Origin of the sequence: Kitasatospora sp. NPDC093550, assembly GCF_044764985.1 — a bacterium.
Taxonomy (GTDB): domain Bacteria; phylum Actinomycetota; class Actinomycetes; order Streptomycetales; family Streptomycetaceae; genus Kitasatospora.
In genome coordinates this window covers 1-57,076 of sequence record NZ_JBIWJF010000022.1, presented here as the reverse complement: position 1 = coordinate 57,076, position 57,076 = coordinate 1, and the positions used below count along the sequence as shown (strand labels likewise).

The 57,076-nt window shown below is 73.1% G+C and carries 46 protein-coding genes, 2 tRNA genes, 2 pseudogenes and 1 riboswitch; of the genes and pseudogenes, 35 read left to right on the top strand and 15 right to left on the bottom strand.

Annotated elements, in window-relative coordinates; genetic code table 11:
- Positions 1-23: 23 nt before the first annotated feature.
- From ACIRD3_RS29415 to ACIRD3_RS29380, 8 genes are all read left to right on the top strand, one after another.
- Positions 24-94, top strand: a tRNA-Gln gene (locus tag ACIRD3_RS29415).
- Between the two features lie 143 nt (positions 95-237).
- A complete protein-coding gene (gene glmU / locus ACIRD3_RS29410; protein WP_402222682.1) occupies positions 238-1,692 on the top strand; it encodes a bifunctional UDP-N-acetylglucosamine diphosphorylase/glucosamine-1-phosphate N-acetyltransferase GlmU in 1,455 nt (484 codons plus the stop codon).
- Between the two features lie 203 nt (positions 1,693-1,895).
- On the top strand, positions 1,896-2,873 hold the full coding sequence (locus ACIRD3_RS29405) for a ribose-phosphate diphosphokinase (RefSeq protein ID WP_402222680.1): 978 nt from the start codon (positions 1,896-1,898) through the stop codon (positions 2,871-2,873).
- A 281-nt stretch (positions 2,874-3,154) separates the two neighbouring features.
- Entirely contained in the window at positions 3,155-3,742 is a 588-nt protein-coding gene (locus ACIRD3_RS29400; protein WP_402222677.1) for a 50S ribosomal protein L25/general stress protein Ctc, read from the top strand.
- 134 nt (positions 3,743-3,876) lie between these two features.
- Positions 3,877-4,455, top strand: a complete 579-nt coding sequence (pth, locus tag ACIRD3_RS29395; protein WP_402222675.1) for an aminoacyl-tRNA hydrolase — start codon at positions 3,877-3,879, stop codon at positions 4,453-4,455.
- Between the two features lie 134 nt (positions 4,456-4,589).
- Positions 4,590-4,913, top strand: coding sequence for a hypothetical protein (locus ACIRD3_RS29390; protein ID WP_402222672.1), 324 nt, complete (start codon positions 4,590-4,592; stop codon positions 4,911-4,913).
- A gap of 124 nt (positions 4,914-5,037) precedes the next feature.
- Positions 5,038-5,559, top strand: coding sequence for a SigE family RNA polymerase sigma factor (locus ACIRD3_RS29385; RefSeq protein ID WP_402222669.1), 522 nt, complete (start codon positions 5,038-5,040; stop codon positions 5,557-5,559).
- Complete coding sequence (locus tag ACIRD3_RS29380) at positions 5,549-6,508, top strand: hypothetical protein (protein WP_402222667.1); 960 nt, start codon at positions 5,549-5,551, stop codon at positions 6,506-6,508. Before ACIRD3_RS29385 ends, ACIRD3_RS29380 begins: the two co-directional genes overlap by 11 nt.
- Positions 6,509-6,563: 55 nt before the next feature.
- Here ACIRD3_RS29380 and ppc read toward each other — a convergent pair whose 3' ends face one another.
- Complete coding sequence (ppc, locus tag ACIRD3_RS29375; RefSeq protein WP_402222664.1) at positions 6,564-9,371, bottom strand: phosphoenolpyruvate carboxylase; 2,808 nt, start codon at positions 9,369-9,371, stop codon at positions 6,564-6,566.
- A gap of 259 nt (positions 9,372-9,630) precedes the next feature.
- On the opposite strand from ppc, the gene ACIRD3_RS29370 reads away from it, so the two are divergent.
- Positions 9,631-10,899, top strand: coding sequence for a sensor histidine kinase (locus ACIRD3_RS29370; protein ID WP_402222661.1), 1,269 nt, complete (start codon positions 9,631-9,633; stop codon positions 10,897-10,899).
- A gap of 35 nt (positions 10,900-10,934) precedes the next feature.
- Here ACIRD3_RS29370 and ACIRD3_RS29365 read toward each other — a convergent pair whose 3' ends face one another.
- Positions 10,935-11,345, bottom strand: coding sequence for an SUKH-3 domain-containing protein (locus ACIRD3_RS29365; protein WP_402222804.1), 411 nt, complete (start codon positions 11,343-11,345; stop codon positions 10,935-10,937).
- A 216-nt stretch (positions 11,346-11,561) separates the two neighbouring features.
- A complete protein-coding gene (locus ACIRD3_RS29360; RefSeq protein WP_402222658.1) occupies positions 11,562-12,023 on the bottom strand; it encodes a YwqJ-related putative deaminase in 462 nt (153 codons plus the stop codon).
- A gap of 438 nt (positions 12,024-12,461) precedes the next feature.
- Between ACIRD3_RS29360 and ACIRD3_RS29355 the strand changes: the two genes are divergently transcribed.
- From ACIRD3_RS29355 to ACIRD3_RS29335, 5 genes are all read left to right on the top strand, one after another.
- Positions 12,462-13,463, top strand: coding sequence for an SMI1/KNR4 family protein (locus ACIRD3_RS29355; RefSeq protein WP_402222656.1), 1,002 nt, complete (start codon positions 12,462-12,464; stop codon positions 13,461-13,463).
- Between the two features lie 103 nt (positions 13,464-13,566).
- A complete protein-coding gene (locus tag ACIRD3_RS29350; RefSeq protein ID WP_402222653.1) occupies positions 13,567-16,344 on the top strand; it encodes an SUKH-4 family immunity protein in 2,778 nt (925 codons plus the stop codon).
- A gap of 266 nt (positions 16,345-16,610) precedes the next feature.
- A complete protein-coding gene (locus tag ACIRD3_RS29345; protein WP_402222651.1) occupies positions 16,611-18,044 on the top strand; it encodes a hypothetical protein in 1,434 nt (477 codons plus the stop codon).
- A 745-nt stretch (positions 18,045-18,789) separates the two neighbouring features.
- A complete protein-coding gene (gene mfd / locus ACIRD3_RS29340) occupies positions 18,790-22,419 on the top strand; it encodes a transcription-repair coupling factor (RefSeq protein ID WP_402222648.1) in 3,630 nt (1,209 codons plus the stop codon).
- Between the two features lie 266 nt (positions 22,420-22,685).
- Positions 22,686-23,732: a MazG family protein gene (locus ACIRD3_RS29335; RefSeq protein ID WP_402222645.1), complete on the top strand. Its 1,047-nt coding sequence runs from the start codon at positions 22,686-22,688 to the stop codon at positions 23,730-23,732.
- Positions 23,733-23,819: 87 nt separating this feature from the next.
- Here the strand turns inward: ACIRD3_RS29335 and ACIRD3_RS29330 are convergent, their stop codons facing one another.
- The gene (locus tag ACIRD3_RS29330) at positions 23,820-24,245 is read right to left on the bottom strand and encodes an SDR family NAD(P)-dependent oxidoreductase (protein WP_402222643.1); all 426 of its coding nucleotides are present in this window, start codon (positions 24,243-24,245) and stop codon (positions 23,820-23,822) included.
- Positions 24,246-24,522: 277 nt separating this feature from the next.
- Here ACIRD3_RS29330 and ACIRD3_RS29325 point away from each other — a divergent pair, with 277 nt between their 5' ends.
- The 7 genes and pseudogenes from ACIRD3_RS29325 (at position 24,523) to ACIRD3_RS29295 (ending at position 32,677) form a co-directional block, all read left to right on the top strand.
- Complete coding sequence (locus tag ACIRD3_RS29325) at positions 24,523-25,872, top strand: cytochrome P450 (RefSeq protein WP_402222640.1); 1,350 nt, start codon at positions 24,523-24,525, stop codon at positions 25,870-25,872.
- A gap of 251 nt (positions 25,873-26,123) precedes the next feature.
- Positions 26,124-26,290: riboswitch (cyclic di-AMP (ydaO/yuaA leader) on the top strand.
- Between the two features lie 5 nt (positions 26,291-26,295).
- The gene (locus ACIRD3_RS29320) at positions 26,296-27,087 is read left to right on the top strand and encodes a transglycosylase family protein (protein ID WP_402222638.1); all 792 of its coding nucleotides are present in this window, start codon (positions 26,296-26,298) and stop codon (positions 27,085-27,087) included.
- 250 nt (positions 27,088-27,337) lie between these two features.
- The gene (gene eno / locus ACIRD3_RS29315; protein ID WP_402222635.1) at positions 27,338-28,624 is read left to right on the top strand and encodes a phosphopyruvate hydratase; all 1,287 of its coding nucleotides are present in this window, start codon (positions 27,338-27,340) and stop codon (positions 28,622-28,624) included.
- Between the two features lie 169 nt (positions 28,625-28,793).
- Positions 28,794-29,276: a septum formation initiator family protein gene (locus ACIRD3_RS29310; protein WP_402222632.1), complete on the top strand. Its 483-nt coding sequence runs from the start codon at positions 28,794-28,796 to the stop codon at positions 29,274-29,276.
- Positions 29,248-29,787: pseudogene (locus ACIRD3_RS29305) on the top strand (DUF501 domain-containing protein); the annotation flags it as partial. The gene ACIRD3_RS29310 and the pseudogene ACIRD3_RS29305, both read left to right, overlap by 29 nt.
- Before the next feature lie 158 nt (positions 29,788-29,945).
- A complete protein-coding gene (locus tag ACIRD3_RS29300) occupies positions 29,946-30,881 on the top strand; it encodes an exopolyphosphatase (protein WP_402222803.1) in 936 nt (311 codons plus the stop codon).
- A gap of 428 nt (positions 30,882-31,309) precedes the next feature.
- Positions 31,310-32,677, top strand: a complete 1,368-nt coding sequence (locus ACIRD3_RS29295) for an NAD(P)/FAD-dependent oxidoreductase (protein WP_402222629.1) — start codon at positions 31,310-31,312, stop codon at positions 32,675-32,677.
- 313 nt (positions 32,678-32,990) lie between these two features.
- Here the strand turns inward: ACIRD3_RS29295 and ACIRD3_RS29290 are convergent, their stop codons facing one another.
- Together ACIRD3_RS29290 and ACIRD3_RS29285 are read right to left on the bottom strand one after the other, a co-directional pair.
- Complete coding sequence (locus tag ACIRD3_RS29290; protein WP_402222626.1) at positions 32,991-35,549, bottom strand: ABC transporter permease; 2,559 nt, start codon at positions 35,547-35,549, stop codon at positions 32,991-32,993.
- Positions 35,550-35,612: 63 nt separating this feature from the next.
- Positions 35,613-36,422 (bottom strand): ABC transporter ATP-binding protein, encoded by an 810-nt coding sequence (locus ACIRD3_RS29285; protein WP_402222625.1) that lies wholly within the window; start codon positions 36,420-36,422, stop codon positions 35,613-35,615.
- A gap of 267 nt (positions 36,423-36,689) precedes the next feature.
- Between ACIRD3_RS29285 and ACIRD3_RS29280 the strand changes: the two genes are divergently transcribed.
- From ACIRD3_RS29280 to ACIRD3_RS29270, 3 genes are all read left to right on the top strand, one after another.
- Positions 36,690-36,771, top strand: a tRNA-Leu gene (locus ACIRD3_RS29280).
- A 143-nt stretch (positions 36,772-36,914) separates the two neighbouring features.
- Complete coding sequence (locus ACIRD3_RS29275; protein WP_402222623.1) at positions 36,915-37,787, top strand: Bax inhibitor-1/YccA family protein; 873 nt, start codon at positions 36,915-36,917, stop codon at positions 37,785-37,787.
- 85 nt (positions 37,788-37,872) lie between these two features.
- Positions 37,873-38,241: a hypothetical protein gene (locus tag ACIRD3_RS29270; RefSeq protein ID WP_402222620.1), complete on the top strand. Its 369-nt coding sequence runs from the start codon at positions 37,873-37,875 to the stop codon at positions 38,239-38,241.
- A 153-nt stretch (positions 38,242-38,394) separates the two neighbouring features.
- Here the strand turns inward: ACIRD3_RS29270 and ACIRD3_RS29265 are convergent, their stop codons facing one another.
- The 3 genes from ACIRD3_RS29265 to ACIRD3_RS29255 all read right to left on the bottom strand — a co-directional run bounded on the left by ACIRD3_RS29265 (position 38,395) and on the right by ACIRD3_RS29255 (position 41,997).
- Positions 38,395-39,336 carry a hypothetical protein gene (locus ACIRD3_RS29265; protein WP_402222618.1) on the bottom strand — a complete coding sequence of 314 codons (942 nt, stop codon included), beginning with the start codon at positions 39,334-39,336 and terminating at the stop codon, positions 38,395-38,397.
- Between the two features lie 288 nt (positions 39,337-39,624).
- Positions 39,625-40,845 carry an acetyl-CoA C-acetyltransferase gene (locus ACIRD3_RS29260; protein ID WP_402222616.1) on the bottom strand — a complete coding sequence of 407 codons (1,221 nt, stop codon included), beginning with the start codon at positions 40,843-40,845 and terminating at the stop codon, positions 39,625-39,627.
- A 63-nt stretch (positions 40,846-40,908) separates the two neighbouring features.
- Positions 40,909-41,997, bottom strand: a complete 1,089-nt coding sequence (locus tag ACIRD3_RS29255) for an SGNH/GDSL hydrolase family protein (protein WP_402222613.1) — start codon at positions 41,995-41,997, stop codon at positions 40,909-40,911.
- Between the two features lie 265 nt (positions 41,998-42,262).
- Here ACIRD3_RS29255 and ACIRD3_RS29250 point away from each other — a divergent pair, with 265 nt between their 5' ends.
- The 3 genes from ACIRD3_RS29250 to ACIRD3_RS29240 all read left to right on the top strand — a co-directional run bounded on the left by ACIRD3_RS29250 (position 42,263) and on the right by ACIRD3_RS29240 (position 45,980).
- A complete protein-coding gene (locus ACIRD3_RS29250; RefSeq protein WP_402222611.1) occupies positions 42,263-43,663 on the top strand; it encodes a cystathionine beta-synthase in 1,401 nt (466 codons plus the stop codon).
- A 522-nt stretch (positions 43,664-44,185) separates the two neighbouring features.
- Entirely contained in the window at positions 44,186-44,524 is a 339-nt protein-coding gene (locus ACIRD3_RS29245) for a hypothetical protein (RefSeq protein WP_402222608.1), read from the top strand.
- 184 nt (positions 44,525-44,708) lie between these two features.
- Positions 44,709-45,980 carry an Ig-like domain-containing protein gene (locus tag ACIRD3_RS29240; protein ID WP_402222606.1) on the top strand — a complete coding sequence of 424 codons (1,272 nt, stop codon included), beginning with the start codon at positions 44,709-44,711 and terminating at the stop codon, positions 45,978-45,980.
- A gap of 87 nt (positions 45,981-46,067) precedes the next feature.
- Here ACIRD3_RS29240 and ACIRD3_RS29235 read toward each other — a convergent pair whose 3' ends face one another.
- Both ACIRD3_RS29235 and msrA read right to left on the bottom strand, forming a co-directional pair.
- Positions 46,068-46,430, bottom strand: coding sequence for a cupin domain-containing protein (locus tag ACIRD3_RS29235; protein ID WP_402222604.1), 363 nt, complete (start codon positions 46,428-46,430; stop codon positions 46,068-46,070).
- A 135-nt stretch (positions 46,431-46,565) separates the two neighbouring features.
- Entirely contained in the window at positions 46,566-47,231 is a 666-nt protein-coding gene (gene msrA, locus ACIRD3_RS29230; protein WP_402222601.1) for a peptide-methionine (S)-S-oxide reductase MsrA, read from the bottom strand.
- Positions 47,232-47,413: 182 nt separating this feature from the next.
- Between msrA and ACIRD3_RS29225 the strand changes: the two genes are divergently transcribed.
- Positions 47,414-48,568, top strand: a complete 1,155-nt coding sequence (locus ACIRD3_RS29225) for a cystathionine gamma-synthase (RefSeq protein WP_402222598.1) — start codon at positions 47,414-47,416, stop codon at positions 48,566-48,568.
- Positions 48,569-48,575: 7 nt separating this feature from the next.
- On the opposite strand, the gene ACIRD3_RS29220 is transcribed toward ACIRD3_RS29225, so the two are convergent.
- On the bottom strand, positions 48,576-49,058 hold the full coding sequence (locus ACIRD3_RS29220) for a MarR family winged helix-turn-helix transcriptional regulator (RefSeq protein WP_402222595.1): 483 nt from the start codon (positions 49,056-49,058) through the stop codon (positions 48,576-48,578).
- Positions 49,059-49,181: 123 nt separating this feature from the next.
- On the opposite strand from ACIRD3_RS29220, the gene ilvA reads away from it, so the two are divergent.
- The 3 genes from ilvA to ACIRD3_RS29205 all read left to right on the top strand — a co-directional run bounded on the left by ilvA (position 49,182) and on the right by ACIRD3_RS29205 (position 52,586).
- Positions 49,182-50,393: a threonine ammonia-lyase gene (ilvA, locus tag ACIRD3_RS29215; RefSeq protein ID WP_402222593.1), complete on the top strand. Its 1,212-nt coding sequence runs from the start codon at positions 49,182-49,184 to the stop codon at positions 50,391-50,393.
- Positions 50,394-50,671: 278 nt separating this feature from the next.
- Positions 50,672-51,727: an ATP-binding cassette domain-containing protein gene (locus ACIRD3_RS29210; RefSeq protein WP_402222592.1), complete on the top strand. Its 1,056-nt coding sequence runs from the start codon at positions 50,672-50,674 to the stop codon at positions 51,725-51,727.
- A 1-nt stretch (position 51,728) separates the two neighbouring features.
- Positions 51,729-52,586 (top strand): ABC transporter permease, encoded by an 858-nt coding sequence (locus tag ACIRD3_RS29205; protein WP_402222589.1) that lies wholly within the window; start codon positions 51,729-51,731, stop codon positions 52,584-52,586.
- Positions 52,587-52,682: 96 nt separating this feature from the next.
- Here ACIRD3_RS29205 and greA read toward each other — a convergent pair whose 3' ends face one another.
- Positions 52,683-53,183, bottom strand: coding sequence for a transcription elongation factor GreA (gene greA / locus ACIRD3_RS29200; RefSeq protein ID WP_402222588.1), 501 nt, complete (start codon positions 53,181-53,183; stop codon positions 52,683-52,685).
- A gap of 256 nt (positions 53,184-53,439) precedes the next feature.
- Positions 53,440-53,853 (bottom strand): DUF4307 domain-containing protein, encoded by a 414-nt coding sequence (locus ACIRD3_RS29195; protein ID WP_402222585.1) that lies wholly within the window; start codon positions 53,851-53,853, stop codon positions 53,440-53,442.
- Positions 53,854-54,114: 261 nt separating this feature from the next.
- Here ACIRD3_RS29195 and mca point away from each other — a divergent pair, with 261 nt between their 5' ends.
- From mca to ACIRD3_RS29175, 4 genes and pseudogenes are all read left to right on the top strand, one after another.
- Positions 54,115-55,020: a mycothiol conjugate amidase Mca gene (mca, locus tag ACIRD3_RS29190; protein ID WP_402222582.1), complete on the top strand. Its 906-nt coding sequence runs from the start codon at positions 54,115-54,117 to the stop codon at positions 55,018-55,020.
- Positions 55,021-55,069: 49 nt separating this feature from the next.
- Positions 55,070-55,261, top strand: coding sequence for a hypothetical protein (locus ACIRD3_RS29185; protein ID WP_402222579.1), 192 nt, complete (start codon positions 55,070-55,072; stop codon positions 55,259-55,261).
- A 42-nt stretch (positions 55,262-55,303) separates the two neighbouring features.
- Positions 55,304-55,462: pseudogene (locus ACIRD3_RS29180) on the top strand (DUF255 domain-containing protein); the annotation flags it as partial.
- A gap of 57 nt (positions 55,463-55,519) precedes the next feature.
- The gene (locus ACIRD3_RS29175; RefSeq protein ID WP_402222576.1) at positions 55,520-55,669 is read left to right on the top strand and encodes a hypothetical protein; all 150 of its coding nucleotides are present in this window, start codon (positions 55,520-55,522) and stop codon (positions 55,667-55,669) included.
- Between the two features lie 72 nt (positions 55,670-55,741).
- On the opposite strand, the gene ACIRD3_RS29170 is transcribed toward ACIRD3_RS29175, so the two are convergent.
- On the bottom strand, positions 55,742-57,076 hold a 1,335-nt coding region (locus ACIRD3_RS29170; protein ID WP_402222573.1), incomplete at its 5' end, for an NAD(P)-binding domain-containing protein.

Genomic DNA, 57,076 nt, shown 5'->3' with positions numbered 1-57,076 from the left:
TCGGGTAGGGTCTGACACGACTGTCCGCCGTGGTGTAATGGCAGCACAGGGCCCTTTGGAGGCCTTTGTCTGGGTTCGAATCCTAGCGGCGGAGCCTCTGCACGCCTCCGGTTCGGGCGTCTTCCACCGCGCCGGTATTGTCGGTGCTGCTCGGCGGACTGTGCGTGTGGCGACCGGCCTGGGTCCCGGCCGGGTCCGCTCTGCCCTCTCTGTGAACCTACCGAGGAGCCTCCCCGCATGGGTGCCAATTCGCTTGCCGCCGTTGTCGTGCTCGCCGCCGGTGGCGGGACCCGGATGAAGTCGAACAAGCTGCCCAAGGTGCTGCACGAGGTGTGCGGGCGATCGCTGGTGGGTCACGCGGTCGCGGCGGCCGGGGAGCTGACGCCGGAGCAGCTCGTGGTGGTCGTCGGGCACCAGCGCGAGCAGGTGCAGGCGCACCTGGCGGAGCACTACCCGGCGGTGCGGACGGCCGTGCAGGAGCAGCAGAACGGCACCGGGCACGCGGTGCGGACGGCGCTGGAGGCGCTGGCCGCGGACGGCGTGCTGCTGGACGGCACGGTGATCGTCACCGCCGGCGACTCGCCGCTGCTGACCGGGGCGACCCTGCGCCGGCTGGCCGACTCGCACGAGGCCCAGCAGAACGGGGTCACCGTGCTGACCGCCGTCGTGCCGGAGCCCTTCGGCTACGGCCGGATCCTGCGCGACGAGGACGGCACCGTCGCCTCGATCGTCGAGGAGCGGGACGCCAGCGACACCCAGCGCGCGATCGCCGAGATCAACTCGGGCGTCTTCGCCTTCGACGCCAAGCTGCTGGTCGAGGCGCTGGCCGAGCTCACCACGGACAACTCGCAGGGCGAGGAGTACCTGACCGACACCCTGGAGATCCTGCGCAAGGCCGGCCACCGGGTCGGCGCCGTGGTCGCCGAGGACCACCGGGACATCCTCGGCATCAACGACCGGGTCCAGCTGGCGCAGGCCCGGCGGCTGCTGAACGACCGCCTGCTGGAGCGGGCGATGCGGGCCGGCGTCACCGTGGTGGACCCGGCGACCACCTGGTTCGACGTGCAGGTGACCTACGAGCCGGACGCCGTGGTGCTCCCCAACACCCAGCTGCAGGGCGCCACCCACCTGGCCGAGGGCTGCGAGGTGGGCCCGAACTCGACCCTGAAGGACACCCTGATCGGCGCCGGCGCCCGTGTGAGCAACACCACGGCCGACCGCGCCGAGGTGGGCGAGCTGGCCACCGCCGGCCCGTACGCCTACCTGCGGCCGGGCGCGAAGCTGGCCCGCAAGGCGAAGGTCGGCACCTACGTCGAGGTGAAGAACTCCGAGCTGGGCGAGGGCGCCAAGGTGCCGCACCTGTCGTACATCGGCGACGCCACGATCGGCGAGGGCACCAACGTCGGCGCGGCCTCGGTCACCGTGAACTACGACGGCGTCAACAAGCACCGCACGGTCATCGGCGCGCACTGCCGGACCGGTTCGGACAACATGTTCATCGCCCCGGTGACCGTCGGCGACGGCGCCTACACCGCCGCGGGCTCGGTGATCACCTCCGACGTCCCGCCCGGCGCACTCGGCGTGAGCCGCGCGCACCAGCGCAACATCGAGGGCTGGGTGGAGCGCAAGCGCCCCGGGACCGCCTCGGCGCAGGCGGCGAAGGCGGCGACGGACGGGGCCCAGGAAGGCTGACGCGGCGGGCGGCGGTCCGAGGGGCGGTCCCGGGGCGGACGGTTTCTGCGCGGGCGCGTAACCTTGGGGACATACGTGCGCCACTGGGCTTACCGCCCGTGTCCAGGCGTACCGACATTTCCCCGACCCCGTACCGCGCGTGGGCCTCGCCTGCCCGCAACGGGTGAGGGGTTCAGCGTCCGCAAACGCGAGGAGACGGTGCAGTGAGCGGGATCACGACGTCGGGTGAGAAGAAACTGAAGCTCTTCTCCGGCCGTGCCCACCCGGAACTGGCGAAGGAGGTGGCCGCGGCGCTCGGGACCGAGCTGGTCCCCACCAAGGCCCTGGACTTCGCCAACGGTGAGATCTACGTCCGCTTCCTGGAGTCGGCCCGCGGCGCGGACTGCTTCGTGATGCAGAGCCACACGGCTCCCATCAACCAGTGGATCATGGAGCAGCTGATCATGATCGATGCTCTGAAGCGGGCCTCCGCCAAGAGCATCACCGCGATCCTGCCGTTCTACGGCTACGCCCGCCAGGACAAGAAGCACCTCGGCCGCGAGCCCATCTCGGCCCGCCTGGTCGCCGACCTGCTGCGCCAGGCCGGCGCCGACCGCCTGATGGCCGTGGACCTGCACACCGCGCAGATCCAGGGCTTCTTCGACGGCCCGGTGGACCACCTCTTCGCGCTGCCGATGCTGGCCGACTACATCGGCGAGAAGGTGGACCGCTCGAAGCTGACCGTCGTCTCCCCGGACGCCGGCCGGGTGAAGGTGGCCGACCAGTGGTGCGACCGCCTGGACGCCCCGCTGGCGATCATCCACAAGCGCCGCGACATGAGCCAGGCCAACACCATCCTGTCGGCCGAGGTCGTCGGTGACGTCGAGGGCCGGGTCTGCGTCCTGGTCGACGACATGATCGACACTGCCGGGACCATCTGCGCCGCGGCCGACGCGCTGTTCGAGAACGGCGCCTCGGACGTCCTGGTGGCGGCCACCCACGGTGTGCTCTCCGGCCCGGCCGCGGACCGCCTGAAGAACTCCCGGGTCAGCGAGTTCGTGTTCACCAACACGCTGCCCACCCCGGCGCAGCTCCAGCTGGACAAGATCACCACGCTGTCCATCGCCCCGTCGATCGCGGCCGCGATCCGCGAGGTGTTCGAGGAGGGTTCGGTCACGAGCCTCTTCGAGGGCGTGCACTGACGAAGCCCGCGCAGGCGGCCCCGGTCCCCCAGCGGGCCGGGGCCGCCGCCGATTTCGCGGCAGGCGGGGAGTGCGGTTAGACTCGTGAGACTGCTCGGCGAGGGATGCCGTGCGCCTGCTTGCCGGGTGCCCGCTCCGTGATCGACGCGCTGCCGGTGCCGGATTCCCGTCCGCCGGCAGGCCGTTGCCGCCGAGTGACCCCCGAACGTACTGAGGGTGTGGTCCCGGCGGTTTTTCGCGTTGCCTGCACCCCCGCGCCATCTTCCACGAGGAGTGCAGTCGTGTCCGAGATCCGTCTTGCCGCTGAGACCCGTACCGAGTTCGGCAAGGGTGCCGCCCGTCGCGCCCGCCGCGCCGGCTTCGTCCCCGGTGTCGTCTACGGCCACGGCCACGCCCCGGTTCACCTGAACCTGCCCGGCCACGACCTGATGATGGCCCTGAAGACCCCGAACGCCCTGCTGGTCGTGCCGATCGACGGCAAGGACGAGTACGTGCTGCCGAAGGCCGTCCAGCGCGAGGCCATCAAGCGTTCCATCGAGCACGTCGACCTGCTGCTGGTCAAGCGTGGCGAGAAGGTCACCGTCGAGGTCCCGGTCCACACCGAGGGCGAGCTGGCCCCCGGCGGCAACCTGCTGGAGCACGTCCTGCAGGCCCTGCCGATCGAGGCCGAGGCCACCCACCTGCCCGAGGCCGTCACCGTCTCGGTCGAGGGCCTGGAGGCCGGCGCCTCGATCCACGCCAAGGACATCGCCCTGCCGGCCGGCGTCGCGCTGGCCGTCGAGGCCGACGCCGTCGTGCTGCAGGTCATCGCCGCCCAGGCCGCCCCGGCCGAGGAGGAGGCCGCCGAGGCCGAGGGCGCCGAGGCCTGAGCCTCGTCGTACTGATCCGATCAGGGCCGCTGCCCCGGTCGCTCCCGCTGGAGCGGCCGGGGCAGCGGTGCGTCCGGGACGCGGCGTCCGCGGGGATGATGGCGTCGAGCACGAAGGCGAGGAGTGGGAGCACGATGGCGGACGAGTACGAGGGCCCCTGGCTGGTGGTCGGGCTGGGCAACCCGGGGGAGCAGTACGCCCGGAACCGGCACAACATCGGGTTCATGGTGGTGGACCTGCTGGCGCAGCGGATGGGCGCCAAGTTCAAGGCCCACAAGAGCCGGGCGCAGGTGGCCGAGGGACGGCTCGCGGGCAAGCGGGTGGTGCTGGCCAAGCCGATGACCTTCATGAACCTCTCCGGCGGCCCGGTGACGGCGCTGCGGGACTTCTACAAGGTGCCGGCCGCCGCGCTGATCGCCGTCCACGACGAGCTGGACGTCGACTACGCCGCGCTGCGGCTGAAGCTCGGCGGCGGGGACAACGGCCACAACGGGCTGAAGTCGATCACCAAGTCGCTGGGCCCGGACTACCACCGGGTGCGCTGCGGGATCGGCCGCCCGCCGGGCCGGATGGAGGTCGCGGACTTCGTGCTGAAGGACTTCTCCTCGACCGAGCGCAAGGAACTCGACTGGTTCGTGGACCGCTCGGCGGACGCGGTGGAGGCGCTGCTCTCCGAGGGACTGGAACGGGCCCAGGGGACGTACAACTCCTGAACGCCCGTCAACCGTCGCGCCGGGTACGCAACAGTCGTACAACGCTTGCCCGGCCGGACCGGAATCCGTGTGAGAACCCCGGACGGGATCGGATACCGTCGGGCCGGTACGCGAGCGAGTCCTGGGGGTTCTCGATGCGGAGTTTGCGTCCGGTCCGCCGACTGCGGCGGAACCGGGTGGTCCGGCTGAAGCAGCTCGGACGGAAGGTCGGTACGGCCGGTGCGCTGGGGGCGGCCGGAGTGCTGCTGTCCGGCGGTGCGGTCGCGCACGCGGACCCGGTGGCGGAGCCGGACCCGGCGGTCGCCCCGGAGCCGGCGGCGGCCCAGTTCGCGCCGGTGCTCGGCGAGTCGATGGGCCCCGACGCGGGGCTGCTGGCGGTCGGCGGCGGCCTGGTGGTCGCGGCCGGCGGCGCGGCGCTGTGGTTGAAGCGCAGGCGCGCGGGCGATTCCGCGGAGTAGGCGCGCGGCAGTTGACGAGTCCTCAGGGGCCGGAGTCCACGACGGTGGGCGACGGCCCCTTCGTCGTCCCCTTCCGTGCCCGTCCGTTGTCATCCGTTTCCGCCCGGCGGGGCGTCCTGAGGGTATGAAGCGCGAATCGATGCGCCCGGGGGGTTCCGGAGCAGACCCGTTCGACGAGTTCGTCGTGGCGCGGTACCAGGCCCTGCTGCGGGGGGCGTACCTGATCACCGGGGACGTCCACGACGCCCGGGACCTGCTGCACGACGCCCTGGCGCGGGTGTACCCGAAACGGTCGACGATCCGGGAGCCCGGGGCGGCCGAGGGGTACGTCCGCAGGACGATGGTCCGCACCCACGTCTCGCGGTGGCGGCGGACCAGGCGCGAGGTGCTCACGCCCGCCCCGCCGGACGGACCGGCGGTCCAGGAGGCCGAGCGGGACGGGCAGTTGGCGGCGGCACTGGCCGGGCTGCCCCGGCGGCAGCGGGCGGCGGTGGTGCTGCGGTACTACCTGGACCTCCCGGTGGCCCAGGTGGCGGTGGAGCTGGGGTGTTCGGCGGCCACGGCGAAGACCCACCTCGCGCGCGGGATCAAGGCGCTTCGACAGGAACTGGAACCGGCGAGGGAGATGGTGGGGCATGGCGGCTGAGCGGCCGGACGGGTTCGAGGAGGAACTGGTCGTCCGGCTCGGCGCGCGGGCCCGGGCGGTGGCCGGCAGCCCGCCGCTGGCGGCGCTGCGGGAGGCCGGGCGGCGGCGGGCGCGGTCCAGGCTGGTGGCGCGGTCGGTGGCGGGGGCGGCGGTGCTCGCGCTGGGCGTGGGCGCGCTGGCCGGGTGGGGCGGGGGCACGAGCGGGGCCGTACGGGGGTCGGCCCAGGTCGTGGGCGGGGGGTCGTTGTCACCGTCGCCCGGGACGGGGACCCGGCCGCCCGCCCCGGGGACGTCGCCGGGTTCGGTCACGTCGTCGTCGGCGGCGGACACGGCGGGTCCGCTGCTGGTCTGCCCGACCGGGCCGGCCTCGCTGCGGCTGCCGACCTGGGAGCAGGTGGCGTCGGCGACGACGTCCTCGCGACCGCCGTCCGGCCCGCCGTCGGGGCTGCCGTCGGGGCCGCCGTCGGGGCCGCCGCCGGTGTCGTCGACGACGCCTCCGCACCCGCCCTCCGCGGTGACCGGCACGAGCGGCGGGCCGGACGGTCGCGATCCGGTCACGGTGGCCGCCGACATCAGGAGGCTGGGCGCCGAGAAGTACCCCGACCACTACTTCGGGGTCTGCGAGGGGCTGCTGGACGACCGGGTGTACGTGATGCGGGTGCCGGGGTCCGACCTCGACGCCGTGGTGCTGGGCGCCGTGAGCCATTCCGGGGTCACGATCACCTTCGTGGACGTCCCGGGCTCACGCCGGCACTACCTGGCGCTGGCGCGGCGGATCACGGTCGAGGACGGCGGCTACTGGGCGGAGCGGGGGGTGAGCATCGCCGGGGTGACGGTCTCCGAGGACGGCGCCGGGGTGCTCGTGCACACCCCGCAGTACGCGACCGCCAAGGCCGACGTCCTGGCCCGCTACGGCCCGGAGGTGATCGAGGTGCGGCCGCGCGGCTGACCGGAACGCGCGGGGGCGGACGGCACGGGCCGTCCGCCCCCCGCGCGTTCCCGGATCAGCCGGTGTTGCGCAGGCCGGCGGCGATGCCGTTGACGGTGAGCAGCAGCGCGCGGGCGCGCAGCGGGTCGTCGGGGCGGCCGGCCTCGGTCTCCTCGCGCTGGCGGCGCAGCAGCGCGACCTGGAGGTAGGAGATCGGGTCGAGGTAGGCGTCGCGGACGGCGAAGGTCTGCTTCAGCACCGGGTTGTGCTCCAGCAGTTCGCTCTCGCCGGTGAGCCGGAGCACCTCGCGCAGGGTGAGCGCGTGCTCGTCCTTGATCTGGTCGAAGACGTGGCGCAGTTCGCCGGGCACCAGCTGCTCGACGTAGTGGCGGGCGATCCGCAGGTCGGTCTTGGCCAGCGTCATGGCGACGTTGGACAGGAAGTTGCGGAAGAAGTGCCACTCGCCGTACATCTCGTCCAGCACGTCGCCGAGGCCGGCCGCGCGGGCGGCGGCGAGGCCGGAGCCGACGCCGTACCAGCCGGGGACGATCTGACGGGACTGGGTCCAGCCGAACACCCACGGGATGGCCCGCAGGCCGTCCAGACCCGCACCGGAGTCGGGGCGGCGGGACGGGCGGGAGCCCAGGTGCAGCGAGGCGAGCTGGTCGACCGGGGTGGAGGCGAAGAAGTACTTCGGCAGGTCCTCCTGCTCGACCAGGCCGCGGTAGGCGGTGTGGGCGGCCTCGGAGACCCGGTCCATCGCGGCGTCCCAGCGGGCCAGCGACTCGGGGGCCTGGCGCGGGGCGGTGTGCAGCGCGGAGGCGGAGAGGGTGGCGGAGAGGGTCAGCTCCAGGTTCTCCCGGGCGAGGGAGGGGAGCAGGTACTTGTCGGAGATGACCTCGCCCTGCTCGGTGACCTTGATCTCGCCCTCCAGGGTGCCCCAGGGCTGGGCCAGGATGGCCTCGTGCGAGGGGCCGCCGCCGCGGCCGACGGTGCCGCCGCGGCCGTGGAAGAGGCGCAGCCGGATGCCGTAGCGGTGGGCCACGTCGCGCAGCCGGCGCTGGGCGCGGTGGATCTCCCACTGGGAGGTGGTGATGCCGCCGAACTTGGAGGAGTCGGAGTAGCCGAGCATGACCTCCTGGACGTCGCCGCGCAGCGAGACGAGCAGCCGGTAGGAGGGGTCGGAGAGCATCTCGTCGAGGATGCGGTCGGCCTGCTGGAGCTCGTCGGTGGTCTCCAGCAGCGGCACGATGCCGATCTTGGCGATCCCGGCGTGCAGGTCGATCAGGCCGGCCTCGCGGGCCAGGACGGTGGCGGCGAAGACGTCGTCGGCGCCCTGGCACATCGAGATGATGTAGCTCTCGACGATCTCGTCGCCGAAGCGCTCGAAGCCCTCGCGGATGGTGTTGAAGACGCCGAGGGTCTTGGTGCCGGCCTCGTCCAGCGGGGCCGGGGTGGGCGCGAGCGGGCGGCGCGAGCGGAGCTCCTTGGCGAGCAGCTTCTGCCGGTACTCGCGGGGCATGTCGGCGTAGCGCCAGGCCTCCTCGCCGAGGCGGTCGAAGAGCTGGCCGAGGGCGTGGTGGTGCGCCTCGGCGTGCTCGCGCACGTCCATGGTGGCGAGCTGGAGGCCGAAGGCCTCGACGGTGCGGATGGCGCGGGCGAGCCGGCCGTCGGCGATCAGCTCGCCGCGGTGGGCGCGCAGGGAGTCCTGGATGAGCCGCAGGTCGGCGATGAGTTCGCGGGTGCCGAGGTAGTCGCGGCCCGGGACGTGCGGGGTGCCGCCGGCCAGGCGCTCGCGGGTGTTCTCCAGCTTGAGCCGGATGCAGGTGGCCTTGAGGCGGTAGGGCTCCTCGGCGTTCATCCGCTTGTAGCGCGGGCTGAGTTCGGGGAGCAGGTGCAGGTCGGTGTTGAGCGAGGCGAGCAGCTCGACCGAGGCGCCGGCCAGCCGCTCGGAGGTGGAGAGGGTGTTGCGCAGGTCGTCGATGGCGGCCAGCGCGTCCTTGATGCCGTACTCGTGCTGGAGGTTGAGGACGTCCCAGGTGACCTGCGGGGTGACGTTGGGGTTGCCGTCGCGGTCGCCGCCGATCCAGGTGCCGAAGGTGAGCGGGCGGACGCCGTCGGGCAGGGTGAGGCCGACCCGGGCGAGTTCCTCGTGCAGCTCTTCGAGGACCTCGGGGACGGCCTCGCGGTAGAGCTCGTCCAGGTAGTAGACGGCGTTGCGGGCCTCGTCCGTGGGCTCGGGACGGGCGATGCGCAGTTCGTCGGTCTGCCAGAGCAGGTCGATGACCTCGGCGAGGCGGCGGTCGGCGGAGCGCTTGGCGCTGCTGGTGCGGGCCGGGCCGGCGGCGACGAGTCCGGAGGCGAGCTCCTCGCGGTGGATGCGGTCGAGGAGTTCGCCGATCCGGCGCAGCTTGTTGAGGACGCTGCGGCGGGCGGCCTCGGTGGGGTGCGCGGTGAAGACCGGACGGACCGCGAGGTGGGCCAGGGTGTCCTCGAGGTTCTTGGGGTCGGCCTCGGCGAGCTGGTCGGCGGTCTGCGCGAGCAGCGAGCCCTCGCGGGCGCGGCGGGTGGCGAACTCGCGGCCGCGGTGCACCTGCTCGGTGACGTTGGCGAGGTGGAAGTAGGTGGAGAAGGCCCGGACCAGCTTGGCGGCGGTGTCCAGGTCGATGTCGGAGAGGAGTTCGGCGGTGGCCTCGCCGTCGGTGCGGCTGAGCAGGCGGACCTGTTCGACCAGGCCCAGCAGCTGCGGGCCCTCCTGGCGGACCAGCGTCTCGCCGAGCAGGTCGCCGAGGCGGCGGATGTCCGCGCGCAGGGCGGTGTTGTCGGCGATCGCGCCGGCTGCGACGCCGGGGCTGTCCGCCGGGGTGGGGACCGGAGCGGTCACGGCTGGCTCCCTGTGGTGGTGGGGTTCGGCAACGGCTCATCGTCACAGGTCCGCCCGCGTGTGGCGGTTGTGGCGCGTGCGGACCGCGCTGTCCGACGCGATCAGCATAGGCGTCGCGACGGTCACTGTCCGAGACGTGGCCGGATGGCGGACAGAGCTGCCGAGCGGCCCATGTGGTCTGGACCACTTGGCGGACCGGGAAGGTGTGCCGGACAATCCCGGTGGGGAGGGGTGGGGGTTGCCGCATAGTCTGTCGGGCATGAGCAAGTCGCCTGGGGAGCGCGCGCAGGACCGGTCGTTCTGGTGGTGGGAGCGGCCGCGCAGCGCCCTCCTGGACATCGGGCTGGCCCTGCTCGCCGCGCTGGAGTGCTCGGTCAGCACGATCGCCTTCCTGTCGGCGCGGATCGACCTGGGCGTGGCGGGCGAGACCGGGATCGCGGTGCTCGGCACGCTGGCCGGCGGCTCGCTGGTGCTGCGCCGTCGCTGGCCGGCCGTCCCGGTGCTGGTCACCCTGCTCGTGATGCCCGGGATGCTCGGCGTGCTGCTGCTGGTGGTGGCGCTGTACACGCTGGCGGAGACCTGGGAGTGGCCCTCGCGGCGGCTGCGGGTGGTGGCGCTGTCCGCGCTGGCCTTCGCCGAGGCGGTCGCCGTGATGATGGTGTCGATGCTGACCCCCGACGATCCGACGGTGGAGCAACCGCCGTTGTGGGGGCAGGTGCTGATCGCGGTCCTGGTGGCGGTCGGGCTGACCGTCCCCCCGGTGGTGACCGGCCTGTACGTGGGCGCGCGGCGGCGCCTGATCGAGTCGCTCAAGGACCGCGCGCACGGCCTGGAGACCGAGCTGGACCTGCTCGCCGAGCAGGCGCAGGAGCGCGCCCGCCGGGCCCGGCTGGAGGAGCGCACCCGGATCGCCCGGGAGATGCACGACGTGGTCGCGCACCGGGTGTCGCTGATGGTGGTGCACGCCGGCGCGCTGGAGCGGATCGCCGTCAAGGACCCGGAGAAGGCCGCGCAGAGCGCCAAGTTGATGGGCGAGGTGGGCCGGCAGGCGCTGAACGAGCTGCGCGAGATCCTCGGCGTGCTGCGGATGGACGACGAGCGGCCGCCGGAGCCGGACTCGCTGGCCGGGCTGCCGCGGCTGGTGGACCAGTCCCGGGCGGCCGGGATGGCGGTGACGCTGACGGTCAGCGGCAGCCGGCAGGAGTTCACCGGCGAGGCCGAGCAGACCGCCTACCGGGTCGTCCAGGAGGGGCTGACCAACGCGCACAAGCACGCGGGCGGCGCACAGGTGTCCGTCCTGCTGGCGTACGCGCCGAACGGGGTGCGGGTGAGCGTGGTGAACGCCTGCCCGGGCGGGGAGCGCGGCGCGGCCCAGCTGCCCAGCGGGGGGAACGGGCTGGTCGGCATGCGGGAGCGGGTGATCGCGCTGGGCGGCACCTTCTCGTCCGGACCGGAGGCGGACGGCGGGTTCCGGGTCGAGGCGGTGCTGCCGTCCCGGCTGGCGGTCCGGGCCGAGAAGCTGAGGTAGCCGCGGCCGCGGCCCGTCCGCTCCTCCGGCCCCTCCTACTCCTCCGCGGTGCGCAGCCGTTCCGGCGCGGTGCCGAGGACCAGGGCGGTGATCGCCTGGTCGATGCCGTGGCCGAGGAACCACTCGCCGGTGTGGTCCAGGCTGTAGACCCGGCCCTCCTCGTCGACGGCCAGCAGGGCCTGCCCGTACGCCTCCTCGCCGAGCGGGGCGACCTGGGTGCCCAGGGCCCGGCCCAGGTCGTGCAGGGTGCGCGGCTGGTGCAGGCCGCACAGCGGGTCGATCAGGAACGGGGTGCGGGCCAGCTGGCGGCCCGGACCGGACAGGTCGAAGGCGAGGGCGCCGAACTCGGCCCACGCCTCCACCGCCGCCGGGAACACCGCGTGCGCCACGCCGGTGGGAGCGCCGTACCCGACCAGGGTGTCGGCCCACTCCTCGGCTTGCTGGATCTGCCAGCGGCCGGGGTGCCAGCCGGCCGCCTTGAGCTCGGCGGCGACGTCGGCGGGGAAGCGCGGGCGGGTCCGCCCGAGGGTGCCGGTGGCGCCGCCGGCGGAGCCGTCGGAGGCGGCCAGGGTGGTCGGCGGCGGCGGGGGCGGGCTGGGCGGGTTCAGGGCGGACTCCAGGGATCGGGGACGGGGGACGGGGCCGGGCCGGTGTTGGGCCGGTCAGCGGGCGGGCGGCCCGACGGCGACGCTCTGCACGGTGAAGTGCTCCAGCATCGGGACGCAGGAGCGGCACGGCGGGGCGTGGGTGCCGTGCGCAGGATCGCCCTCCTCGCGGATCCGGACGGTCGTCATCCGGGAGCCCTTGAGCGCCTTGCGGGCCTCGTGCAGCGTCATCGGCTTGCGGGCGGCGCGCTTGGAGCGCCGGCCGTCGACCGAGGTCAGGTACTGGGAGAGCAGGACGGCCTCCGGGCAGCGGCCGGTGAACCGCTCGCGGGCCTCCAGCGGCAGGGTGTCCAGGAAGCCGGTGACCAGGTGGTGCAGGACCGGACGGCGGGCGTCCTTGCCGCCCGCCAGGGTGTGCACTTCGCCGCCCTTGAGCGACAGCGCGGCGGCGACGGCGGGCAGCAGGCTGTCCCGGTGGTGGCGCAGCACGGGCGGGTCCGCCGGCTCACCGGTGGTCATCCGTCGTCCTCCTCCTTGTCACCCGGCGTCCGCCGGGGTGGCCTTGCCGTTCCGGGCAAGCCTGTCAAACGACACCGACATCCGTACAACCGGGGTGCGGAGGCGGCGGATACCGGGCGGATCGGACGGTCGGTCACCCGATGCTGGCCGAATGTGTGCGCCGTCGTCACGACATATCCGCTGATTCACCGAAAACGTTCCCGGGTCGAGACGGCGGCCGGTACCGTCCCGGCCGCGTGCCGGGGGAGGCGGGCGGCCGCCGGGGCCTCCGTCGGCGGGGCCGACTCCGGTGCCCGCGCCGGGCGTTGGGCGCCCGGCGGTGAGCCGGTCCGTCGGGGCGGTGGTTCCGCAAAGGCGGGGGTCCGCCCCTCGGAGGGACCCCCTAGGCTGGTGCCCAGCAAGCACCGAGTATTTGCAGCAGCCAGTGGGGGCTCCCAGATGACGACAGGTCGGCCCGGCGTCGCCGCCGCACCGAACGCGGCGTACGCAGGTCAGGTGGTGCAGTTCCCGGATCCGGTCCGTGCCGAGCGACACCCCGGCGGGGTCCGCGTGGACGAGTACGGCTACCCGGACTTCGGCCCGTACGCCGCCGCGGCGGCCGAGGTCGCGGACCCGCCCGAGGGCTTCGGCGTGGACGAACTGCGGCTGACCGACTACGTCTCGGCCAACGCCGCGCTCTACACCCAGGGCCACCCGCTCTGGGCCGACCTGGAGACCGCCGTGGCCACGCCGCCCGGCTGGACCTGGCACCACGCGGTCGGCCGGGCCGCCCCCGGCTGGCGGCGGATGGAGCTCGTCCCGGTCGAGGTCAAGGCCCTGCTGCGGCACCACGCCGGCCTGGCGACCTCCGCCGCCGACCACAACCGCCGCGGCACCCGCCCGCTGCAGGAGCGCCGGGCCGTCCACTTCTCCCTGGCCAAGGACGGCGGCGACCCGATCGGCGTCCCCGAGGACCTGGTGCAGCGCGCCGAGGAGCGCCTCGGCTACCGGCTGCCCGGCGCCTACCGCACCTTCCTCAAGCTGGGCGGCGGCCGCGCCCCGGTCGGGGTGGCGCTGGACACCGAGCTCGGGCTGCTGCTCGACCAGCCGTTCCTCACCCTCACGGAGGAGTACGGCACCGAGGACGTCGTGTACGCCAACAAGTGCCTGCGCGACCACCTCACCAAGGACTACCTGGGCATCGCCTACGCGCAGGGCGGCCTGGTCGCGCTCAAGGTGCGCGGCGAGCGGACCGGCTCGGTCTGGTTCCACCTCTACGACGACGCCCGCGACACCGGCGCCCCGGAGGCCCCCGAGGACCGCCTCGCCCGGCTGCTGCTGCCCTGCGGCGAGGACTTCGACGCCTTCCTGCTGCGGCTGGCCGGCAGCCCGCCGGAGCTGGAGACGGTCGCGGAGCTGATGGTGGACGGCGGGTTCGCCCGGGCCGTCCCGGTGGGCTGATGCGCGGCGTCGCGGTGAGCGGGTCGCCGGGGACGACCGAGGTGGTCGCGGTGGTGCTGGTGGAACGGGGGACGACGAGGATGCGGACAGGGGTGAACCGGGCGTGGTGACGTACGCGCAGGCGCAGGAGCTCGCCGAGGAGTGGATCAACGGCGGGGTGCCGCGCTCGCAGCAGCGCGAGGTGCGGGTCCGGGAGTTCGACCTGGGCTTCGTCTGCTGGGCGATGCCGCCCGGGGGCGGGGACGGGGCCGTCGGGGCGGACGCCTCGGGTTCGGGCTCCGGCTCGGGCGCTCCGGGTTCGGGTGAGGCGCGGCTGGTGATCGCCCGGGACTCGGGCGCCAGCTCGCTCTGGCCCGCGCTGCCCGTCAACGAGGTGGTCCGGCAGTACGAGGAGATCTACGGGCGGCCGGTCGCGGCCAACCCGGCCGGTGCGGCGAAGCCCGCGCCCGGGCCGGTGGAGGCGACCTCCTTCCTGCTCAGCCCGCCGCAGTGGCTGCAGGAGGCGGGGGCCGCGGCGATCGCGGCGGAGGCGGAGCGCCTGGGGGCCGGTTCGGCCGCCGCGCCCGCGCCTGCCCCGGTGCCTGCTGCCGCGCCCGCGCCGGTGCCCGCCGCTGCGCCCGCGCCGGTGGCCGCCGAGGACCCGTTCGCGCCTCCGGTGCCGCCCGCGCCCGCCGTGCTGACCGAGCCCCCGGTCTCCGACCGGCCCGCCGGGGACGCGCCGACCATGCTCGCCCCGCCGCCCGGCCACGGCGAGCCGGTCATCGCGCCGCCGCAGCCGGGGACGGCCGTTCCCCTTCCGCCGCCGGTCGAGCCCGTCGCCCCGTTCGCGCCGCCGGCCGGCGCCGAGGCGGCGACCGTCCTGATGCCCGACGGTCTGCGGACCACCGGCTCGGACCTGCCCGACGCGCCCGCGCCCGCCGGTGCCGAGGCCGCGACCATGCTGATGCCGCCGACGAGTGGCGGTCACGGCATGCCCCCGGTCCCGCCGTCCGGCGCCCAGCCGCCGGCCGCGGCGCCGGCCCAGGCCCCCGTGCCTGCCCCGGCCGCCGAGCCGGCGCCGACGCTGCTCGCCCCGCCGGACGCCATGCCCGGGCTGATGGGCCTGCCGGGTGCTCCGGGCACCCCGCCCGGTCCGCCCGCGGGTGGTGCCCCGGTGGAGCACGCGCCGACCATGCTGGCCCCGCCCGGTGGCGTGCCGGGTCTCGCCGGTCTGCCGGGTGCTCCGGGCACCCCGCCCGGTCCGCCCGCCGGTGGGGCGCCGGTGGAGCACGCGCCCACCATGCTGGCCCCGCCCGGTGGCGTGCCGGGCCTCGCCGGCCTGCCCGGCGCCCCGGAGGCGGGAACGCCCGCCGGCGGCGCGCCGCAGGGCGGCCTGGGCCGCAACCCGGGCTCGGCCCCGCCCCCGCCCCCGCCGGCCGCCCTGCGCGGTGGCGCCGCGGGCGCGTCCGGTGCGGGCGCCGCCTCCGGCGGCCTGGGCCGCAACCCCGGTTCGGCCCCGCCGCCGCCCCCGCCCGCCGGGCTGAAGCACACCCCGGGCTCCGGCACGCCCGTCGGCGGCCCCGGCGGTCGTTCGGCCGGTTCCACGCCGCCGCCCCCGCCGCCGGCGGGCCTGCGCGGTGGCGAGGCCCCGGCCCCGCAGGGCACGCCGGCCGGCGGCACCCCCTCGGCCGGGATGGCGTACGAGGCGACCCAGCTGGCCGGTGCGATCGACCCGGCGCTGCTGGGCGCCCCGGCGGACCCGGGCACCCCGCCGTCCGGCGGCCCCGCCGTCCCGCCGCCGCCCGGTGGTCCGGCGGCCCCGGCCGCGCCCGCGGCCGGCTACGGCTACCCGAACGCGGGCGGCCCCGCCGGGGTCGTCCCCCCGGCGGCGGTGACCGGCCCGCCGCAGGCCGCACCGGTGCCCCCCGGGGTCCCCGCGGTCGGCCCGGGCTACTTCGCCGCGCTCAGCTACCGGGGCCCGGACGGGTCGGAGCAGAAGCTGCTGCACCGCAGCGAGCCCGGCACCCCGCACCCGGAGTGGAAGATCCTGCAGGACCTGCGCCGGCTCAACGTGCCGCCGGAGCAGGTGCTGGAGCTCTACACCGAGCTGGAGTCGTGCGATCTGCCGGGCGGCTACTGCAACCGCATGATCGCCGCGTCCTGGCCGAACGTCCGGCTCACCCACACCGCCCCGTACGGCCGGGACCACGCGTCCCGGCAGGCCGGGATGGCCGAGCTGCTCGACCACCTGGACGAGCTGCACCAGCTGGCCTCCGGCGCCCAGCGGGTCCGCCCGTTCCGGGTGCCGCTGCCCGTGCCCGGGACGGTCCAGGCGCTGCCGCCGCTCCCGCCGCAGCAGCTCGCGCAGGAGGTCGGCGCCGCCTTCGGGCAGAACGTGTTCCGCTACGAGCAGCGCGCCGTCTCCCGCCAGGGCGTGCCCGAGCCGGTGTCGCAGAGCCTGATGTGGGCCGGGCTGCCGCGCGACTTCGGGCCGTTCTTCTGGGCCCAGGCGCAGGAGGGCCGCCCGATCCCGACGCTCGCCGAGCTGGCCGCCGAGCGCGGCCTGTCCGGCGGCCCGGACTTCGGCGGCTACCTGGTGCTCGGCAACGACTACGGCCGCCAGCTGTGCGTCCAGTACGGCACCGCGAACGTGGTCGCCGTGGACATCGGTGGAACCGGGCAGCCGCCCCGGTTCGTCAACAGCGGTGTACCGGAGTTCGTCCGCGCGCTGGCCCTGCTGGGCCGGATGTGGCGGCTGCGGTACGGGCTGACGCCGGACCAGGCCGGTCGCTGGACGACCGACTTCCAGGCCCAGCTCGCCGCGATCGACCCGGCGGCCCTGCAGAACGCGGACACCTGGTGGGCCGTGCTGCTGGAGCAGTTCTGGGACGGTCTGCTGTAGCGGACCGTCGTGGATCCTCGCAGGTGGGGAGGGGTCGTTCCGGTGTCCGGGACGGCCCCTCCGGCATACCGCCGCCGCTGTGCCTCGTTGGGGTTTCGCCCAGATCTGCGCAAAATAGGTCAAGAGGATGGGTCTATTCGTCCCGTCCTCGACGTATTCCGGTCCGCACGACGACCGAATCCGGCCCCGGGCTCCGAACCGGTTCCGGATCCGGCCGTTCCGTCCGATCATGGGCTCCGCAGCCCGCGACACGAGGGGAAGAGCCCATGAGCGACGCCGTCCCCCAGAACGGCTTCACCCAGGCCCGGCGCGGCTACGCGCCCGATCAGGTCGAGCGAGCCCTCGCCGCGCTCACCGCGCAGCGCGACGAGGCGTGGGAACGGCTGAGCGTCCTCGGCGCCGGCATCCGGCAGATGGAGGCCCGGCTGGCCGACATCCGCCGGGCCGCCGACGAGGCCCCGGAGCCCGACTACCAGGTGCTCAGCGAGGAGGCCGCGGCCCTGGCCGTGATGGCCGAGAACGAGGGGCGCGCCGTCCGGGAGAAGGCCGAGCGCTTCGCCGAGGACCTGCGGGACGAGGTCTACGAGGCCGGGCAGGCGGCCGACCGGGCCGCCAAGGAGTACGCCACCACCACCCGCACCGAGGCCGACGCCGCGGCCCGCCGCACCGAGGAGCGCACCCGCGCCGAGGCCGAGGGCATCCGCGCCGACGCCGACCGGGAGAGCCGCGCCGCCCGGGACGCCGCCACCGCGTACGCCGCCAAGGTGCGGGTCGCCGCCGCCGAGGCCGGCGAGCAGGCCGAGGCCGAGCTGGCCGCCCGGCGCCGCAAGGCCGACGAGGCCTTCGCCGCGCTCCAGGCCCAGGCCGACGCCGAGGACGCCGAGGTCTCCGCGACCGCGGAGCGCCGGCTCAAGGAGGCGGAGCAGCACCGCGAGACCGTGCTGAACCAGATCAAGCAGCTGGAGACGGACGCCCAGGCCAAGGCCGACCAGCTGATCGAGCAGGCCCGCCGGGAGGCCGAGAAGATCAACGCGGCGAGCGAGCGGGAGCACCGCGAGTTCGACACCCGGCTGGAGACGGTGCAGCAGCACCTGGACCACATCAAGGCCACGCTGGCCTCGCTCACCGGGGCGGCGGTCGGCCAGATCGAGCCCGCGGTGGCCGCGGCGGCGGCTTCGCCCGCTTCGGCGGATCCGGAGCCGACTGACGCGGGTTCGGCCGGCTCGGGTTCGGTGGATCCGGACTCGGTGGGCCCGGGTCGGGCTCCGGTGGACGCGGTCGCCGACGCGGCTCCGCCGGACTCGGAGGCGGACACCGGGGAGATCCCGGTGGAGAACCTGCGGAAGGCTTCGGCGAAGGTCGCGGCTCCCGCGCTGACGAAGCTGACGAAGGACAAGGCCACGGCGGTGCTGCGGGCGCCGGTGATCGGCGGGGGCGCTGCCTCGGCGGCCGCCAAGGCATCCGGTGAGGCGTCCGGCGAGGGCGTGGTGACCGGTCCGGTCGCTCCGGTGGCCGTCCCGCCGAAGCCCGCTTCGCCGCCTGCCGCTCCGCCCGCCGCGCCGTCCGAGGCGGTGGCCGGTGCGGAGAACGGCGCCGAGCAGGAGCCGGAGGACGAGACCCGGATCATCCCGAAGATCATCATCGTGGACGACGGCAGCGACTACGCGACCCCCAACACCGTGAGCTACCGACGCCGTTGACGGAACGCCCGGCCGGCCCCCGCGGGGCGGCTGGTTCCGCGTCCCGGGCCCTGACCGCCACCGGCGGTCAGGGCCTCGGCGTTTCCCGGTGGTGACGGCTGGCACGTGGTTCGCCCCGCGGCCGCGGGCGGAGCGGGCGTGGACGTCCGGAGCCCGGACGGAACGGCGCGGACGGCCGGTGAGGGCGCGCGGGCGGGAGAACGAAGTAGGCCGAGACCCGTGGCGCCCTCCAGGAAAGGGCGCCACGGTTCCCGGCGCTTGGGCGGGCGCCCCCACCCAGGGTCGCCCGGCCTCGCACCTCCGACCCCCATCGGGGGTGCGACAGTGCCGCCACAGCCATCCCCCACGGTTGGGTGCGACGGGCACGTCCACCATGGTGCGCGATCTCCATGGACGGCCAGTGACAGGAGTATGTCCAGTTCGTGGCGGATAGCCGTGCCCGGACCGGCCCCCGCGGCTGGCTGGTTCGTCCACCGGTCGGTCCGGTGTTCCGTCCAGTGGTTCGTCCCCGCTCCGGACGGGGATCCGTGCCCGCCGAGGGCGCGGCGCGGACGTGTCACCGGCGGGGCGCGGACGGCGGTCCGTCCTCGCCCGGCCCCGCCGGGGCCGTACGCCGCGTGCCTGTCCGTGCCGCGGCGTAGGCTGGAGACCCCCGGCCGCTCGGCGTGCCGGGCCGTTCGCGTTGCCCTGGCGGCCCTCGCCGCCCGGGGGCAGCTCCAGCCACGGGACGAAGAAGAGACCCCAGATGAGCCTGACCGGACTGCTCGATGTCGTCGCGCGGGACGCGGCGCTCGCCGAGGCGATCGAGGCGGCCACCGCCACCGGAGCCGCGGCCGGCGGACGCCGCCACCTGGACCTGGTCGGACCGCCCGCCGCCAGGCCCTTCGCCATCGCCGCGCTGGCCCGGGCGCTCGCCGGGCAGGCCGCCGGGGACCGGGGCCGCCCGGTGCTCGCCGTCACCGCGACCGGCCGGGAGGCCGAGGACCTGGCCGCCTCGCTGCGCTCGCTGCTGCCCCCCGACGCCGTCGCCGAGTACCCGGCCTGGGAGACCCTGCCGCACGAGCGGCTGTCGCCCCGCTCGGACACCGTCGGCCGCCGGCTGGCCGTACTGCGCCGGATCGTGCACCCGCGGGCGGACGACCCGGCGGCCGGGCCGGTCCAGGTGGTCGTCGCCCCGGTCCGCTCGGTGCTGCAGCCGCAGGTCAAGGGGCTGGCCGAGCTGGAGCCGGTGGCGGTGCGGCGCGGGGAGTCCCACGACCTGGAGGAGGTGGCCCGCCGGCTCGCCGCAGCCGCCTACGCCCGGGTCGAACTGGTCGAGAAGCGCGGCGAGTTCGCCGTCCGCGGCGGCATCCTGGACGTCTTCCCACCGACCGAGGAGCACCCGCTGCGGGTGGAGTTCTGGGGCGACGAGGTCGAGGAGATCCGGTACTTCAAGGTCGCCGACCAGCGCTCGCTGGAGATCGCCGAGCACGGCCTGTGGGCGCCGCCCTGTCGCGAACTGCTGCTCACCGACGAGGTGCGGGCGCGGGCCGCCGAGCTGGCCGCCGAGCACCCGGGGCTGGCCGAGATCCTGGACAAGATCGCCGAGGGCATCGCGGTCGAGGGCATGGAGTCGCTGGCACCGGTGCTGGTGGACGACATGGAGCTGCTGCTCGACGTGCTGCCGCTCGGCTCCGTCACGGTGGTCTGCGACCCGGAGCGGGTCCGGACCCGGGCCGCCGACCTGGTGGCGACCAGCCAGGAGTTCCTGCACGCCTCCTGGGTCGCGGCCGCGGCCGGCGGGGACCGGCCGATCGACCTGGAGGCGATCGACGTCTCCGCCGCCTCGCTGCGCTCGCTCGCCGAGGTGCGCGAGCACGCCGACGAGATCGGACTGCCCTGGTGGTCCGTCAGCCCGTTCGCGACCAGCGAGTCGACGGTGGACGGCATCCTGGAGTTCGACGCCAACACGCTGACCCTCGGCATGCACGCCGTCGAGGCCTACCGGGGCGACACCGCCCGGGCGATCGCCGACGCCAAGGAGCGGCTGGCCGCCGACTGGCGGGTGGTCATGGTGACCGAGGGCCACGGGCCGGCCTCACGGCTCGCCGAGGTGCTGGGCAACGAGGGCATCCCGGCCCGCCTGGTCGCCGACCTCGCCGAGGCGCCCACCCGGGACGTCGTCTACGTCTCCTGCGGCTCGATCGAGCACGGCTTCGTGGACGAGGCGCTGAAGCTCACCGTCATCACCGAGACCGACCTGTCCGGCCAGAAGTCCTCCACCAAGGACATGCGCCGGATGCCCTCGCGCCGCCGCAACGCCATCGACCCGCTGGCGCTCGTCGCCGGCGACTACGTCGTCCACGAGGCGCACGGCGTCGGCAAGTACGTGGAGATGGTGCAGCGCACGGTCCAGGGCGCCACCCGTGAGTACCTGGTGCTGGAGTACGCCCCGGCCAAGCGCGGCCACCCCGGCGACCGGCTGTTCGTGCCGACCGACCAGCTCGACCAGGTCACCAAGTACGTCGGCGGCGAGGCCCCGACGCTGCACCGGCTCGGCGGCGCGGACTGGGCGAAGACCAAGCAGCGGGCCAAGAAGGCGGTCAAGGAGATCGCCGCCGACCTGATCAAGCTGTACTCGGCGCGGATGGCCGCCCCCGGCCACACCTTCGGCCCGGACACCCCGTGGCAGCGCGAGCTGGAGGACGCCTTCCCGTACGCGGAGACCCCGGACCAGCTGACCACCATCGCCGAGGTCAAGTCCGACATGGAGAAGTCCGTCCCGATGGACCGGCTGATCTGCGGCGACGTCGGCTACGGCAAGACCGAGATCGCCGTACGGGCCGCCTTCAAGGCCGTCCAGGACGGCAAGCAGGTGGCGGTGCTGGTGCCGACCACGCTGCTGGTGCAGCAGCACTTCTCGACCTTCGCCGAGCGGTACGCCAACTTCCCGGTGACGGTGAAGGCGCTGTCCCGCTTCCAGACCGACAGCGAGGCCAAGGCCGTCCTGGAGGGGCTGTTCGAGGGCTCGGTGGACGTCGTCATCGGCACCCACCGGCTGTTCTCCTCGGAGACCAGGTTCAAGGACCTCGGCCTGGTCATCGTGGACGAGGAGCAGCGGTTCGGCGTCGAGCACAAGGAGCAGCTGAAGAAGCTGCGCGCCAACGTGGACGTGCTCACCATGTCCGCGACCCCGATCCCGCGCACCCTGGAGATGGCGGTCACCGGCATCCGGGAGATGTCCACCATCACCACCCCGCCGGAGGAGCGGCACCCGGTGCTGACCTTCGTCGGACCGTACGACGAGAAGCAGATCTCGGCCGCGATCCGGCGTGAACTCCTGCGCGAGGGCCAGGTGTTCTACATCCACAACCGGGTGGAGTCGATCGACAAGGCGGCCGCAAGGCTGAAGGACCTGGTGCCCGAGGCGCGGATCGCCACCGCGCACGGGCAGATGGGGGAGACCCAGCTGGAGAAGGTCGTCGTCGACTTCTGGGAGAAGGAGTTCGACGTCCTGGTGTCGACCACGATCGTGGAGTCCGGCATCGACATCTCCAACGCCAACACCCTGATCGTCGAGCGCGGTGACACCTTCGGCCTCTCCCAGCTGCACCAGCTGCGCGGCCGGGTCGGGCGCGGCCGCGAGCGCGGATACGCGTACATGCTGTACCCGCCGGAGAAGCCGCTCACCGAGACCGCGCACGAGCGCCTGGCCACCATCGCCCAGCACACCGAGATGGGCGCCGGCATGTACGTCGCGATGAAGGACCTGGAGATCCGCGGCGCCGGCAACCTGCTCGGCGGCGAGCAGTCCGGGCACATCGCGGGCGTCGGCTTCGACCTCTACATGCGGATGGTCGGCGAGGCGGTGGCCGAGTTCCGCGAGTCCCTGGCGAGCGGCGGGGAGCCGGAGGAGGAGCCGCTGGAGGTGAAGATCGAGCTGCCGGTCGACGCGCACGTGCCGCACGACTACGCGCCCGGCGAGCGGCTGCGACTGCAGGCGTACCGCTCGATCGCGGCGGTCAACTCGGAGGACGACATCAAGCAGGTCCGCGACGAACTCGTGGACCGCTACGGCAAGTTGCCCGAGCCGGTGGAGAACCTGCTGCTGGTCGCCGCGCTGCGGCTGTACGCCCGGCGGTGCGGCATCTCGGACATCACCCTGCAGGGCTCCAACGTCCGCTTCGGGCCGGTGGAGCTGCGGGAGTCCCAGCAGCTGCGGCTGAACCGGCTCTACCCGCGCAGCCAGGTCAAGGCGGCGGCCCAGCAGCTGCTGGTGCCACGGCCGAGCACCGGGCGGATCGGCGGCAAGCCGCTGGTCGGCCGGGAACTGCTGGGCTGGTGCCGGGAGTTCCTGTCGGCCATGTTCGACGACCTGGCGGGGGCGAAGAAGTAGCACCGTCCCCGGGCGGTCCACGGCGGTCCACGGCGGTCCCGGGCTCCGGCCCGGGGCCGCCGTTGCCGCGTTCCGGGCAGGGCCCGTCGGCCGGTGAGCCCGTCGCAGCCCCACCCGTCCCGGCCCCGTCGGGTGGCTCGCCGGGCCTCCTGCTGGCCCCCCGGCCCCCGGGGAGCAGGAAGACGGCGGGTTCGGCCCTCCGCGCGGCGGGCTTCCGTCCGGGCCTCGACCTCCGGTGCCGGGGGCGGGCGGGTAGGTTCGGGGGTGTGACGACGAATGTTCCCGGCGCGAAGTTGATCCTGCTGACCACCACCCACCGGGTGGCCCCCGGGTTGCTGGCCTGGCCGGCGTGGGAGGCGTTGCGGTCGGCGGGGCGGGTGCTGGTGGGGGACGAGGGGCATCCGCAGGTGGCGGCGGTGCGGCAGGCCGGGGTGGGGGTCGAGGCCGTGGACGCCGGGTCGGCGCCCGCGCTGGCGCGGCTGCTGACCGAGCAGCCGGCCGGGGCCGGCCCGACGGTGTGGCTGGGCAGCCCGGACGGGGACCCGGGGCTGACCGACGCGCTGGCGCGGCTCGCGGTGGAGCGGGCCGGCGAGGTGCCGGAGATCGAGGTGCTGCCGGGCTCGTACGACCTGCCGGGGTCGCGGCTGCTGGACCTGGTGACGGTGATGGACCGGCTCCGCTCGCCGGGCGGCTGCCCGTGGGACGCCGAGCAGACGCACGAGAGCCTGGTGAAGTACCTGGTCGAGGAGGCGTACGAGCTGGTCGAGGCGATCGAGGAGGGGGACCGGGAGACGCTGCGCGAGGAGTTGGGCGACGTGCTGCTCCAGGTGTTCTTCCACGCCCGGATCGCCGAGGAGCACCCGACCGAGCCGTTCACGGTCGACGACGTGGCCGGCGACATCGTCGAGAAGCTGGTGTACCGGCACCCGCACGTGTTCGGGGACGTCGAGGCCGGGGGCGCCGCCGAGGTGGAGGCGAACTGGGAGCAGCTGAAGGCCGCGGAGAAGGCGGACCGCGAGTCGGTGCTGGACGGCGTGCCGGCCGGGCTGCCCTCGTTGGCGTACGCGGCGAAGCTGGTGTCGCGGGTGCGCCGCGCCGGCTTCACGGGAGTGCCGGACGAGCCGTACGAGCTGCCGGCCGAGCTGACCGCGCAGTCGGCGGGCCGGCTGCTGCTCGCGGTGGCGCAGCGGGCGCACGACGCCGGGGTGGACGTGGACGCGGCGCTGCGCTCGGCCGCGCGCGGCTACCGGGATTCGGTGCGCGCGGCCGAGGGCCTCAAGCCGGCCGAGCGCCTCAGGCCGGACGAGGCCTAACCGGGCAGCGGACCGCAGCCGGCGGACAGGCAGACAACAGGCAGGCAGACAGACAGACCGACCGACCGACAGGCGGGCGGCGGGCCCTCAGGCCGCCGTGGCGGTGTGCTCGACCGGGCGCCGCTGCGGCGGGACGACCTCCGCGATCGCCTCGCCGACCAGGACGACGAGTTCGGCGAGGCGCTCCAGGTCGAGGTGGTCGGGCAGGTCGGCGAGGGAGATGATCCGCTCGCCGGTCGGGCCGGCGACGGCGAACAGGTCGATCGGTCCGAGGTGCTTCTCCGCGGTGTCGACGAGGGCGGCGACGTCGCTGGGGCGGCGGATGTCGCCGGAGACGCCGACGACGGGGCAGCCGGGCCGGTCGAGTTCGGCGGCGAGGTCCTCGGCGACCCCGACGTGCTGGTCGGCGATCAGCATTCCGGCGGTGCCGGCCGCGGCGAACCGGCGGGCGAGGTCGGCGCCCGACCCGCCGTCGAGTACCGCGATGACGACGACTGACCCGCTGACCCGCATGGTCTGCTCCTCCCTGTGGGCGACACCGCACCGGCGCCCACGCGTACTGCGGAGGATCGTAGGCACGTCCTGACCCTCCGCAACAGGGATTACCCCTCAGGTGACCAGGCTCACGCCCGGTGTCCGGCCAAGAGCTGTCCAAGACCCGGCCACGGGCCGTCCACGAACCGGCCACGGGTCGTCCACGGAGCGTTGGCGCGCCGGTCGCACGCCGTTGACACGGGGGTCGCGGCCGCCGACGGACGGGGGTCGCGCACCCACCGGATACGGTCGTCCCATGCCAGCTCAGCCCGACCCCGCCCGGCCCGCCGCCGCCCCGTCCGACGCCTCCGCCCGACCCTCCGCCGCGCAGCCCGACGCCCCCGCCCCGGAGCTGTTCACCTGGGAGTTCGCCGCCGATCCGTACCCCGCCTACGCGTGGCTGCGGGAGCACGCCCCGGTGCACCGCACCACGCTGCCGAGCGGCGTCGAGGCGTGGCTGGTGACCAGGTACGCGGACGCCCGGCAGGCGCTCGCGGACAGCCGGCTGTCGAAGAACCCGGCGCACCACAGCGAGCAGGCGCACCGCACCGGCCGGGTGGGCATCCCGGGGGAGCGGCAGGCGGACCTGATGACCCACCTGCTGAACATCGACCCGCCGGACCACACCCGGCTGCGCCGACTGGTGTCGAAGGCGTTCACCCCGCGCCGGGTGGCGGAGTTCGAGCCGCGGGTGCAGCAGCTCACCGACCGGCTGATCGACGGCTTCGCGCAGCGCGGCTCGGCGGACCTGATCCACGAGTTCGCCTTCCCGCTCCCCATCTACGCGATCTGCGACATGCTGGGCGTGCCCACCGAGGACCAGGACGACTTCCGCGACTGGGCCGGGATGATGATCCGACATGGCGGCGGCCAACGCGGCGGCGTGGGGCGGGCGGTGAAGCGGATGCGGGCGTACCTGCTGGAGCTGATCCACCGCAAGCGTGCCGACCTCGGGGACGACCTGATCTCGGGCCTGATCCGGGCGAGCGACCACGGCGAGCACCTGACCGAGAACGAGGCCGCCGCGATGGCCTTCATCCTCCTGTTCGCCGGTTTCGAGACGACCGTGAACCTCATCGGCAACGGGACGTACGCGCTGCTGCGTAACCCGGAGCAGCGCCGGCTGCTGCAGGAGTCGGTGGCGCGCGGGGAGAGTGCGCTGCTGGAGACGGGGATCGAGGAACTCCTGCGCTACGACGGTCCGGTGGAACTGGCGACCTGGCGGTTCGCGACGCAGCCGCTGTCGATCGGCGGGGTGGACATCCCGGTCGGCGATCCGGTGCTGGTGGTGCTGGCGGCCGCCGACCGTGACCCGGCCCGGTTCGCCGACGAGAACACCCTGGACCTGGCCCGAACGGACAATCCCCACCTGGGTTTCGGGCACGGCATCCACTACTGCATCGGCGCCCCGCTGGCCCGCTTGGAGGGGCAGGCCGCGCTGGCCACACTGCTTTCCCGGCTGCCCGATCTGCGGCTCGCGGAAAGCCCCGAGAATCTGCGCTGGCGGGGTGGCCTGATCATGCGTGGCCTGCGGGAACTCCCGGTGGAATTCAGTCCGGAGAGCCGCTCCCCACACACGCCTCCGCGCGCCGTTCCGCGCCCTTGACGCATCGGCGGTAACGGGCGCGGCGCCGGGCGACGCGCTGACGGAACGTCGCCGGGCGGCCCTCGGCGGGGGTGTGAACACCCATCAATCCGGACATAGCGACGCCGTTGGTAGGCGATCGGACACGCGCCGTAATTTCTGTGTGATATCGGTGATATGAGCTTGTGATTGGTCTGAGGATCTGTCTACTCTCCCTGGAGTTCGCAGCTGCGGACCTCGTGCGCGGAACGCCGAATCCTGCCCGCCGCGTCACGGGAAACCGACCAGAACCCTGGGCAGGGGCGGGGGACCCAGGTTTGTTGCCGTCCCCACGGCTTGGGGTGAAGCCGCCCGGGCGGAATCGATTCCGCGTACGGCGGCCGGGCCACCTCCCGGTCCGAACCCGACAGCTCACCTCGCAGGCGTGCGGAGAGGGACCTCTTCATGCTGTTCGTTGGAACTGGCCGTCATCGTCGTCGCACCCAGGCCGAGAAGGCCATCGCCGTCGCCGGGGTGGCCGGCGTCGGACTCGCGCTGCCGCTCCTCACCGCCACCGGCGCCTCCGCCGCCCCGGCCTCCACCTGGGACTCCGTCGCCCAGTGCGAGAGCGGCGGCAACTGGAGCATCAACACCGGCAACGGCTTCTACGGAGGCCTGCAGTTCACCTCCAGCACCTGGAAGGCGTACGGCGGCACCGCCTACGCGCCGCAGGCCCACCAGGCCAGCAAGGGCCAGCAGATCGCGATCGCCGAGAAGGTGCTCGCCTCGCAGGGCCCCGGCGCCTGGCCGGTCTGCTCCAAGAAGGCCGGTCTGACCAAGGGCGGCGCCCCGGCGTCGGTCGACACCTCCTCGGACGCCAAGCCGCAGTCCGCCCCGCAGCAGCAGACGCCCAAGCGGCAGGCCCAGAAGCCGGTGGAGAAGCCGGCCCAGAAGCCCGAGGCCAAGCCCGCCCAGAAGCAGGGCCCGAAGCACGCCGCGCCCCAGCGGGCCGAGAAGCCCGTCGAGCAGTCGGCGCAGCAGTACGTCCCCAAGCACGCGGCCCCGCGCCCCGCGCAGCCGGCCCCGTCCGCGCAGAGCGGCCACGACTACACCGTCCGCGCCGGTGACACGCTGTCGACCATCGCCGCCGCCCAGGGCGTGTCCGGCGGCTGGCACGCGCTGTACGAGCAGAACCGCTCCACCGTCGGCGGCGACCCGGACCTGATCCTGCCCGGCCAGGTGCTGCACCTCGGCTGAGCCGCCACACCCGGCGCGGTGGGGGCCGGTCGTACCGGTCCCCTTCGTCCGCATTCGCCCGCCCCGGTGGGACAAGGTGGGACAAGCAGGTGAACTACCGGTGGGTAGCGGGGCCACACGCTGAGACGGGACCGAGGCGGAGGTGGCCCCGGGAGCCCGGGCGGTTAGGCTCTGGTCCGTAACGACTCCGCAATCGTCCTGCCGACAGCACCACCGTCAGCCGGACCCTGCTTCCGCAAGGAGATGCCTCGTGCCGTCCATCGATGTCGTCGTAGCCCGTGAGATCCTCGACTCCCGCGGCAACCCCACGGTCGAGGTCGAGGTCGGCCTCGACGACGGCAGCACGGGTCGTGCCGCTGTCCCGTCGGGTGCCTCCACCGGCGCCTTCGAGGCGCTGGAGCTGCGCGACGGCGACAAGAACCGCTACTTCGGCAAGGGCGTGGAAAAGGCCGTCCTGGCCGTCATCGAGCAGATCGGCCCGGAGCTGGTCGGCTACGACGCCACCGAGCAGCGCCTGATCGACCAGGCCATGCTCGACCTGGACGCCACCCCGGACAAGTCCTCGCTCGGCGCCAACGCCATCCTGGGCGTCTCGCTGGCCGTCGCGCACGCCGCCTCCGAGGCCAGCGACCTGCCGCTGTTCCGCTACCTGGGCGGCCCGAACGCGCACCTCCTGCCGGTCCCGATGATGAACATCCTCAACGGCGGCTCGCACGCGGATTCCAACGTCGACATCCAGGAGTTCATGATCGCCCCGATCGGCGCGGAGTCCTTCTCCGAGGCCGTCCGTTGGGGCGTCGAGGTCTACCACACCCTCAAGGGCGTGCTGAAGGAGCGCGGCCTGTCCACCGGCCTCGGCGACGAGGGCGGCTTCGCGCCGAACCTGGACAGCAACCGCGAGGCCCTGGACCTGATCACCGAGGCCATCCAGAAGGCCGGCTATGTGCCCGGCCGGGACATCGCGCTGGCCCTGGACGTCGCCGCCTCCGAGTTCTACAAGGACGGTGCCTACCAGTTCGAGGGCAAGGCGCTCTCCTCCGCCGAGCTCATCGAGTACTACGCCGGGCTGGTCGCCGCCTACCCGCTGGTCTCCATCGAGGACCCGCTGGACGAGTCGGACTGGGACGGCTGGAAGGCCATGACCGACAAGCTGGGCGACAAGGTCCAGCTGGTCGGCGACGACCTGTTCGTCACCAACCCGGCCCGCCTGGCCAAGGGCATCGAGACCGGCACCGCCAACGCGCTGCTGGTGAAGGTGAACCAGATCGGCTCGCTGACCGAGACCCTGGACGCCGTCGAGCTGGCCCAGCGCAACGGCTACCGCTGCATGATGTCGCACCGCTCCGGCGAGACCGAGGACGTCACCATCGCCGACCTGGCCGTCGCCACCAACTGCGGCCAGATCAAGACCGGTGCCCCGGCCCGCTCCGAGCGCGTCGCCAAGTACAACCAGCTGCTGCGCATCGAGGAGATCCTCGACGACGCCGCCGAGTACGCCGGCCGCGGCGCCTTCCCGCGCTTCCGCTCCGCGGAGTAGTGCGCACGGTCGCTCCGCGGACCGGCAAGCGCGGCGAGCACGAGGGCTGAGCACCCGCGAGTAGCGCAAGCCTGACCGGTGCCCCGCCGTTCACCCCGTAGGGTGGACGGCGGGGCACCGTCGCGACCAGGAGGGGATACCGGAGATGGCAGGCTGGAGGATCCCGGGCTTGGCGGCCCGGCCTCGGTTCACGAGCCGGGCGACCGTCCTCGTCCTGGTGCTCTGCTCGCTGGTGGCGATCCTCGCCTACCCGACGCGGCAGTTCATCTCCCAGCGCGCCGAGATCTCCGCCCAGCGGGCGAAGGCCGACCACGCGCGCCAGCAGGTCGAGCAGCTGCGCCGGGAGAAGGCCCGCTGGCAGGACCCGGAGTACGTCAAGGCGCAGGCGCGCGCCCGGCTGCACTACGCGGTGCCGGGGGAGACCCCGTACATCGCGGTGGACCCGGCCGGGCAGGACTCCGCCAAGCCCTCCTCGTCCGCCGCCGGCGCCCCCGCCACCGGTGCGGCCACCGGCCAGGCGAGGGCCGCCAAGCCCTGGTACAGCAGCATCTGGGACTCGGTCGACGCCGCCGACGCGGCCGCGCAGGCCCCCGCCCACCCCCTTCCGCTCCCACCGTCCCCCGTTGGAGACACCTCCCCCCATGACCACTGAGAACCACCCCGCCGTCTCCGACGCCGACGTCGCGGCCATCGCCGCCCAGCTCGGCCGGGTGCCGCGCGGCCTGCGCGGCGTGGCGCACCGCTGCCCCTGCGGCAACCCGGACGTCGTGGAGACGGCCCCCCGGCTGCCGGACGGCACGCCGTTCCCGACGCTGTACTACCTGACCTGCCCCAAGGCCGCCTCGCTGATCGGCACCCTGGAGGCGGACGGCGTCATGAAGGAGCAGACCGCCCGGCTCGCCGAGGACCCGGAGCTGGCCGCCGCCTACCAGAAGGCGCACGAGGACTACATCGCCCGCCGCGACGCGATCGAGGTGCTGGAGGGCTTCCCGAGCGCCGGTGGCATGCCGGACCGGGTGAAGTGCCTGCACGTGCTGGTCGGCCACTCGCTGGCGGCCGGCGAGGGCGTCAACCCGCTCGGCGACGAGGCGATCGGCATGCTGGAGGACTGGTGGGCCAAGGGCCCCTGCGTCTCCCCGGCCGAGGTCGAGGCGGCCGGTGAGCGGGTCGCCCGCAACCGCGCCAAGGAGCAGGACCACGAGGCCGTGATCGCCGCCAAGCAGCAGAAGGCCGCCGAGCGCGCCGCCAAGAAGCGCGCCGCGGAGGAGACCGGCGAGGACGGCACGGCGACGGACGACGGGCAGCGGGAGTCGCGGTGACCATGACCCGTGTGGCCGCGATCGACTGCGGCACCAACTCGATCCGGCTGCTGGTCGCCGACCTGGACCCGGAGACCGGCGAGATCACCGACCTCGACCGCCGGATGATCGTCAACCGGCTGGGCCAGGGCGTGGACCGGACCGGCCGGCTGCACCCGGACGCGCTGGCCCGCACCTTCGCGGCCTGCCGGGAGTACCAGGAGATCATCTCCGGCTTCGGCGTCGGCCCGGAGCGGGTCCGCTTCGTCGCCACCAGCGCCTCCCGGGACGCCGAGAACAGCGACGAGTACGCCAAGGGCGTGCACGACATCCTGGGCGTCGAGCCGGAGGTGGTGAGCGGCGAGGAGGAGGCGCGACTGTCCTTCCTGGGTGCCACCAAGGAGCTGACCGGCGATCGGTTCCCCGGTCCGTACCTGGTGTTCGACCTGGGCGGCGGCTCGACCGAGTTCGTGCTCGGGACGGACGACGTCCAGGCGGCGCGCTCGGTGGACATCGGTTGCGTGCGGCTCACCGAGCGGCACTTCGGCGGCGCCGAACTGCCCTCCGCGGAGCAGATCGCCGAGGCCAGGGCGCACGTGCGGGCCGAGCTGGACAAGGCCGAGGAGGTCGTCCCGCTGACCGGCGCGGCCACCCTGGTGGGCCTGGCCGGGACGGTCACGACGGTGTCCGCGATCGCCCAGGACCTGCCGGACTACGACTCGGCGGCGATCCACCACTCCCGGATCAGCCGGGAGCGGGTCGCCGAGATCGCCCACGAGCTGCTGGCCGCGACGCACGCCGAGCGCGGGGCGATCCCGTCGATGCACCCGGGCCGGGTCGACGTGATCGCGGCCGGGGCGCTGGAGCTGCTGGAGATCATGGAGCGCACCGGCGCCGCGGAGGTGGTCGTGAGCGAGCACGACATCCTGGACGGCATCGCCTGGGGTATCGCCCGCTGAGGCCTTGCAGGGCTTACCCGACCGGCCCCGGCACCCCTTTCGGGGAGCCGGGGCCGGGACGCGCCCGGGCGCGTGCGGAAAAGTTCGTGAATTTCTTCACATGGCGATCCGGTCATTCGTCGTACCGCCCCGCCCGCTACGTCCGAATTGTGGGACCGAAGGCCCGTCGGGTATGGGGCCCGCTGGATCGCAGGCCAGGGCTCGTTCGAGGTTTGAAAATCGAAATCACATGCGGGAACCCGGGCCCTGTACGGATCGTTGCTGCTCAACGGGGTGGTGCCCCGGTGCACGGTCACGGGGGGTCGCCGGGGGGTGTGAAGGTGAACATCCGGCCCGGAGTTGTGGCCGCGCAGTGTAGCACGGGGGGTCCGTGAGCTTGTGACCGGGCTCACGAAGGCTGCTCCGGACGGTGCTGGATACTTTCGGATATGAGCACCACGGAGCGTCCTCGCATCCTCATTGTCGGCGGTGGTTACGTCGGCCTGTATGCCGCGATGCGCATCCTCAAGAAGATGCGCTACGGCGAAGCGACCGTCACGGTCGTCGACCCGCGGTCGTACATGACGTACCTGCCCTTCCTCCCCGAGGCGGCCGGCGGCAACGTCGCGCCCCGCAACCTCGTCGCGCCGCTGCGCAGCGCCCTCAAGCAGGCGGAGGTGCTGACCGGGTCCGTCACCGGCATCGACCACGCCCGCAAGGTCGCCACCATCCAGCCCGCGGCCGGCGACAGCTACGAGCTGCCCTTCGAGTACCTGGTCGTCGCGACCGGCTCGGTCTCCCGCACCTTCCCGATCCCGGGTCTGGCGGAGAACGGCATCGGCATGAAGACGGTCGAGGAGGCCATCGGCCTCCGCAACCACGTCATGGCCCAGCTCGACAAGGCCGAGTCCACCACGGACCCGGAGGTCCGCCGCAAGGCCCTGACCTTCGTCGTCATCGGCGGTGGCTTCGCCGGCATCGAGACGATCGCCGAGATCGAGGACATGGCGCGCGACGCGTCCAAGCTGTACCGGACCGTCAGCCGCGACGACATGCGCTTCGTGGTCGTCGAGGCCGCGAACCGCATCCTGCCGGAGATGGGCCCGGACCTCGGTCTGTGGACCAAGGAGAAGCTCGAAGAGCGCAACATCGAGGTCTACATCGAGACCTCCATGGACTCCTGCGTCGACGGCCACGTCATGCTGAAGAACGGCATGGAGATGGACGCCTCCACCATCGTGTGGACGGCCGGCGTGAAGCCCAACCCGGTGCTGGCCGACTTCGGCCTGCCGCTGGGCCCGCGAGGCCACGTCGACACCGCGCCGACCCTGCAGGTCCAGGGCTTCGACTACGTCTGGGCCGCCGGCGACAACGCCCAGGTGCCGGACCTCGCCGCCGGCGAGGGCGCCTGGTGCCCGCCGAACGCGCAGCACGCCTGCCGCCAGGCCGTCGTCCTCGGCGACAACGTGATCTCCGGCATGCGGGGCTTCCCGCAGAAGGAGTACAAGCACAAGAACCTGGGTGCGGTCGCCGGTCTCGGCCTCCACAAGGGCGTGGCGATCCTCTTCGGCAAGTACAAGCTGAAGGGCCGTCCGGCCTGGTGGTTCCACCGCCTGTACCACGGCGCGATGGTGCCGACCTTCAACCGCAAGGTCCGCGTCTTCACCGACTGGACCCTCGCGATGTTCCTGAAGCGCGAGATGGTCGGCCTCTCCCAGATGGAGAAGCCGCAGCTTCCGATCCAGGAGGTCACCCCGCCCACCAAGCCCGTCGAGGCCGCCAAGCCGGCCGCCGACAAGGAACTCGCGAGCAAGTAAGCGACTGAGACCCCGGTGTGGGAGCACCGGGGTATGAGTCGGAGGCCCTCCGCCCGGCAGCGTTGCCGGACCACGACCTCCGTGGTGCTCAGCCGGCCCTGCGACCGGGCGGAGTACAGCAGTAGAAGAGCCCCTGCCGAACCGTCGGCAGGGGCTCTCTCTGTTCATCCCGCCGCTCGCCGCCGGGCGCTCGGGACCCGATGCCGACGGTCGTCGCTCCCGCGCTCCTCCCTTTCGGCATCGGCGCGCCCTCCGGCTCGGGCCCTGTTCATCCCGCCGCTCGGGACCTGTCGTCCGTCAGTCGGCCGCCGGTTCAGTCGGTCTTGATGCTCGACAGGATGTCCAGCTTGGACGCCCGGCGGGCCGGCCAGATCGCGGCCACCAGGCCGACCACCCCGGCCAGCACCAGGAACAGCGCCAGCTGCCCGTACGGCAGGACGGTGGTCAGACCGGCCAGGCTGGACTTCAGGGTGCCGTTGATCGCCCAGGCGATGAAGCAGCCGAGCGCCAGGCCGATGCCGGCACCGAACAGCGAGATCACCACGGACTCCAGGCGGACCATCCGCTTGATGCCCCGGCGGTCCAGGCCGATCGCCCGCAGCATCCCGATCTCGCGCTTGCGCTCGAAGACCGACATCGCCAGCGTGTTGATCACGCCCAGGATCGCGATCAGGACCGCCATTCCCAGCAGGCCGTACATCAGGTTCAGCGCGAAGGTGATGGTCTGGCTGAAGTCGTCGCGGACGTCCTGCTTGGACTTCACCTCGATCACCGGGTTGGCACCGGTGGCGTCCTTGATCGTCTGCTTGAGCGCGGCGGTCGCGCCGTCCTTGCCCTTGACCAGGACGTCGGAGACGAACGGCTTCGGCTCGTGCTTGGCGACCTCGCTGTTGGCCAGGACGACCGAGCCGAGCATGCCGCCCGTCTCGTAGACGCCGCCGACGGTGAGCTGCCCCGTGGACTCGTCCGGGTAGGAGACGGTCAGCACCGAGCCCGTGGTGACCTTGAGCTCCTTGGCGGCGTCCTGGTCGACCAGCAGCTGGCCCTTGCCGAGCGCCGCGGTGGAACCGCTGGTCAGCTTGACCCCGACGAGCTGGTCGAAGCTGTCCGCGTTCAGGCCGGAGACCGTCCTCCCGGTGCCGTTGAGCTCCAGGTAGGTCTTGGTCTGCGGCGAGGAGGCGGTCACCCCGGGGGACTTGGCGATCTGGGCGGACACCTGCTCGGAGAGGCTCATGTCGTTGGCGGCCCCGACGACGAAGTCGGCCTTCATCGAGCTGGTGACGGCCTTGTCCACCACGTCCCCCACCGAGGCGCCGATCACCGTGAGGCCGCTGACCAGGGTCAGGCCGATGGTGAGCGCGGCGGCGGTGGCCGCGGTGCGACGCGGGTTGCGCACCGCGTTCTGCTGGGCGAGCTTGCCCGGGGTGCCGCCGAGGCCGCGCAGCAGCGGGCCGATCAGCGCGACCACCGGCCGGGAGAGCAGCGGCAGCAGGACGAACACGCCGATCAGGGCGAGGAAGGCGCCGAGGCCGACCGGCATCCGGCCGCTGGTGTCGCCGGTGGAGGCGCCGAAGCCGATCAGGGCCAGGCCGCCGGCGGCGAGCAGCGAGCCGATGGTGTTGCGGACCACCAGGCTCTTCTGGGAGGCGGGCTGGTCGCCGCTGCTCATCGCGGCGACCGGGGCGATCCGGGCGGCGCGCAGGGCGGGCAGCAGGGCCGACAGCACCGTCACCACGACGCCGACCACCAGGGTCACCGCGACGGTGAGCGGCTTGATCACCAGTGAGCCGCTCGGCAGGTTCTCGTTCAGGGTGCCGAGCAGGGACTGCATCCCCGCGCCGATCCCGACGCCCGCGACCAGACCGGCCGCCGCCGAGACGGTGCCGATCAGCAGGGCCTCGACCAGCACCGAGCGGGTCACCTGCTTGCGGCTGGCGCCGATGGCGCGCAGCAGGGCCAGTTCCTTGGTGCGCTGGGCGACCAGCATGGTGAAGGTGTTGGCGATGATGAAGATGCCGACGAAGAGCGCGATGAAGGCGAAGACCAGCAGCATGGTGCGCATGCTGTCGGTGCCCTTGGTGATCATCTCCTGCTCGTCGGCCTTGAGCTTGGTGCCGGTCTCGACGTCGAACTGGTGGCCGACGGGCACCTTGGGCGTGGCCTGGGCGAGCAGTGCGTCCTCGGAGGTGCCGGGCTTGGCGGTGAGGACGACGCTGCTGTAGCGGCCGGGCTCCAGCAGCAGCTGCTGGGCGGTGGCCTTGTCGAACAGGGTGAGCGTGCCGCCGGTGTTCACCACCGGGTCGTCGGTGGTGAAGACGCCGGTGAGCCTGGCCTCGATCACCGGGCCGTTGGCGGCCACCCGGACGGTGTCGCCGACCTTGTAGCCGGCCTTGTCGGCGGTCTTGCGGTCGAGCGCGATCTCCTTGCCGTTCTTCGGGCCCTGGCCCTCGGCCATCGGGTAGCGCGGGTCCTTGCCGTCCTGGCCGGGCGCGAAGTTGGCGCCCCGCGCGGCCCAGAACTGGCCGACCAGGTTCCCCTTGTGGTCGGCGACGCCGGTGAAGCCGCTCACCACGCCGCGGGCGCCGGCGGTGCCCGGCAGGGCGGCCAGCTGCTGGACGGTGGCGTCGGTGAGCGCGGCGGAGCCGCTCTCGCCCTTCTCCTTGGCGCCGGCGCCGGAGCCGGCCGCGCGGTCCACCACCTGGACCGAGACGTCCGAGTAGCTCTTGGAGTTGCTGTCCCGCATGGCCTTGCCGAAGGTGTCGGAGAAGACCATGGTGCCCGCCACGAAGGCGGTGCCGAGCATGACGGCGAGCGCCGTCATCAGCAGTCGGCCCTTGTGGGCCAGCACGTTGCGCAGTGCGGTGCGATACATGGGGTGTCCTGGGGAGTCGTGGGTCGGGCGCGGGCGGGCCGGCGGGCCCGGGCTGGCGTGGTGTCAGCTGGTGCGGCCCTTGGCGTCGAAGCGGCGCATGCGGTCCAGGACGGTGTCGGCGGTGGGGTGGTGGAGTTCGTCGACGATGCGGCCGTCGGCGAGGAAGACGACGCGGTCGGCGTAGGCGGCGGCGACGGGGTCGTGGGTGACCATGACGACGGTCTGGCCGAGTTCGCGCACGGAGTTGCGCAGGAACGAGAGGATCTCGGCGCCGGAGCGGGAGTCGAGGTTGCCGGTGGGCTCGTCGGCGAAGATGATGTCGGGCTTGCCGGCGAGGGCGCGGGCGCAGGCGACGCGCTGCTGCTGGCCGCCGGAGAGCTGGGAGGGGCGGTGGTTGAGGCGGCCGGAGAGGCCGACGGTGTCGACGACGCGGTCGAGCCAGGCCTGGTCGACCTTGCGGCCGGCGATGTCCATCGGGAGGGTGATGTTCTCCAGGGCGGTCAGGGTCGGCAGCAGGTTGAAGGCCTGGAAGACGAAGCCGATGTGGTCGCGGCGCAGTTGGGTGAGCTGCTTGTCCTTGAGGCCGACGAGTTCGGTGTCGCCGATGGTGGAGGAGCCGGAGGTGACGGTGTCGAGGCCGGCCATGCAGTGCATGAGGGTGGACTTGCCGGAGCCGGAGGGACCCATGATCGCGGTGAACTCGCCCTGCGGGAAGGCCACGCTGACGTCGTCGAGGGCGACCACGCGGGTCTCGCCCTCCCCGTAGACCTTGTTCAGGCCGGTGGCGCGGGCGGCCGCCCGGCCGGTGCGGACGGCGGTTGCGGTCGACGTGGTCACGGGGGGCTCCTCGGGCTCGTGGACTTGTACCTCCATGCTCCGCGACGTGATCATGGTCTGGCGTCGCTCCGCCGGACGGTTGGCCCTACCACCGCTGGGCGTACGGGAGGGAGGGGCTCGTCCTCCTGCGGTATGACGGGAACCCTGAGGCGGCGCCGGCGGCCGAGGGGTGGCCGGAACCGCTATCCTTCGTGGCCGAATCCCGGACAGTTCGTCAGATGGCAAGGAAACATGACAACTTCCGGGGCTGGGAACATGCGAAAGGGCGAGCCGGGCGACTAGGCTCAGGGGGGTTCGCAGGACGCCCGGATGGTGGAACGCAGACACGGGCAGCTTAAAACTGCTTGGCCGCGAGGCCGTGCCGGTTCGAGTCCGGCTCCGGGCACCGATTCCGACCGGCGGGGGCGCCGACGGCGCCCCCGCCGTGAGACGTTCGCCGGATCCTCCTCGCGGCGTATCCCGGAATTTTTGCCAAGCCATTACCCTTGTGCTTTGGGCGGTGCAGTGCCGCCACGGAGGGAATGAGCAATGAGAAGCAGCAACCCGGTCTTCTCGCGGGAGGGGTCCTTCACCCGCGACTCCGGCTACGCGGGGTTCGGTAACGCCGCGCAGGCCGGGAGCCCGTACGGCACCAACCCCTACGCGGGGACGCAGTACGCCCAGCAGCCTCAGGGCCAGGGCCCGATGACGGACGAGCAGCTGTACGAGCTGTACAACGGGCCGGCGGCCGGCCCGGCCGCCACCGGGCGGATGACGCTGGACGACGTGGTCGCCCGCACCGCCATGACGCTGCTGACCCTGGTCGCCGCCGGCGCGGTGGCCTGGTTCGCGCTGCCGTTCGAGAACTACGGCTTCGCGATCGCGGCCAGCATGGTGGCCCTGGTGATCGGCCTGGTGGCCTCCTTCAAGCGCAGCGTCAGCCCGCCGCTGATCCTGGCGTACGCGGCCTTCCAGGGCTTCGCGATGGGCGCCTGGTCGCACGCGCTGAACACCGTCCTCAACGGCATCGTGATCCAGGCGGTGCTGGGCACGGCGGCGGTCTTCGCGGCGATGCTCTTCGCCTACAAGAGCGGCCGGATCCGCGTCACCGCGCGCTACCAGCGGATCGGCATCTCGATCGCCCTGGGCTTCGTGCTGCTGATGCTGGTCAACCTGGTCGCGGCGGCCTTCGGCGCCGACATGGGGCTGCGCTCCGGCCCGCTGGGCATCGTGGTCGGCCTGGTCGGCATCGGTCTGGGCGCCTTCTTCCTGTCGCTGGACTTCGCGGAGATCGAGACGGCCATCGCCCAGGGCGCGCCGCAGCGCGAGTCGTGGCGGGCGGCCTTCGGGCTGACCCTGTCGCTGGTCTGGATCTACATGGAGATGATGCGGCTCATCGCGATCCTGCGCGGCGACGACTGACCCCTCCCCCCGCTGTGAACACTGCCGCCGGGCCCCGGAGCCACCCGCTCCGGGGCCCGGCGGCTTTTCGCCTAGGCTCGCTGCCATGCATGACGTAGAGCCCCTGGTCGAAGCCGTCGACAAACTGGCGGATCGTTTCCGCTCGCTGCCGCAGAGCAAGCTGCTGGGCGCCGTGCCCGGGCACGCCTCGCGGGCGGCGGCCGCGCTGGACCTGGCCCGGCGGCTGGCAGCGCTGGCGCTCGCGGCGGAGGGCGGGCCGGAGCGGGACTTCCCGGACGCCGGGGCCTTCGCGGTGGGGGACCAACTGGCCGTCGCCGGGCACGACCTGGCCGCCGCGCTCGCGGCGCTGCCCGAGGGCGCGGAGGTGGCGCTGCCGGACGGGCCCGCGGCCGTCGCCGAGGTGCTGGCCGGGGCGGTCGCGGCGGTGCGCGGGACGGCGGAGCTCTGCGGCTGAGGCCGGCTCCGACGGGACCGGCAACGGTCGCCAGGCCGGGAGTGGGACCGGGAGCGGGAACGCCGAAGGCCGGCCGGGTCGGTAACCCCTGTGACCCGGTCGGCCTTCGGCGTGCTGTGCTGTGCTGAGGGGAGTCCTGCCGTTGATTCGGCGTCAGATGCTGGCGACCACCCGGTCGGCGAGCACGTAGACGGCCTCCTCGTCGGTGGAGAAGGTCAGCGAGTACGAACCGGAGAAGCGCGAGCCGCCGAGCAGCCGGACGTGCTCACCGGCGCGGACCGCGTCGATCAGCCGGTAGGCGGCCTCCCGGTCGCCCGGGGCCACGCAGAGCGTGGTGCCGTCGGCGAAGGCGTACACGTCCAGGGTGCCGAGCGGGCCGGGACGGACGTCGGTCAGGGCGACGGCCTCCTCGGCGAGGGCGGCCAGCCGGTTATCGGTCCACTCACGGGACGGCGCCTGGCTCGGCACGAAGTCGGGGTGCGAGGGGTGGCGGCGCGGGTCGGGCGCGGCGACCGGGGCCTCCTCGACGGCCGGGTCGGTGTCCAGCAGCCCGGCCTCCAGGCCGGTGGCCAGCAGGTCGGCCTCGCGGCGGGCCCGGGCGTCCTTGGTGGGCTCGCCCACCGGGTGGCCGGGGCGCAGCGGCGCGCCGCCGTCGGTGCCGGGCTCGGCCGGGGCGGTGCCGCCCTCGCTGATCAGGTCCTCCAGCGCGGAGCGCAGCGCTTCACCGAACTCCGGGTCCATCGTCCCGGCGTTGTCGGCGGCGTCCTGCGGGCCGGTGGGGCGGGGGAAGAACAGCGGCCACTCGTCGGTGCCGGAGAAGACCCCGGTGAAGGGGGAGTCGAACAGCGGCGCGTCCTCGGCCGCGCGGGCCTCCTGCTCGGCCCAGAACGCCCGGGCCTCGGTGATCTCCCGCTCGCGGTCGGCGGCGAGCGCCTCGGCGACGGCCCGGCGTATCGCGGCCTCGTCCACCGGTGCGGGCAGGGCCCGGGCCGCCGCCTGGGCGTCCAGTCGGCGGGAGATCGCCCGGAGACGGAACAGCACGGCGGTCGACACGGTGATCAGGATCAGCAGCAGGATGGCGTAGACGGCGCTCACGGAACGTACTCCTAGCGAGGAGCGGAACGGGGTTACGTGTCCACACTGCCGCATGCGGGGCTGTTACCGCAGTGGCGAATGTCTAATTCGTCCAGGACTTTCGCTCTTGTCCCCAAATTGTTAGGTAACACCGTTCTACGCAGTGGAGTTGATCCGCTCCGCAGTGTCGATTTCCGGGCCGAAAGCGAACGAAAAGAGGGCCGGATCGACCTCGCGGTGTGATCCGGCCCTCAATTACGCAGTGTCACTCCAAATGGGTGGTCCAGACCCTTCGGAGGGGGCGGGTGGTCAGCTGAGGCGCTCGATGACCATCGCCATGCCCTGGCCGCCGCCGACGCACATGGTCTCCAGACCGAACTGCTTGTCGTGCCACTGCAGGGAGTTGATCAGCGTGGTGGTGATCCGGGCGCCGGTCATGCCGAAGGGGTGGCCGACCGCGATGGCGCCGCCGTTGACGTTGAGCTTGTCCAGGTCGACGCCGAGGTCGCGGTAGGAGGGGATCACCTGGGCCGCGAAGGCCTCGTTGATCTCGACCAGGTCGATGTCGTCGATGGTCAGGCCGGCCCGCCGGAGCGCCTGCTTGGAGGCCTCGACCGGGCCGTAGCCCATGATCTCGGGGGAGAGGGCGCTGACACCGGTGGAGACGACGCGGGCGAGCGGGGTGATGCCGAGCTCGGCGGCCTTGGTGTCGGACATGATGACCAGCGCGGCCGCGCCGTCGTTCAGCGGGCAGCAGTTACCGGCGGTCACGGTGCCGTCCGGCCGGAACACCGGCTTCAGGCCCGAGACGCCCTCCAGGGTCACGCCGGCGCGCGGGCCGTCGTCCGTGCTGACCACCGTGCCGTCCGGGGTCGTCACCGGGGTGATCTCGCGCTCCCAGAAGCCGGCCTTGATGGCGGCCTCGGCGAGGTTCTGCGAGCGGACGCCGAACTCGTCCTGCTCGGCGCGGGTGATGCCCTTGAGCGCGGCGAGGTTCTCGGCGGTCTGGCCCATCGCGATGTAGGCGTCCGGCAGCAGGCCGTCCTCGCGCGGGTCGTGCCACTCGCCGCCGCCCTCCTCGGCGCGCTTGGCGGTACGGGCCTGGGCCTCGTCGAAGAGCGGGTTCATGGTGCCCGGCATGCCGTCCGAGGTGCCGTGGACGCTGCGCGAGACGGTCTCCACGCCGGCCGAGATGAAGACGTCGCCCTCGCCCGCCTTGATCGCGTGCAGCGCCATCCGCGTGGTCTGCAGCGAGGAGGAGCAGTAGCGGGTGATGGTGGCGCCGGGCAGGTAGTCCATGCCCATCTGGACGGCCACGATGCGGGCCAGGTTGTGGCCCTGCTCGCCGCCGGGCAGGCCGCAGCCCAGCATCAGGTCGTCGATCTCGCGCGGGTCGAGCTGCGGCACCTTGGCCAGCGCGGCCTGGATGATGTGAGCGGTCAGGTCGTCCGGGCGGACGTCCTTGAGGGAGCCCTTGAAGGCCCGGCCGATCGGCGAACGGGCGGCGCTGACGATGACGGCTTCGGGCATGACGGGCTCCTCGCTGGGTGACGGCGGACCTGACGTCCGGGAGGAAAGTTACCGCCTGGTAGATCAGGCGTCACCCGCCCCAGCGTGTGAGCTGGCCGACGTATTCCCGGAGGCCGGGGGCCCCTCCTCGGCGGGGTGGACGTGGGCCGCCGGGCCCGACCCGGGCAGCCCGACCCGCAGGCGCTGGCGCAGCAGGGCCCAGCGGTGGCCGGCGCCCTCCGCCTCCACCGCCGCCACCTCGGTGCCCGACCGGCCGGCCGCCGCGGCCGCCGCCACCGCGACCGGCAGCACCGTGTCGCCGGGCACCGGAACGGTCGGGCGCTCCTCCTCCGGCCAGAGGTCCAGCGCGGCGCAGACCGAGGGCAGCACGGCCATCGCCGCGGTCGCGTAGCCCTGGGCCGAGGGGTGGTAGCGGTCGGCGGCGAACATCTCCGGGCGGGCCGCGAACTCCGGGCCCAGCAGCGAGCCCAGCGACACCGTCCGGCCGCCCGCCTCCACCACCGCGATGGTCTGCGCGGCGGCCAGCTGCCGGCTCAGCCGACGGGCCACCCAGCGCAGCGGCGGCCGCACCGGCTTGATCGTGCCGAGGTCCGGGCAGGTCCCGACGACCACCTCGCAGCCGTTGGCGCGCAGCGCGGCGACGGCCTCGCCGAGCTGGCGGACGGCCAGCTGGGCCGGGCTGTGCCGGGTCACGTCATTGGCGCCGATCATGATCACCGCGATGTCCGGGTGGTGCGGCAGCGCCTGCTCCAGCTGGCCGGACAGGTCGGCGGAGCGGCCGCCGGAGCGGGCCACGTTGACCAGCCGGACCGGGCGCTCGGCCACCGAGGCCAGACCGGCGGCGAGCAGGGCCCCCGGGGTCTCGCGGGCCCGCGCCACACCGAGGCCGGCGCCGGTCGAGTCGCCGAGGACGGCCAGCACGAGCGGCGGCTGCGGGTCGGCGGCGCCGTCGGCGAAGGCCTCGCCGTAGACGCCGTCGGACTTGGGCGGGTGGGTCTCCAGGACGCCGATGGCCTGGACGGCGAGCTTGCTCTCGGTCAGCAGCAGGCCGACCAGGCCCACGCCGAGCAGCCCGAGCCCGCCGCCGCCGTACGCCGCCGCGGTGGCGATCCGCCGGGCCACCCGGGCCCGCGAGTCGTGAGTGCCTGGCATCCGGTGCCCCCTTCACGTCCTCGTGCCGCCCCCCAGTGGGGCCGTACACCACACCCCTACCTACCCGCGCGGAGGACGGGAGTACCGGGGGCGGGGCCATTGGGGGCGACGGGAGCCGGGCCGACGGAGCGGGGAGCGGCCCGGGGCGGGAGTGCCGGGCGGGCCGTTCGTGGCGGTGGAGGAGAGGGGGCGCTGCGGTGCGCGCCACGCCCTAGGCTTTGCAGTACCGATAGCACTCGCATGCCCACAGACCGGGAGGACCCCCGTGCGGTACCACAACTCGATCATCGACCTGGTCGGCAACACGCCGCTGGTCAAGCTGAACAAGGTCACCGAGGGCATCAGCGCGACAGTGCTGGCGAAGGTCGAGTACTTCAACCCCGGTGGCTCCGTGAAGGACCGCATCGCGATGCGCATGATCGAGGCCGCCGAGGCCTCGGGCGCCCTGAAGCCGGGCGGCACCATCGTGGAGCCGACCTCCGGCAACACCGGTGTCGGTCTGGCGATCGTGGCCCAGCAGAAGGGCTACAAGTGCATCTTCGTCTGTCCGGACAAGGTCTCGACCGACAAGATCAACACCCTGCGCGCGTACGGCGCCGAGGTGGTCGTCTGCCCGACCGCCGTCGCCCCTGAGCACCCCGACTCGTACTACAACGTCTCCGACCGGCTGGTCCGGGAGACCCCGAACGCCTGGAAGCCGGACCAGTACTCCAACCCGGACAACCCGGCGTCGCACTACCACTCCACCGGCCCGGAGCTGTGGGAGCAGACCGACGGCAAGATCACCCACTTCGTGGCGGGCGTCGGCACCGGCGGCACCATCTCCGGCACCGGCAACTACCTGAAGGAGGTCTCCGGCGGCAAGGTCAAGGTGATCGGCGCCGACCCGGAGGGCTCGGTCTACTCGGGCGGCACCGGCCGGCCGTACCTGGTCGAGGGCGTCGGTGAGGACTTCTGGCCGACCGCCTACGACCGCGAGGTCGCGGACGGGATCGTCGCCGTCTCCGACAAGGACTCGTTCCAGATGACCCGCCGCCTGGCCAAGGAGGAGGGCCTGCTGGTCGGCGGCTCCTGCGGCATGGCCGTGGTGGCCGCGCTGGAGGTCGCCCGCGGGCTCGGGCCGGACGACGTCGTCGTGGTGCTGCTGCCGGACGGCGGCCGCGGCTACCTGTCGAAGATCTTCAACGACGACTGGATGGCCGACTACGGCTTCCTGCCCTCGTCCACCGACGAGGCGCACATCGGCGAGGTGCTGGCCCGCAAGGAGAGCATCGAGCAGGGCGGCGTCCCGCAGTTCGTCCACATGCACCCGAACGAGACGGTCGCCGAGGCGGTCCGGGTGCTGCGCGAGTACGGCGTCTCGCAGATGCCGGTGGTCTCCCCGGGGGCCGGGCACCCGGACATCATGGCCGGCGAGGTGATCGGCTCGGTGGTGGAGAAGCTGCTGCTGGAGGGCATCTTCGCCAAGGAGATCGAGCTGACCGACACGCTGGACAAGGTGATGTCCAAGCCGCTGCCGGTGGTCGGCTCGGGCGAGACCGTCACCAACCTGATGACCGTGCTGGAGAAGGCCGACGCGGCCGTCGTGCTGGTCGAGGGCAAGCCGCAGGGCATCGTCACCCGTCAGGACCTGCTGGGCTTCCTGACCGGGCGCTCCGCGCACTGACGCGCAGTCACCCGGCTTCGCCCGTGGACGGATCCGGAGGATTCGTCCACGGGCGAAGTGGTACACCGGCGTCACCTGCCCGCAGCACGTGGTTAACACGGCTCCGGCATCGTGGTGGTCAACGGCAAGACGCCGAAAGAGGCGACGGCAACCGTCCGGGAGCGGCTCCCCGGCGGAGGCGGTCGACTCCGGACACATCGGGCGGCCCTGACCCGGCCGCTGTGTCCGCCTTCCGCGGGAGGTGCCGTTGTCCCGCCCCTGCCCGGCTCCGGCCGGTCGACAGGGTGTGGCGGCTCCCGCGGCCGCGCGCGCCGTTACGGCGCGTCCCCGCGGCTCCCGGGTGGGGGAGCCCATGCGGGGGAACGGTGGGGCCGGTCCTTCTCCGAGGGGCCGGCCCCTTCCGTTCGTCCCTCCGGTCGGCCCTTCCGTTCGGCCCCTCCGTCCCGTCCGTTCGCCGCCGGACCCCGGTCCGGCGTCCGCGGCGTGCCCCGGGCGGCCCGCCGTTCCCGTACGCTCGCACGCATGACCAGCACTGAAACGACCGACCAGGACGCCCCGCGCTACGTCCGGGTCAAGATCGAGCTCATCGCGGAGATCACCGACGAGGGCGCCCTCAAGGCGGCGGCCCTGCAGGCGGTGACCGAGGACGAGTACCTCGACGACGAGGAGCGCGCCCAGTCCGTCGAGGCCATCGAGGTGGACCCGTCGGGTTCGCTCGCGCACTTCATCGACCCCGTCGCCCTGCTCGGGGACGTCCCCGGGGTGGAGCTCGCCTCGGCGACCTGGGAGTCGGCGCAGACCGAGTTCGACCCGGACAGCGAGGAGTGGGACGAGTACGCGGTGGACGAGTCCGCCGAGTAACGGCAGCACGCCGTGACCTCTCGACAACGCCCGGTCTGCCACGGTGGACCGGGCGTTTTGTCGTGTTCAGTGGCACATTGGGTCATCTCATACGATCGCTTACCCTTCGGTGATGGAACCGTGAGCGGGCGGATTGCGTTTTTGTATCCGTAAATGCCCGGGATGATCAGCAGGGAGACGCGACGTGACGGCACGGGACGGTCAGGGGCGGGCGGCCGGAGGAAGCTGGAGCCGACGCGGTGTCCTCGCGGGACTGATCGGGGCGCCCGTCCTGCTGCTGGCGGCCTGCAACGACAACGGTGACAACGGCGGTGGCAGCGGCTCCGGCGGCAGCGCGAACGGCACCCCGGGCGGGGGCGGCGGCAGCGGCACCCCGAAGACCTCGGCCGCCGTGATCACCGTCTCGCCCGCGGACGGGGTCACCGCCGCCAGCTTCAGCGAGCCGGTCAAGGTCACCGTCGCCAACGGCACCCTGAGCAGCGTCAAGGTCACCGACTCCACCGGCAAGGAGCTGGCCGGCCAGCTCTCCGCCGACAACACCGCCTGGACCTCGGCCGCGGCCCCGGCCAGCGGTACCAAGTACACCGTCGCCGCCGTCGCGGTGGACAAGGACAAGCTGGAGGCGGACTCCAACGCCGTCTTCACCACGGCGACCCCGGCCAACACCTTCGTCGGCTACTTCACCCCCGAGGACGGCTCGACCGTCGGCGTCGGCATGCCCGTCTCGATCAACTTCAGCAAGCCGATCACCGACCGCAAGGCCGTCCAGTCGGCGATCACCGTGACGGCCGAGCCCGGCGTCGAGATCGTCGGTCACTGGTTCTCCAGCACCCGCCTCGACTTCCGCCCGCAGGAGTACTGGGCCAGGGGCACCAAGGTCACCCTCAAGCTCCGGCTCAAGGACGTCGAGGGCGCCAAGGGCGTGTACGGCACCCAGTCCAAGGACGTCACCTTCACCATCGGCCGCGCCCAGACCAGCGTCGCCGACCTCGGCACCAAGAAGCTCACCGTCACCACCGACGGCCAGGTCAGCGCGGTCTACAAGATCTCCGGCGGCTCGCCTGAGCACACCACCTGGGGCGGCAAGATGGTCATCTCCGAGCAGTACACGCAGACCCGGATGAACTCGCAGACCGTCAACCTGGGCAGCGAGTACGACATCGCCGACGTGCCGCACGCCCAGCGCCTCACCACCTCGGGCACCTTCATCCACGGCAACTACTGGTCCCCGGCGTCGATCTTCGGCGGCCAGAACACCAGCCACGGCTGCGTCGGCCTGCAGGACGCCAAGGGCGCGCAGGACACCGGGACGGACGGCTACAAGTTCTACAAGTCCTCGATGATCGGCGACGTGGTCGAGGTCGTGAACTCCGGGGACAAGACGGTCGCCCCGGACAACGGCCTGAACGGCTGGAACATGGGCTGGGCCGAGTGGAAGGCCGGCAGCGCCGTCTGACCGGAGCCTCCGGGCCGGAGCCTCCGGCCGGGCAGCGCAGGGCCGGGAAAGCGCAGGGCCGGGGCGGGCGCCCCGGCCCTCGGCGCGTCAGCGTTTGGCGTAGTCGGTGAACCCCTGCCAGTCGACGACCACGCACTGCTCGTCGCCCAGGACCCAGGCGTCGTGCCCGGGCGGGCAGACCATGTAGTCGCCGGGGCCGAACTCGTCCTCCTGGCCGTCGTCCATGACGATCTTCATCCGGCCGGAGATCACGTACCCCGCGTGGGCCGCCTGGCAGCTGTCGGTCTTGGCGATCGGCTTGATGTGCTCGGACCACCGCCAGCCCGGCTCGAACACCGCCCGGCCGACCGGACCGGCGTCCAGGTTCACCAGGCGCAGCTCACCCTTGCCCGCTTCGAAGGGGCGGACTTCCTCGGGGTCGTCGAAGCTCTTGCGGACCAGACCGGACATGGCGCACTCCTCTCCACGAGGAGCGGCCCGGCCACCGGAGAGGTGACCGGGCCGCCCCTGCTGGCCCTTCCAGTCTGCGCCCGCAGCGGGCGGCGGTCACATGGAGTCGCAGCCCCCGCGACCGCCGCCGGGCCGTCAGCCCTGGGTGCGGGCCACGCCGATCGGGCAGGAGGCCCCGGTGCCGCCGAGACCGCAGTAGCCGTTGGGGTTCTTGGCCTCCGACAGGTACTGCTGGTGGTACGGCTCGGCCGGGAAGAACGGGCCGGCCGGGGCGATCTCGGTGGTGATCGGGCCGTAGCCGAGCGCCGTCAGGGCCGGCTGGAAGGCGTCCCGGGAGGCCGCGGCGGCCTCGGCCTGGGCGGGGGAGTGGGTGTAGACCGCGGAGCGGTACTGGGTGCCCACGTCGTTGCCCTGCCGGTTGCCCTGGGTCGGGTCGTGCGCCTCCCAGAAGGTCTTCAGCAGGCGCTCGTAGGAGACCACGGCGGGGTCGTACACCACCCGGACCGCCTCGGTGTGCCCGGTCAGCCCGCTGCACACCTCCTCGTACGTCGGGTTGGGGGTGTAGCCGCCCTGGTAGCCGACCAGCGTCGTCCAGACACCGGGCAGGCGCCAGAACGCGCGCTCCGCGCCCCAGAAGCAGCCCAGCCCGAAGTCGGCCACCTCCAGCCCCTCCGGGTACGGGCCGGTCAGCGGGTGGCCGAGCACGGTGTGCGGGTCGCGCAGCTCGAAGGCCGCGGTCGGCCGACCGGGCAGCGCCTGGTCGGCGGGGACGAGCGAGGTCTTGTGGCGGTTGAACAACACGGCCTGCTCCAGCGGGTCGGAAAACGTGGCTCCGTCTGCAACGCGAACGGCCGCCCCCGGATTCCGGGAACCCCCGCCGAGCCCGTCCGCGCCGGCCCGGCGGGGCGGGTGGTGCGCCGGGGGAGCGGGCCGGGTTGCCGTTCCGGCGGGCGTGGGGGCGTGCGGCCGTTAGGCTCGGACCCATGACCGAGCACCAGCTTCCCCAGGGCTTCGAGACCCTCGCCATCCACGCGGGTCAGGAAGCAGACCCCCAGACCGGGGCCGTCGTCACGCCGATCTACCAGGTGTCCACCTACAAGCAGGACGGGGTGGGCGGCCTGCGGGGCGGCTACGAGTACAGCCGCAGCGCCAACCCGACCCGCACCGCGCTGGAGGAGTGCCTCGCCGCGCTGGAGGGCGGCGCCCGCGGCCTCGCCTTCGCGTCGGGCCTGGCCGCCGAGGACACCCTGCTGCGCACCATCCTCAAGCCGGGCGACCACATCGTGATCCCCAACGACGCCTACGGCGGCACCTTCCGGCTGTTCGCCAAGGTGCTGACCCGCTGGGGCGTCGAGTTCTCCGTGGCCAACACCCAGGACCTGGCCACCGTCCGCGAGGCGATCCGCCCCAACACCCGTGCGGTGTGGGTGGAGACCCCGTCCAACCCGCTGCTGGGCATCACCGACCTGGCCGCGCTGGCCGAGATCGCGCACGGCGCCGGCGCGCTGCTGGTGGTCGACAACACCTTCGCGAGCCCGTACCTGCAGCAGCCGATCGCGCTCGGCGCGGACGCGGTCGTGCACTCCACCACCAAGTACATGGGCGGCCACTCGGACGTGGTCGGCGGCGCCCTGGTGCTGGCCGACGCGACGCTCGGCGAGGAGGTCGCGTACCACCAGAACGCGATGGGCGCGGTCTCCGGCCCGTTCGACGCCTGGCTGGTGCTGCGCGGCATCAAGACGCTGGGTGTCCGGATGGACCGGCACAGCGCCAACGCGGAGAAGGTCGCCGAGCTGCTGGCGCGCCACCCCAAGGTCAGCGAGGTGCTCTACCCGGGTCTGCCCGAGCACCCCGGCCACGACATCGCCGCCAAGCAGATGAAGGCCTTCGGCGGCATGGTCTCGTTCCGGGTCGCGGGCGGCGAGGAGGCGGCCGTCGAGGTCTGCAACCGCGCGCAGTTGTTCACCCTCGGTGAGTCGCTCGGCGGCGTCGAGTCGCTGATCGAGCACCCGGGCCGGATGACCCACGCCTCGGCGGCGGGCTCGCCGCTGGAGGTCCCGGCCGACCTGGTGCGCGTCTCGGTCGGCATCGAGTCGATCGACGACCTGCTGGCCGACCTCACGCAGGCGCTGGGCTAGGCACGGCTCACTGCCCCTGCTGGTCCGCCGTGTACGACTCCATCGCGTCGTTGAAGCGGGCCAGCAGGGCGCAGAACGCCCGCTGCTCCTCCGGGGGCCAGTCGGCCACCAGGCGACGGGTCAACTCGGCCCGTCCGTCCCGGACTTCGTCCAGCCGGCCGGCGCCGCGCGAGGTCAGGGCGAGCCGGACGGCGCGACGGTCTGCCGGGTCCTGCACCCGGCCGACCAGCCCGGCCGCGACCAGCGGGGCGACCTGGCGGGTCACCGTGGAGGAGTCCACGCCCAGCGATTCGGCCAGCGCCTTGACGTTGACGGGCCCGTGCCGTTCCAGCCGGTCGAGCAGCAGGTAGGCGGCCCGGTCCAGCGTTCCGATCCCGCCGCCGGAGGTCCGGACCTGTTCCATGCGGCGCGCGAACACCGCGAGCTGGTACTGGAGTTGGGTGTGCACGGGGTCGGTGCGGTCGGTGGCCTGGGGCGAGGTCGTCGTCATCGCGGCTCACGATCGTCGTGCGGTGAGGGAGGCTCAGAAGCAGCAGCGTACGCGGGCGCGGCTGGCCCGGGAACAGGCCCGGCGTCCCGGATTGCCACGCTCCGGAGTCCTAACCTGGAGGACATGCACAACTGGCCGATCACCCTCGACGACGTCCGCGGCGCCCAGAAGATGCTCGCCGGGATCGCCCGGGTGACCCCGATGGAGGGCAGTCGGCACCTGTCCGCGCTGATCGGCGCGCCGGTCCACCTGAAGTGCGAGAACCTGCAGCGCACCGGCTCGTTCAAGCTGCGCGGGGCGTACGTGCGGATCGCGGGACTCTCGCCGGTGCAACGGGCCGGCGGGGTGGTCGCGGCGAGCGCCGGGAACCACGCCCAGGGGGTGGCGCTGGCGGCCTCGCTGCTGGGGGTGCGCTCGACGGTGTTCATGCCGGTCGCGGCGCCGCTGCCGAAGGTCGCGGCCACCCGCGAGTACGGTGCCGACGTGCGGTTGCACGGCGCCACCGTGGACGAGGCGCTGCAGGCCGCGCAGCGGTACTCGGAGGCGAGCGGCGCGGTGTTCATCCACCCCTTCGACCACTGGGACGTGGTCACCGGCCAGGCGACGGTCGGGCTGGAGATCCTGGAGCAGTGCCCGGAGGTGCGCACCATCCTGGTCGGGGTGGGCGGCGGCGGACTGCTGGCCGGGATCGCGGCGGCGGTCAAGCCGCTGCGGCCGGACGTCCGGGTGGTCGGGGTGCAGGCGGCGGGCGCGGCCGCGTACCCGCCCTCGCTGGCGGCCGGGCGGCCGGTGTCGCTGGAGCACTTCGCCACCATGGCCGACGGGATCATGGTCGGGCGCCCGGGGGACATCCCCTTCGAGGTGGTCAACACGCTGGCGGACGGCATCCGCACGGTCTCCGAGGACGCGCTGTCCCGGGCGCTGCTGCTCGGGCTGGAGCGGCTCAAGCTGGTGGTCGAGCCGGCCGGGGCGGCGCCGATCGCGGCGCTGTTGGAGCGGCCGGACTCCTTCGAGGGCCCGGTGGTGGCGGTGCTGTCCGGCGGCAACATCGACCCGCAGCTGATGCAGCGGGTGCTGCGGCACGGGCTGGCGGCGGCCGGGCGCTACCTGTCGCTGCGGGTGCGGCTGGCGGACAAGCCGGGCTCGCTGGCGGACCTGCTGGGCGTGCTGACCAGGCTGGACGCCAATGTGCTGGACGTGGCGCACGTCCGGACCGATCCGAAGCTGGGGCTGACCGAGGTCGAGGTGGACCTGCACCTGGAGACCAAGGGGCCGGAGCACTGCGCGGCGGTGGTCGGCGAGCTGCGGGACTCGGGGTACGTCGTCGCCGGCTAGCTGCCGGGGGGCAGGCCCGCGCGGCCCCCTCGGAGTGGACGGCGGGGTTTCCAGTGCCGGTGCTCGGGGCCCGACGGCCGGTCGTCGCCGCGGTGCGCTGTCAGTCCTCCCTGGAACGATGGCGGAGCTGCGTCCCTTGACGCGATATATCGCGTACTGGGAGACTCGCGATACATCGCGTTCGAGTCCCGCAGGTCGAGAATCGAGTCGCCCGCGCGCCCGAAAGCGGGGCAGAGTGGGACAGATCGCTCCATACGTCCGAGGAGATGAGGCAGGCCATGGCGCCAGCCATCCAAGCCGAGAACCTGGTGAAGACCTTCGGCGACGTACGAGCCCTGGACGGCGTCAGCCTCGACGTCCCCGAGGGCACGGTGCTCGGGCTGCTCGGCCCGAACGGCGCCGGGAAGACCACCACCGTACGGATCCTGACCACCCTGCTCCGGCCCGACTCCGGCCACGCGGTGGTCGCCGGCGTCGACGTGCTCAAGCACCCCAACCGGGTCCGCAGCCTGATCGGCCTGTCCGGTCAGTACGCGGCGGTCGACGAGTACCTGACCGGCTTCGAGAACCTCACCATGGTCGGTGAGCTCTACCAGATGAGCACCCGTGCCGCGAAGGCCCGCGCGCTGGAGCTGCTGGAGTGGTTCAATCTCACCGAGGCCAAGGACCGCACCGCCAAGACGTACTCCGGCGGCATGCGCCGTCGCCTGGACCTCGCCGCGGCGCTGGTCGTCCGTCCGCCGGTGATGTTCCTGGACGAGCCGACCACCGGTCTCGACCCGCGCAACCGGCTCGCCCTCTGGGAGGTCATCGAGACCCTGGTCGAGCAGGGCACCACGCTGCTGCTCACCACCCAGTACCTGGAGGAGGCCGACCGCCTCGCCCACGACATCGCGGTGGTCGACCACGGCCGGGTGATCGCGCGCGGCACCGCCGACCAGCTCAAGGCGCAGATCGGCGGCGAGCGGATCGAGGTCGTGGTGCACGAGCCCGGCCTGGTCGCCGACGCGGTCGGGGCGCTGTCCGGCTACGCGCTGAGCGAGCCGACGGTGGAGCGGAACACCCGCCGGATCACCCTGCCGATCAGCGGCGGCGCCCGGGTGCTCGCCGACGCCATCCGCGAACTGGACGCCCGCGGGATCGAGATCGACGACATCGGCCTGCGCCGCCCGACCCTGGACGACGTCTTCCTCACGCTGACCGGCCACGTCGCCGAGCAGCAGGACGAGGAGGGCGGCGACCCCAAGGCGCGCGGCCGGGGCAAGGGCAAGTCAGGCGCGGACGACGCCGACGGCCGGGACAAGCAGGCCGTCGCGGCCGGGAAGGAGCGCTGAGATGAGCACCGCCACCGAGCACGCCATCGGGGCGGCGATGCCCCGGCAGCGCCGCGGGCTGGCCGCCACGCTGCACGACTCCTGGGTCGTCGCCAAGCGCAACCTGCGCCGGATGACCCGCATCCCGGAGATCGTCGTCTTCGGCCTGATGCAGCCGGTCATGTTCGTGCTGCTGTTCTCGTACGTCATGGGCGGGGCGATCAAGATCCCCGGGGTGGACTCCAGCTCCCACACGTACATCCAGTTCCTGATGGCCGGCATCTTCGCCCAGACCGTCACCTTCGCCACCGCCGGGGCCTCGGCGGGCATCGCGGAGGACATGACCAAGGGGCTGGTGGACCGCTTCCGCTCGCTGCCGATGGCCCGCTCGGCGGTGCTGGTCGGCCGCACGCTGGCGGACCTGGTGCAGACCGGCTTCACGCTGATCGTGCTGAGCGTGGTCGCACTGCTGGTCGGCTGGCGGATCCACGACGGGGTGCTCAACGCGCTCGCCGCGTTCGGCCTGCTGCTGCTGTTGGGCTACGCCTTCTCCTGGATCGGCGCGCTGATCGGCCTGTCGGTGCGCAGCCCCGAGGCGGCCACCTCGGCCGGGCTGATCTGGCTGTTCCCGCTGACCTTCGTGTCCAACGCCTTCGTGCCGGTCAGCTCGATGCCGAGCTGGCTGCAGCAGGTCGCGTACTGGAACCCGTTCAGCGCCACCGTGCAGGCCTGCCGGGTGCTGTTCGGCAACCAGGTGGGGCCGGTGGACGACGCCTGGCCCATGCAGCACGCGGCGCTGGTGTCGGTGATGTGGTCGATCCTCATCACGGCGGTGTTCTCCTGGCTCGCGGTGCGCAAGTACCGTTCGGCCACCGCCTGAGCGGCCGCTGCCCGACCGGGCGGCGCCCGCGAGACGCGGAAGGGCGGCCGCGGAGTCCTGGACTCCGCGGCCGCCCTCGGCGTTGGTGGGGCCGGATCAGCCGGCGTGCGGCACGACCTTGACGATCTTCACCATGGCCGGCTTGCCGTTCGGCAGGTCGTAGGTGGCCTCGTCACCGATCTTCTTGCCGTCGATCGCGCGGCCCAGCGGCGACTGCGGGGAGTACACGTCCAGGTTGTCCGAGCCGGCCACCTCGCGGGAGGCGAGCAGGAACTCCATGAGGTCGTCCTCGTCGCCGTCGAAGGCGACCGTGACGACCATGCCCGGGGCCACCACGCCCGAGTCGGCCGGGGCCTCGCCGACCTTGGCCCGCTCCAGCAGCTGGGTGAGCTGGCGGATGCGCAGCTCGTACTTGCCCTGCTCCTCCTTCGCCGCGTGGTAGCCGGCGTTCTCCTTGAGGTCGCCCTCCTCGCGCGCCGCCTCGATCTTCTGGGCGATCTCGATGCGCCAGGGCCCGGTCAGGTGGTCCAGCTCGGCCTTGAGCTGGTCGTAGCCGGCCTGAGTGAGCCAGGTCACGTTCTCGCTGGTCTGGGTCACGGGTGCTCCTCGTAGGTGCTGGGGCTGTGCTGAGGGTGTGAGTCGTCAGCAGGGTTGGTGGTATATCGGTCTCAACTACAAAGCAACGCCCGCTCCCGTACCATCCGGTGCGGAAGGGGCGAAACCACGAGCCTAACAAGTCCCGCCGACAAGCGGGAGAGCCGTTGGCGTGCCATTGACGGTGGCGTTACGCCGCGGTGTACAGGACGGGGTGCGACCCCCTGCGGATGCCCGTTCCCCCGGTCGACTATGCGCCCTACCGGGCGGGCGTGCAGCCCAGCAGCTCGGCGGTGGTGCCGCGGGCCGTGGTGCGCAGGGTGACCGTCGCCTCGTAGCTGGAACCGGCCGCCGGCACGGGGAAGTCGGCCACCCCGACCACCGCGTGGTCGTCGCCCTGCGAACGGACCGTACAGGTCCCGGCCTGGCCGTCGCCCTTGCGCACGGTGAGGTGCAGCTGGACCTCGGAGTCGGAGAGCACCTGGAAGGTCGGCACCGAGCCGTTGATCTTGGTCTCGCGCAGCAGGTAGGAGCCGCCCAGCCAGGCGATCAGGCCCAGGCCCAGCACGCCGCAGACCGCGCCGACCACCTTGAGGCGGCGGTCCGAGTCGCGGTCGCCGCTCCGGCCGTAGCGCCCCTCGGGCAGCGTGGTGGCGGTGGTCTCTGCGGTCATCGGACTCGGTCCTCTCCTGGGGGAGGGGTCGCACGGGGGGTGCGCGGGCGGTGCGGGGCGGTGCGGGGAATGCGACGCTCCTCCAGTCCGTCACTATAGGAGGGGCACGCCCGCGGCCGGTCCGGCGGGGGCAGGGCTCGGCCGGCGCGGCGACTTCCGCGGGCCGACCCCGCGGCGACGCGGTCCCGAAGTGAGCGGTTCGTACGGTGGGCAGACCCGGACTTCGCGGAACGCCCGATGATGTGGAAGGAACGCAAGGCGTTGACTGAGCAGTTGCGACTGATGGCGGTGCACGCCCACCCGGACGACGAGTCCAGCAAGGGCGCGGCCACCATGGCCATGTACGTCGAGCAGGGTGTGGACGTGCTCGTGGCCACCTGCACGGGGGGCGAGCGCGGGTCGGTCCTCAACCCCAAGCTCCAGGGGGACCCGTACGTCGAGGAGAACATCCACGAGGTCCGCCGCAAGGAGATGGACGAGGCGCGGGCGATCCTCGGCGTCAAGCAGGCCTGGCTGGGCTTCGTGGACTCCGGCCTGCCCGAGGGGGACCCGCTGCCCCCGCTGCCGGAGGGCTGCTTCGCCCTGCAGGACGTCAAGGAGGCGGCCGAGCCGCTGGTCCGGCTGATCCGCGAGTTCAAGCCGCAGGTCATCACGACCTACGACGAGAACGGCGGCTACCCGCACCCGGACCACATCATGACCCACAAGATCACCATGCTGGCCTTCGACGCCGCGGGCGACCCGGACGCCTACCCGGAGGCCGGCGAGCCCTGGCAGCCGCTGAAGCTGTACTACAACCACGGCTTCCCGATGGGCCGCATCCGCGCCCTGCACGAGTACCTCACCGAGCACGGCCACGAGTCGCCGTACGGCGAGTGGATCGCGGGCTGGGAGAAGAGCGGCCGCAAGGAGCGCGAGATCACCACCCGGGTCCGCTGCGCCGACTGGTTCGAGACCCGCGACCGCGCGCTGATCGCCCACGCCACCCAGATCGACCCGGACGGCCCGTGGTTCCGGGTGCCGCTGGAGGTCCAGCGCGAGGTCTGGCCCACCGAGGACTACGAGCTCGCCCGTACCCTGGTCGACGTGGACCTGCCGGAGGACGACCTGTTCGCCGGGCTGCGCACCCCCACCCTGGCCGTCGAGGCCGCCGACACGCGCGACTGAACCACCCCCCGATGGCCCGGCTCCCCGTGAGCCGGGCCACCATAGAGATATGAGCGCCCCCGTGAACGTCCTCCACCTCGCCGCCGACCTCGCCGTCGACGACGCCAAGGTCACCCCCGGCCTGCTCGGCTTCGTCGTCTTCGCCGCTCTCGGCGTGGCGACCTGGTTCCTGGCCAAGTCGATGAACCGGCAGTTCAAGAAGGTCGACTTCGTGGAGGAGCCGGAGGCCCCGAAGGAGTGAGCCCCCGCCCCCCGCCGCCCGCCGATGCGGGAGGATGGGGGCATGCCGAACCGTCTCGCGGACGCGACCTCGCCGTACCTGCAGCAGCATGCCGAGAACCCGGTCGACTGGTGGGAGTGGGGCCCCGAGGCCTTCGCGGAGGCGGAACGGCGCGGGGTGCCGGTGCTGCTGTCGGTGGGGTACGCGGCCTGCCACTGGTGCCAATGAACTTACACAACCAGGTAGTCCTGACCTGGGGCGTTGCCAGGGGGTGACCGCATGGACACGTACGATGAGGAACTGGGCAAGAGCATAGACGCTTGGGTGGAGGCCGAATTGGCCGCCTCGCCCGAGTGGGGGCCCGAGAAGTACGCCAGCATTCGCCAGCGTCTGGAGGACGGCGCAACGGCTGTCGCCGCTGACGAGTAAGGGCGCGAAGTCGTAGAACGCAGCCCGGGGTCCAACCGGCCGGAAGGCCGGTTGGACCCCGGGCTGTCTGGTTCAGCAGCAGCCGCCAGCGGGAGCCTCGACGGGGGCACCGATGCTGATGGCCACCGGGACTGGTGCGGCGGCGGGGGCCGCGCAGCAGCCGCCGCCCGCGTCCTGCTGCGCGTCGGGCTGGTCGAAGAGGCCAGCGCCGCCGCAGACGCCGGTCTCAGGGAGAGTGAGTTCGACGCGGGTAGCGGCCTCGTGGTCGCCGGCGAGGTGGGCGGCGATGGAACGGACCTGCTCGTAGCCGGTCATGGCGAGGAAGGTCGGGGCGCGGCCGTAGGACTTCATGCCGACCAGGTGGACGCCCTGCTCGGGGTGGGAGAGTTCGGCGACGCCGTGCGGGTAGACGGTGCCGCAGGAGTGCTGGTTGGGGTCGATCAGCGGGGCCAGCTCGGTCGGCGCCTGGAGGCGCTCGTCCAAGCCGAGCCGCAGTTCGCCGAGGAAGGACAGGTCGGGCCGCAGGCCGGTCAGGACGATGATCTCGTCCAGGTCTTCGGCACGGTGACCGTCCTCGGAGACGAGGGCGAGCCTGTCGCCGGCCTCCTCGACGGCGGCGGTGCGGAAGCCGGTGACGGCGCTGGCGTGGCCGTTCTCGACGGCGGCCTTGGCGGCCTGGCCGAGGGCACCGCGGGCGGGGAGCTGGTCGGCGCTGCCGCCGCCGAAGGTGGAGCCGGTGATGCCGCGTCGCAGGACCCAGACCGCGTGGGTGCCGCTCTCCGTCTTGGCGAGGTCGGCGAGCATGGCGAGGGCGGTGAAGGCGGAGGCGCCGGAACCGACGACGGCAGTGCGCTTGCCCGCGTACCGGGCGCGGACCTGGGGGTCCTTCAAGTCCGGGATGCGGTAGGAGATTCGGGCGGCTTGGGTCTTCTCGCCGAGGGCGGGCAGGCCGTCGGCGCCGAGGGGGCTGGGGGTGGACCAGGTGCCGGAGGCGTCGATGACGGCGCCGGCGGTGATGCGCTCCTCGCGGCCGTCGGCGTGGCTGATGTGGACGGTGAAGGGCTGGGTCTCGCGGCCGGAGTCCACGACGCGGTCGCGGCCTGCGCGGGCGACGCCGGTCACTGTCGTGTTGTAGCGGACGGTGTCGCGGAGGGCGTCGGCGAGCGGCTGGAGGTACAGCTCGGCCCAGTCCGCGCCTGTCGGGTAGGTCGCGCCGTCGGGGCGGGTCCAACCGGTGGGGGCGAGGATCTTCTCGGCGGCGGGGTCCACGAGTTCGGCCCAGGTGGAGAACAGCCGCACGTGGCCCCACCCGCGCACCGCGCTGGCGGCTGCCGGGCCCGCTTCGAGGACCAGCGGGGTCAGGCCGCGCTCGGTGAGGTGGGCGGCGGCGGCCAGGCCGATCGGGCC

Coding starts and splice junctions, on each gene's coding strand:
- glmU (WP_402222682.1), top strand. CDS start 238: ATGGGTGCCAATTCGCTTGCCGCCGTTGTCGTGCTCGCCGCCGGTGGC.
- pth (WP_402222675.1), top strand. CDS start 3,877: ATGGCGGACGAGTACGAGGGCCCCTGGCTGGTGGTCGGGCTGGGCAAC.
- ACIRD3_RS29390 (WP_402222672.1), top strand. CDS start 4,590: ATGCGGAGTTTGCGTCCGGTCCGCCGACTGCGGCGGAACCGGGTGGTC.
- ACIRD3_RS29385 (WP_402222669.1), top strand. CDS start 5,038: ATGAAGCGCGAATCGATGCGCCCGGGGGGTTCCGGAGCAGACCCGTTC.
- ACIRD3_RS29380 (WP_402222667.1), top strand. CDS start 5,549: ATGGCGGCTGAGCGGCCGGACGGGTTCGAGGAGGAACTGGTCGTCCGG.
- ACIRD3_RS29370 (WP_402222661.1), top strand. CDS start 9,631: ATGAGCAAGTCGCCTGGGGAGCGCGCGCAGGACCGGTCGTTCTGGTGG.
- ACIRD3_RS29360 (WP_402222658.1), bottom strand. CDS start 12,023: ATGACCACCGGTGAGCCGGCGGACCCGCCCGTGCTGCGCCACCACCGG.
- ACIRD3_RS29355 (WP_402222656.1), top strand. CDS start 12,462: ATGACGACAGGTCGGCCCGGCGTCGCCGCCGCACCGAACGCGGCGTAC.
- ACIRD3_RS29345 (WP_402222651.1), top strand. CDS start 16,611: ATGAGCGACGCCGTCCCCCAGAACGGCTTCACCCAGGCCCGGCGCGGC.
- mfd (WP_402222648.1), top strand. CDS start 18,790: ATGAGCCTGACCGGACTGCTCGATGTCGTCGCGCGGGACGCGGCGCTC.
- ACIRD3_RS29330 (WP_402222643.1), bottom strand. CDS start 24,245: ATGCGGGTCAGCGGGTCAGTCGTCGTCATCGCGGTACTCGACGGCGGG.
- ACIRD3_RS29325 (WP_402222640.1), top strand. CDS start 24,523: ATGCCAGCTCAGCCCGACCCCGCCCGGCCCGCCGCCGCCCCGTCCGAC.
- ACIRD3_RS29320 (WP_402222638.1), top strand. CDS start 26,296: ATGCTGTTCGTTGGAACTGGCCGTCATCGTCGTCGCACCCAGGCCGAG.
- ACIRD3_RS29300 (WP_402222803.1), top strand. CDS start 29,946: ATGACCCGTGTGGCCGCGATCGACTGCGGCACCAACTCGATCCGGCTG.
- ACIRD3_RS29295 (WP_402222629.1), top strand. CDS start 31,310: ATGAGCACCACGGAGCGTCCTCGCATCCTCATTGTCGGCGGTGGTTAC.
- ACIRD3_RS29290 (WP_402222626.1), bottom strand. CDS start 35,549: ATGTATCGCACCGCACTGCGCAACGTGCTGGCCCACAAGGGCCGACTG.
- ACIRD3_RS29285 (WP_402222625.1), bottom strand. CDS start 36,422: ATGGAGGTACAAGTCCACGAGCCCGAGGAGCCCCCCGTGACCACGTCG.
- ACIRD3_RS29275 (WP_402222623.1), top strand. CDS start 36,915: ATGAGAAGCAGCAACCCGGTCTTCTCGCGGGAGGGGTCCTTCACCCGC.
- ACIRD3_RS29270 (WP_402222620.1), top strand. CDS start 37,873: ATGCATGACGTAGAGCCCCTGGTCGAAGCCGTCGACAAACTGGCGGAT.
- ACIRD3_RS29260 (WP_402222616.1), bottom strand. CDS start 40,845: ATGCCCGAAGCCGTCATCGTCAGCGCCGCCCGTTCGCCGATCGGCCGG.
- ACIRD3_RS29255 (WP_402222613.1), bottom strand. CDS start 41,997: ATGCCAGGCACTCACGACTCGCGGGCCCGGGTGGCCCGGCGGATCGCC.
- ACIRD3_RS29245 (WP_402222608.1), top strand. CDS start 44,186: ATGACCAGCACTGAAACGACCGACCAGGACGCCCCGCGCTACGTCCGG.
- ACIRD3_RS29235 (WP_402222604.1), bottom strand. CDS start 46,430: ATGTCCGGTCTGGTCCGCAAGAGCTTCGACGACCCCGAGGAAGTCCGC.
- ACIRD3_RS29225 (WP_402222598.1), top strand. CDS start 47,414: ATGACCGAGCACCAGCTTCCCCAGGGCTTCGAGACCCTCGCCATCCAC.
- ACIRD3_RS29220 (WP_402222595.1), bottom strand. CDS start 49,058: ATGACGACGACCTCGCCCCAGGCCACCGACCGCACCGACCCCGTGCAC.
- ilvA (WP_402222593.1), top strand. CDS start 49,182: ATGCACAACTGGCCGATCACCCTCGACGACGTCCGCGGCGCCCAGAAG.
- ACIRD3_RS29210 (WP_402222592.1), top strand. CDS start 50,672: ATGGCGCCAGCCATCCAAGCCGAGAACCTGGTGAAGACCTTCGGCGAC.
- ACIRD3_RS29205 (WP_402222589.1), top strand. CDS start 51,729: ATGAGCACCGCCACCGAGCACGCCATCGGGGCGGCGATGCCCCGGCAG.
- ACIRD3_RS29195 (WP_402222585.1), bottom strand. CDS start 53,853: ATGACCGCAGAGACCACCGCCACCACGCTGCCCGAGGGGCGCTACGGC.
- ACIRD3_RS29185 (WP_402222579.1), top strand. CDS start 55,070: ATGAGCGCCCCCGTGAACGTCCTCCACCTCGCCGCCGACCTCGCCGTC.
- ACIRD3_RS29175 (WP_402222576.1), top strand. CDS start 55,520: ATGGACACGTACGATGAGGAACTGGGCAAGAGCATAGACGCTTGGGTG.